Origin of the sequence: Streptomyces sp. NPDC046716, assembly GCF_040645755.1 — a bacterium.
GTDB lineage: Bacteria > Actinomycetota > Actinomycetes > Streptomycetales > Streptomycetaceae > Streptomyces.
The window spans coordinates 1-57,671 of sequence record NZ_JBEYYU010000034.1 but is presented as its reverse complement, the minus strand read 5'-3'; the positions used below and the strand labels follow the sequence as shown (position 1 = coordinate 57,671).

The window sequence follows — 57,671 nt, the reverse complement described above, 5'->3', positions numbered from 1 at the left end:
GATGATGGCGGCCGCCGCCTTCCTCACCACGCCCCCGGCGGAGTTCCCCGGCGCGGCGACGCTCGCGGAGCGGCAGTTGCGGCTGGTGAGTCTCGGGCGCAGACACTGGCTGGACCCGTCATGAGCAACTAGCCTTACGGTCATGACAGCAGCCGACTGGAAACTCGACCGCGGCTTCATCGGCTCGTCCGGCGAGGTCCGCTGGAGCGTGCTCGGCGCCGCGGACGCCCCGCCCGTCGTCCTCGTCCACGGCACCCCGTTCTCGTCGTACGTCTGGCGTGCTCCCGCACGGGCCCTCGCCTCCCGGTTCCGTGTCCACGTCTGGGACCTGCCCGGCTACGGCGACTCGGAGATGCGCCCCGGGCAGCGCGTCGACCTCGACAGCCAGGCCCGCGTCCTCACCGAACTGCTCGACCACTGGGGCCTGGGCTCCGGTGGCCGGGCGCCCGCCGTCGTCGCCCACGACTTCGGCGGCGCCGTCGCGCTGCGGGCACACCTGCTGCACGGGGCCGCCTACTCCCGGCTCGCGCTGGTGGACCCGGTGGCGCTCGCGCCCTGGGGCTCACCCACGTACCGCCTGTTCGCCGAACACGGCGACGTCTTCCGGCAGTTGCCGGACGAGCTGCACGAAGCGCTCGTGCACCGCTACATCAGCTCGTGCAGCCATCCCGGCCTGCACCCCGACACCCACGCGCGGCTGATCGCGCCCTGGGTGACCGGGACCGGCAGGGACGCCTTCTACCGGCAGATCGAGCAGAACGACCAGCGGTTCACGGACGACATCCAGGGCCGTTACCCGGAGTTGGACCTGCCCGTCCTGGTGTGCTGGGGCGCCGAGGACACCTGGATCCCGGTGGACCGCGGGCGGGAGCTGGCCGATCTGATCCCGGGCGCCGAACTGCGGATCATCGAGGGGGCCGGACACCTCGTACAGGAGGACGCTCCGGCCGAACTCACCGCCGCTCTGCTGGAGTTCCTGCGTAGAGACGCGTGATCTCGGCCGCGCACCGGGCCAACTCTTCGCGCACCTGCGGGGGTTCGAGCACTTCCAGGTGCCCGGCGAACGGCAGGAGCATGCGGGTCGCGCCCAGTACGCCGTAGCCGAGCCGGACCGTGATCCACTCCCCCGCGTCGTCCTCGGGGCGCTCGATCAGGGAGCCGCCCGCCATCCGCAGGAAGAGGTCGTAGCGGCTGCGGTGGACGCGGGCGGTGACCTCGATGCCGCCGGGCCTGTCCTCCACCTGGCGCTTCAGCACGGCCCAGGCGTCGGCGAGTTCGACGCCCGGGCGGCGCTCGACGGGTGCGTCCGTGACGGTCACCGAGTGGGTGCGGTCGGCGCGGAAGAGGCGGGGCACCGCCCGGCGGTCGGCCACCAGGTACCAGACGCCCGCCTTGGAGACGAGACCGTACGGGTCGACGGTGTAGGTGCGGGGTGTGTCGGTGCCGCTGTGGCGATAGCGGATCCGCAGGCGACGGTCGGCGAACACCGCGTCCTGGAGGGCGCTGACGTCGACCTCGCGCGGCGGCGGGCCCATCCAGCGCGACGACTCCACGAGGATGCGTCTGCTGGTCAACTCGGCGGCCGGGCGGTGTGGTTCGGGCAGCGCCGCCATGACTTTGCGCAGCGCGGAGCCCAGGGCCTCGTCGAGTCCCAGGGCGGTGTGGGCGCCCTGGGACGCCAGGATGAACAGGGCGCGGGACTCGTCGGCGGTCAGGCCGGTGACGTCGGTGCGGTAGCCGGGGAGGAGCGCGATGCCGCCGTGGCGGCCGCGCTCCGTGTAGACCGGGACGCCGGACGCGGAGAGGGCGTCCACGTCCCGGTAGATCGTGCGGACCGAGACCTCCAGGCGGGTGGCCAGTTCGTGGGCCGGGACGCGGCCGCGGGTCTGGAGGAGCAGGAGGATGGAGAGCAGGCGGTCGGACTTCACGGGGTCAGCGTGCCGTAGACCGGGCCGGAAATGTTGACGGGGATGTCAGGTTGGGCGGCACTTCGGGGTCGTCGTCGTTCGGCTGACGGCCGGTGGGGGCTGGTCGCGCAGTTCCCCGCGCCCCTGAGGCATGCGCTGACGCGCAGCCTCCCCTGAGGCTGCGCTTCGCGCGCCTCTGATGAGATGGCGCACGAAGTGCGCATCTCAGGGGCGCGGGGAACTGCGCGACCAGCCGCCACCGGAGCCGCGCCCGACAACGCACCCCGCGCGGCTAGCTCAGGCGGGCTCGGGCCAGCTGTCGTGACTGGGCCACGAGGCGGTCCTGCGTGTCCCAGATCTCGGCGTCCTCCTCCAGGAAGCCCCCCGCGAGGTTGCGGGTGGTGATCGAGACCCGGAGCGGGCCGGGGGCCGGGCGGCAGCGGATGTGGACGGTCAGTTCGACGGTCGGCACCCAGCCCTTGAGGCCCATCTCGAAGGCGGTCGGCGGCAGCGCGTCCACGGTGAGCAGCAGGGAGAGGGGGTCCGCGTCACGGCCGTCGGCCAGGCCGAACCAGGCCCGCATCTCGCCCTTGCCGGACGGGGCGCCGAGGGCCCAGCCCAGGGTCGCCGGGTCCAGCTTCACGGCGAGCCGGTCGGTGATGGCCGAGCTGCCCGGGATGCGCGGGCCGTCCTCGGGCGCGTCGGCGGCGCCGAAGCACTGCTCGATCGGCGGGATGGCGGGCGGCTTGGCGCTGGTGCGGACGTCGCCGGGGAGCGCGTCCAGGTCGCCGTACGAGGCGAGGACGCGGATCCGCTCGACCTCGGTGCCGTCCTCCGCGTACTGGAAGAGGGAGGCCTGGCCGGTGGAGAGGGTGCGGCCGGTGCGGGCCACGTCCGTGCGGATCACCGCGGGGCCGGGCGTGGAGGCCGTCAGATAGTGCGCCGAGATCGTGAACGGGTCGGCGTGCGGCAGGGTGTCGGCGAGCGCGCGGCCCAGCACGGCGAGCAGGTAGCCGCCGTTGACGGCGTTGATGATCGTCCAGCCGGCGGACAGCTCGATGTCGTAGACCCCGGGGACGGCGGGATCGCGGCGCGTGACGGCGGTGTCGCGGTCGAACTCGCTGTCGCCGATCGTGGCCGTGCCGGTGGGTGCCTGCGGGGATGCTGCGTCTGCCATGCAGGAAGCGTACGACAGCTCATTACTAAGCGGTAGCTTTAGAGACCGGCCTCACGATCACCTTCACGGTGTCTCCTCCGGCACCTCCACCGCCGCGGACCTGCGGTTCCAGGCCCGCGGCGCCCGCCAGTGGTAGCGCATCGCGAGCAGCCGCAGGATGAAGGCGGTCAGCACGGCGACCCCGCTGGTGAGTCCGTTGAGGGAGTCGAAGCGGATGCAGAGCACGACGATGACGGCGCCGACGATCGCGGGGACGGCGTACAGGTCGCGGTCCCAGCGCACCAGCGACGGCACCTCGTTGGCGATGATGTCGCGCAGCACCCCGCCGCCGACCGCCGTGGCCAGGCCGAGCACCGCGGACGAGGTGAGGCCGAGCCCGTAGTCGTACGCCTTGGTGGTGCCCGTGACGCAGAACAGGCCGAGGCCGGCCGCGTCGAAGACGTTCACCGCGGTCTGGGTGCGTTCGACCTCGGGGTGCAGCACGAACACGAGGGCGGCGGCGAACAGCGGGGTGATGAAGTAGCCGAGGTCGGTGAAGGCGGCCGGCGGCACGGCCCCGATGACCAGATCGCGGAACAGCCCTCCGCCCAGCGCGGTGACCTCGGCCAGGGCGCCGATGCCGAAGACGTCCCAGTTCTTGCGTACGGCCATCAGGGCGCCGGAGATGGCGAACACGAAGATGCCGACGAGGTCGAGCCAGTGCTGGACGGAGGGGGTGAACAGTTCCTGGATCACCCGATATTTTTACCTGCCGTGTCCGCGCCTACGGCGTCGGCTTGCCCGTCGCGAGCAGCCACGTGTCGAACAGGTCGTCCGACCGCCGCCCCGAACCGCGTGACCGGCCACGACGAGAGCCGCGGCCGGTCACGAGCGAACCATCCCCTACTTGCCCTCCGGGGCTTCCGGAGCCTTCGGGGCCTCCGGCTCCGCGACGGGCTCCTCCGAGGCGGGCTCCTCCGCGACGGGCTCCTCCGGGGCGGTGACGGCGTCGGCAGGCGCCGGCACCGTCACGACATCGATCGCCTCCTTGGCCACCGAGAGCAGCGTCGTGTCCTCGGGCGCCTGGTCGGGGGCGTTCTCCGGGTGATGGCAGGCCACCTGGTGCCCGGACGCGAGCTGGAGCAGCGGAGGCTCCTGCGTCGCGCACAGCTCCGTCGCCTTCCAGCACCGCGTGTGGAAGCGGCACCCCTTGGGCGGGTCGATCGGCGACGGCACATCGCCGCGCAGCAGGATCCGCTCGCTCTTCACCCCGCGCCGCTTGGGGTCCGGCACCGGCACGGCGGAGAGCAGCGCCTTGGTGTACGGGTGCATCGGCGTCGAGTAGAGATCGTCGCGGTCCGCCAGCTCCACGATCTTGCCGAGGTACATCACCGCGATCCGGTCCGAGACGTGCCGGATGACCGAGAGGTCGTGCGCGATGATCACGTACGTCAGGCCGAACTCGTCCTGGAGGTCCTCCAGGAGGTTCACCACCTGGGCCTGGATCGACACGTCGAGCGCCGAGACCGGCTCGTCCGCCACGACCAGCTTCGGGCGCAGGGCGAGCGCGCGGGCGATACCGATGCGCTGGCGCTGGCCGCCGGAGAACTCGTGCGGGTAGCGGTTGTAGTGCTCGGGGTTGAGCCCGACCCGCTCCAGGAGGTCCTGGACCGCCTTGCGCACGCCGCCCTCGGGCTTGACGCCCTGGAGCTTGTACGGGGCGCCGACGATCGTGCCGATGTTGTGGCGCGGGTTCAGCGAGGAGTACGGGTCCTGGAAGATCATCTGCACGTCGCGGCGCAGCGGACGCATGCCGCTGGTGCCCAGGTGCGTGATGTCCTTGCCCTCGAACTCGACGCGGCCGCCGGTCGGTTCGAGCAGCCGCGTGATGAGCCGGCCCATCGTCGACTTGCCGCAGCCGGACTCGCCGACGACGCCCAGGGTCTCCCCCGCGCGCACGTCGAAGGTCAGCCCGTCGACCGCCTGCACGGCGGCGACCTGCCGCTTGAGCAGGCCCTTCTTGATCGGGAAGTGCTTGACCAGGTTCTCGACCTTGAGCAGCGGCTCGCCCGGTGCCGGGTCCGCAGAGGTCTGGGGAGTCTGGGGAGAGTCGGCCGCCTGCTGGGGGATCGTCATCTCGGTCTCGGGTCCTTTGGCGTCCGTCACAGCTTCGGCGCAATCTCTTCGGTCCAGATCCGCTCCCGCTCCCCGGCCGACATGTGGCAGGCGGAGAAGTGACCGGAGCCGACCTCGCGCAGTTCGGGGCGCTCGGTGCGGGTGATGTTGTCCTTGGGGACGTCCGCGTACGGGCAGCGCGGGTTGAAGGCGCAGCCGCTCGGCAGGTTGATCAGGCTGGGCGGGGACCCCTTGACCGGCGTGAGCCGCTCGGTCTGCTCCCGGTCGATGCGCGGCATCGAGCCCAGCAGGCCCCAGGTGTACGGGTGCTGGGGCTCGGTGAAGACCTCGGTGGCACTGCCGCGCTCCACGCACCGGCCGCCGTACATGACGAGCAGTTCGTCGGCCATCTCCGCGACGACCCCGAGGTCGTGCGTGATCATGATGACCGCGGAGCCGAACTCCTTCTGCAGATCGCGGATCAGGTCCAGGATCTGCGCCTGCACGGTCACGTCGAGGGCCGTGGTCGGCTCGTCGGCGATCAGCAGTTCGGGGTTGTTGACCAGCGCCATCGCGATCATCGCGCGCTGGCGCATACCGCCGGAGAACTCGTGCGGGTAGGCGTCGACCCGCTTGTCGGGCTGCGGGATGCCGACCCGGTCGAGCATCTCGATCGCCCGCTTGCGGGCGGTCTTCTTGTCGACGTCGTGGTGGACCCGGTACGCCTCCACGATCTGCTTGCCGATCGTGTAGTACGGGTGCAGCGCGGAGAGCGGGTCCTGGAAGATCATCGCCATGTCGCGGCCGCGCAGCCGGCGGACGGCGTCCTGGTCGCCGGAGAGCAGCTCGGTGCCGTCCAGCCAGATCTCACCGCTGATCTGCGCCTTGCGCCGGCCGTACTGGCCCGCGGTGTGCAGGCCCATGATGCCGAGCGACGTGACGGACTTCCCCGATCCGGACTCGCCGACGATGCCGAGCGTGCGCCCCTTCTCCAGGGTGAAGGAGAGGCCGTCGACGGACTTGACCAGACCGTCGTCGGTCGGGAAGTGCACCTTGAGGTCGCGGACCTCCAGGAAGGCGCTGGGGGCACCGGAGGCGGTGACGGGTTCGCCGACCGCCGCTCCGGTCTTGTGCAGGTCGGTCATCCCAGCCTCACTCGCGGGTCGATGACGGCGTACAGAAGGTCCACGACGAGGTTGGCGACGGCGATCGCGAGGGCCGCGAACAGCGTCACGCCGAGGATCAGAGGCAGGTCCTTGTTGCTGATGGCCTGGACCGCTTCGAGACCGAGACCCGGCAGGTTGAACGTGGACTCGGTGAGCACGGCGCCGCCGAGCAGCACACCGAGGTCGAGTCCGAAGACGGTGAGGATCGGGGTCATCGCCGAGCGCAGCGCGTGCCGGGTGATGACGGCGGACTCGCCGAGCCCCTTGGCGCGCGCGGTGCGGATGTAGTCCTCGCCGAGGATCTCCAGCATGGTGGCGCGGGTGAGTCTCGCGTACATCGCGGCGTTGAGGAAGGCGAGCACGATCCACGGCAGGATCAGCGTCTGCAGCCACGTACCGATGGAGTCGTCCGTGGACAGCGAGTCGGCGATGTGCACCCAGCCCAGGGTGTGGACGAAGATGCCCATCGCGACCATGCCGGTGAAGAAGACGGGGAGCGAGACGCCGCCGAGGGCGGTGGTCATCGCGGCGCGGTCCCAGAAGGTGCCGCGCTTGAGGGCGGAGGTGACGCCGGTGGCGACACCGCCGAGCAGCCACAGGACGCAGGCGCCGAGCGCCAGGGCGCCGGTGATGGGCGCGTCCGCCTTGAGGGTGTCCCACACGGGTGCCTCGGTGCGGAAGGAGTACCCGAAGCAGGGGGCGGGGCAGTGGGTGATGTCGCCGCCGTTGGTGTAGTCACGGCCGAGCGGGATGCCCCGGACGAAGTCCCAGAACTGCACGAGCAGCGGGTCGTTGAGGCCCAGCTTGATGCGGATGCCGTCCAGCGCCTCCGGGCTGGTGGCCTTGCCGGCGAAGAGGACGGCGACGTCCTGGCCCGCCCATTTGGGCAGCATGAAGAAGATGGTGAAGGTCGCGAACAACACGATCAGCACCATGATGACGACGGCGAACAGGCGCCGGATGAGATAAGCAAGCACTGTGCGCGGCCCGGCGGCGGGGACCCGTTCGGGGTCCCCGCCGCCGAGGCCATCACCTGCCCTTCGGACTGGCGGGTTTCGACGGCATGAGCGGGATCAGCTCAACGACCGGAAGGACTACGACTACTTGCCGACGCCGAGCATCACGTAGTCGTAGCGACCGCTGTAGGCCGCGGACGAGTACACGTTGGTCAGACGGCTGCTGCGCCACGAGATGTTCTTCTCGTAGATGAACGGCATCCAGTACGCCTGGTCCAGGATCTCGTGGTCCAGGTCGGTGTAGAGCTGCTTGGCCTTGTTCAGGTCGGTGGTGCCGATCGCGTCGTCGAAGAACTTGTCGACCTTCTTGTCCTTGATCTGCGACTCGTTGTAGTTGCCGGTCGGGAAGATGAAGCGGCTGTCGAACAGCGGCTGCGCGTATCCCTGGCCGGAGTTGAAGTCGGGGCCCCAGCCGCTCATCGTCATGCCGTAGCCACGGGACTTGACGACCTTCGGCGAGCCGGTGATCGAGGAGGCCTGGGCGCCGTCGATCGAGTCGATCGTCAGCTTGATGCCGACCTTCGCGAGCGACGCCTGGAGCGCCTCGGCCGCGTCGACCTCACCCGGGTTGTTGCTGCGGGCGGAGATCTTGGTGGAGAAACCGGCCGGCTTGCCGCACTTCTTCAGCGCGTCCTTGGCCTTGGCGACGTCCGGCTTGCCCTTGCGCTCGACGATGCCGTACGGGTCGTAGTCGCTGTAGCCCGGGATGGACTTCGGGAAGGTGGAGTTGGCGATCTCGCCACCGGCCACCTTGCCGCCGCGCGACTGCTGGATGCTGGCGAAGTCGGTGCCGTAGAAGACGGCCTTGCGGCACTCGACGTTGTCCAGCGGCTTGGTGGCGGTGACCAGGGCCACGTAGCGCACGAAGGACGTCTGGACGTTGTCGACGTTGGCGCGGTGGTCCTGGATCGCCGAGACGCGGCCGGACTGGGTCATGCCGGTGCCGTTGACGTCGACGTCGTAGTCGCCGGCCATCAGGCGCTTGTCGTTCTCCTCCAGGTTGGCGGAGATCGTGACCGTGATCTTGTCCGGCAGGGCCGGGCGGAGCGGGTCGGACGCCTTCTTCCAGGCCGTGTTGCGCACCAGCGTCAGGCTCTTGCCCGTGTTGTAGCTCTGGATCTTGTACGGGCCCGAGGACACCGGCTTCTGGGTGTACTTCTCCTTGGTGTCCTTCGCCTGCGGCACCGGAGCGCCGGTCGGCATGGCGAGCATCTGCTCGAAGTCACCGTTGGCCTTGGGCAGGTGGAAGACGATCGTCTGGTCGTCCGGCGTCTCGATCGCCTTCAGGCCCAGCTTGTCCTTCGACTTGTCCTTGTACGGGCCCTTGTACTCGCCCTTGGGGTCGAGGGTGGAGCGCAGGTAGCCGGGACCGCCGACGATGACGTCGGTGGCCCAGATGCGCTCGATGCCGTACTTGATGTCCTTGGAGGTCAGCTTGGAGCCGTCCTCCCAGCTCAGGCCGTCACGCAGCTTGTACGTGTAGGTCTTGCCGTCGTCCGAGACGGTGGCGGGCGCGGTGGCGAGGTCGCCGACCAGCTTGTTGGAGCCGTTGCCCGGCTTGGTGTCGTAGGTGACCAGGGTGCGGGTGTAGTACCGCATGAAGTCCCAGGTCATGCCGTAGTACGTGCGCTGCGGGTCCAGGGAGTCGAAGTCCTGCTTGCCGACGAACTTCAGCGTCCCGCCCTTCTTGGTGGACGCGTTGACGACCTTGTCCAGCGCGGCGTTGAAGCCGGGCGCCTTGGCGCCGTCCTTGCTGTCGCCGTCACCGCCGCCGCACGCCGTGGTGGCCGCCAGCGCCCCGACGACGAGGGCCGCGCACGCGGCGAGCCGTCGCTTGGGAATACCTGTGGGCATTTTCTCGTATCCTCCGAGATCGCGGTCCGGGCAAGTCGCCGAGGAACCAGTCGGGTGCGCCGCCTGACGAAGCGACAGGGGCCAGTGGAAAGAGGGCTGTTGGGGACCTAGCGGGTGCCCTTGGGGTCGAGTGCGTCACGCAGCCCGTCCCCGAAGAGGTTGAACGCGAGGACGGTGACGAAGATCGTGACACCGGGGAAGACCATGAACATCGGGTCGTGCTCGTACGTCGCGAGCGCGTCGCGGAGCATGCCGCCCCAGGAGGCGGTCGGCGGGCGCACACCCGCGCCGAGGAAGCTGAGGGCGGCCTCGGTGAGGATGTTGGTGGGGATCATCAGCGTCATGTAGACGACGATCGGGGCCACCAGGTTGGGCAGCAGTTCGCGCAGCAGGATGTGCCGGCTGCCGCCGCCCAGCGAGCGGGCCGCCTCCACGTACTCGCGCTCGCGCAGTGAGAGGGTCTGGCCGCGGACGATGCGGCCGACGTAGGGCCAGCCGAAGAAGCCGATGACCAGGACGAGGATGGCGACGCGGACGCCGGTGCCGGTCAGCCCGAGCAGGTCGTCGGGGAGCACGGAGACCAGCGAGATGATGAAGAGCAGCTGCGGGAAGGCGAGCAGCACGTCCATGACCCGGCTGATGACCGAGTCGACCCAGCCGCCGAAGTAGCCCGCGACGACGCCGAAGATCGTGCCGAGCACGACGGCGACGATCGCCGCGAGGAACGCGACGAGCAGCGAGATCCGGGCGCCGTAGACGACGCGGCTGAAGATGTCGCGGCCCTTGTTGGGCTCGACGCCGAACAGGTAGTCGCCGCTGACGCCGCCCAGCGAACCGGTGGGCAGGTTGGTCAGCGGGTCCAGCTTGTCCTGGTGGAAGTCGTTGGGCGGATGGCCCAGCAGACCGACGATGAGCGGGGCGAAGACCGCGACCAGGATCAGGAGGACGACAACGATGCCACCGGCCAGGGCGACCTTGTCCCGCTTGAGGCGGTTCCAGGCGATCTGCTTCAGCGACCGTCCTTCGACCTTGCCGCCTGACTGGCTCGCGGCAGCGTCGACCGACGCGACCGGCTCCGCCTCCGCAGTCGTGTCGTGCAATGGTGCCGTCATCGTGGCAGGGACCCCTCTCAACCGGCGGTGACCGGCCCGCACTTGCCGCTGGTGGCGGCGTGGTTCAGTCCGTCGTTCTCAGAGGGCTCGTACACGAGGTCGAACCCCTTGGAGCGGGAGTCTTCAACCTGTGTGCGATCTGTTGCCAGACTTGACGGGGAAAGGATGCCTAAACGTGATGCTGTCTGGGGCGTTCCGTTATCCGGACGGCGGTCAACGGCGTGCGGACAGTGGGCAGTTGGGGCCGAAGAGGCCGCGAGTCGGACATTGGCCCCAGGAGGGCGCTTGTCTCCCCCAACCCGTCCCTTCCCGAAATGACCGCCGCGCACGCGGAGTTGAGGAGGACTTGAGGTTCAGGCGGATGATCCAGCCCGTCCGGCGTTTGAGGACAAAGCGGTCAGAACGACGCACCGTACGGCGGCGGATAACCGTATCCCCCACCGGCCTGCCCGGCCGGAGCGGCATGCGCCTCGCGGTCGTAGAACGGCCGGGCGTTCGCCCGCAGCCACATCGCCACCGGGTCGTACTCGTCGGACATCGCGACCGTGGACACCGGCAGGCCGTCCGGCACCGCCGAGATGGACTGCTGCATCATCGCGCGCACGGAGTCCACCGACGCGGGCGACGTGTCGTACACGTCGAGGCCGATGGCGAGGTACGGCGCGCCGAGCGCGGGCTGCACCCAGGCGCGGCGCAGCGCGCGCACGGCGGTCGTCCGGTGCGCGTTCTGCGCGAGGACCGCGTAGAACTGCGGGAGGTCGATCGTCGGCTCGGACAGCCGCAGCGGACCGGCCGGCTGCCGGTCGAGGCCGCCCGCGATCCGGCGCAGGTCCAGCCAGGGGATGCCGACGCCGCCGCCCGGCGCGTGCGGGTTGAGCCAGAGGCCGTAGTGGTCCGGGAAGAGCGTGCGGGCCGCGTCGACGCCGCCGACCACCTCGTACGCGCGCGACCAGCCGGAGGCGGAGAGCTCCTGGGCGGAGGTGACGCAGGGGGCGTACCCGAAGCCGTCGACCTCCATGTTCCCGTACTGGGCGTCGGGGGAGCCCGCCTGGCCGTGCCAGAGCAGCATCCAGACCTGGCCCGCCGCGGGGTCGGCGAGCGCCTTGAGCAGCGCCTCGTACGCGTCGTAGCGCCCGGGAGTCACCTGGCGCAGCATCTGCTCGACCTGTCCGGCCGCGGCCGTGCCCGACGCACTCACCCGTAACCGCCCCTTCGTGAACTGCTGCCAGTCTGCGTTTCGCCCGATTGCCCCGCACCGGGGGCGTGACACCGCCCGGTCAGGTCATGAAACCAGCTTAAGCGGCGTTACTGACACCGACTTGACGGACGGTGTCACACCTCTCGTGCGTAGAACGGACGAACACGCGTCCGCAGCCAGTCGGCGACCGGGTCCTGGGTGACGTCGAGGAAGACGAGATTCACCGGCCAGGCGACCGGCATCCGGCCCAGCGCACGGCCGAGCGCGTCCAGCGCGACGTCCCGCGCCGGACCCGCCGGTGCCGCCGAGCCGTCGTGCTCCGTCAGTTCCACGCCGATGAACAGCGACGGGGCGCCGTCCTCGACGACCGCGAGACAGCGGCGCGCCGTGCGGACGGCGCCGGTCGCGTCGAACTCCTCGCGCACCGCGGTCAGGAGGTCGACCGGGTCGTCCTGCCAGTCCGGCTCGGACAGCACGACCCGCCCGCCGGTCGCCGGTCCGTCCAGCGGGGTGCGCCCGCCGCGGGCCAGCTCGGCGACGGCCGGGGGCGGGAGCGGGACGCCGATGGTGCCGTCCGGGTTCACGGCGAGGCCGACCTGCGGCGGCAGCCCGCGGGCGAACTCCACCGCCGGGGCCACCGTGCAGTCCATCCGGCCGCCGGTGACCCGCATGAACTCGTGCTCGGAGCTGAAGACGGGCACGTAGGCCTGGCCCTCGATCTCCAGGGTGGGCAGATCGAGGTCCCGGCTGGCCGGGCCGCCGCCCTTGGGCAGCGGGATCCACAGATGGCCGCGGCCGAGCACCTCGACGATGCGGCCGCCGGCCTCGGGGCGGCCGAGCGCCGCGGAGAGGACCTCCTCCACCTCGTTCGCGGGCCAGCTGTGCTGCGGCTGCGGGTGGGCGTGCGCATCGCCCTCGCCCTGCGCGTAGTGCTCGTGCCCCTGCTCCGGGATGCCCGGCGTCTCCATAGCTGCCTTCAACCTCTGCTCTGCCCCTGCCATACGGTCCGGGCCGACGATAACCCGTTCGGCGGTACCGCCGAGGGGACTCCCCCTCGGTCTCAGGGCTCCAGGAACGTGATTCCGCCGAGTGCGTCGGACGCGGCGCGGTCGAGGAGCACCGCCGACTCGATGCCGGCCGGCAGGTCCCCGGACTCCGTCGACGTGACGAGCGCGGTGACCGCCCTGCGGTGCCGGGCGAACGCGTACCGCGAGACGCCGCGGCCGCGATCGCGCTGCCCCTCCAGGGCCAGGTCGGGCGTCACGTCGAGCAGGATCAGATGGACGGCCGCGCCACGCCGCCCGGCCGTCCGCGTCACCCAGCGGCGCACCCAGGCCTGGGTGCCGCAGTCGTGCACGACGACGCTGGCGCCGGTGCGCATGGCGCGGCGCAGGCCCGCGTAGTGCGCGACGCGGACCAGCGGCCGGTAGAGCGCGTACGGCACCCAGCGCGGCATCCGGGCGGCCCAGCGCTCCCGGGCGTCCTGGGAGTCGATCCGCACCACGGTGACCACGCGCCGCATCAGCGTGGACTTCCCGCTGCCCGGCAGCCCCGACAGCACCACCAGGTCACCCGCCGCGAAGCCGATCCGGCGCGGGGTGCGGCCGCCGCGCCCCCGCAGGTCCCGCACCGAGCGCTGCCGGGGAACGCGCACCCCCGCCACCGCCGGCGCCGTGGTCGCGTACGCCCCCGCCAACTCCTTGTGCACCGTGATCGTCCTCCCCGTTCCGGTCACGCCACTTCTCCCCACCAAGTGTAAAGAGTAGGTAATGCCCTCCGATCTGTTTCCCCGTTCCCCGGACATGCAATGATGTGCGCGCCAACTGCATACAGGCCGCTTGAATCCGCGCGGGAGAGTTCCAGGCACACAGTGACCTGGGCGCCGAAGGAGCAAGTCCCTCCCTTGAATCTCTCAGGCCCCGAACCGCGCGGGCGAGGCACATCTGAAAAGCGGGCCGACCGTCTCGTACGGCGGCCCCACCCAAGGTGCAAGCCCCCCGGGGCGAACCTCTCAGGTTCCGATGACAGATGGGGAGGACACTTCGCCCTCGCCGTCATGCCCTGGAGCACCAGCAATGAGCCCTACGCCTTCCCGCCTGACCGCGCTCGACGCCCTGCACCGGTCGCTCGGCGCCACGATGACCGATTTCGCCGGCTGGGACATGCCCCTGCGCTACGGCAGTGAGCGCGACGAGCACAACGCCGTACGGACGCAGGCCGGACTCTTCGACCTGTCCCACATGGGCGAGATCACCGTCACCGGCGCCCAGGCCGTGGACCTGCTCAACTTCGCGCTCGTCGGCAACATCGGCTCCGTCGGCGTCGGCCGCGCCCGCTACACGATGATCTGCCGCGCCGACGGCGGCATCCTCGACGACCTGATCGTCTACCGCCTCGCGGAGACCACGTACATGGTCGTCGCCAACGCGGGCAACGCCCAGATCGTGCTCGACGCGCTGACCGAGCGCGCCGCCGGGTTCGACGCCGAGGTGCGCGACGACCGGGACGCGTACGCGCTGATCGCCGTGCAGGGCCCGAACTCCCCCGCCATCGTGAAGTCCGTCACCGACGCCGACCTGGACGGGCTCAAGTACTACGCGGGCCTGCCCGGCACCGTCGCGGGCGTCGAGGCGCTCATCGCCCGCACCGGCTACACCGGCGAGGACGGCTTCGAGCTGTTCGTCGCCCCGGCCGACGCCGAGAAGCTGTGGCGGGCGCTGACCGACGCGGGCGCCGAGTACGGCCTCGTGCCGTGCGGCCTGTCCTGCCGGGACACGCTGCGCCTGGAGGCGGGCATGCCGCTGTACGGGCACGAGCTGACCACGGAGCTGACCCCGTTCGACGCCGGTCTCGGCCGCGTCGTCAAGTTCGAGAAGACGTCCCACGGCGATGACTTCGTCGGCCACGACGCCCTGGCGGCCGCCGCCGAGCGCGCCGAGACCGCCCCGCCCCGCAAGCTGGTCGGCCTGATCGCCGAGGGCCGCCGCGTCCCGCGCGCCGGCATGTCCGTCGTCGCCGACGGCCGGGTGATCGGCGAGATCACCTCCGGCGCCCCGTCCCCGACGCTCGGCAAGCCGATCGCCATCGCGTACGTCGACCCCTCGCACGCCACGCCGGGCACGACGGGTGTCGGCGTCGACATCCGCGGTACGCACGAGCCGTACGAGGTCGTGGCTCTGCCGTTCTACAAGCGCCAGAAGTGACCCTCACCAGCCCCGCCGTCATCAGCACCCTCCCCCGTACAGGAGAATTCGCCTCATGAGCAACCCCCAGCAGCTGCGCTACAGCAAGGAACACGAGTGGCTGTCGGCCACCGAGGACGGCGTCGCCACGGTCGGTATCACGGAGCACGCGGCCAACGCGCTCGGTGACATCGTCTTCGTCCAGCTCCCCGAGGTCGGCGACACCGCCACCGCGGGCGAGACCTGCGGCGAGCTGGAGTCGACCAAGTCCGTGTCCGACCTGTACTCCCCCGTGACGGGCGAGGTCACCGAGATCAACCAGGACGTCGTGGACGACCCGGCGCTCGTGAACTCGGCCCCCTTCGAGGGCGGCTGGCTGTTCAAGGTCCGCCTCTCCGAGGAGCCCGCCGACCTGCTCACCGCCGACGAGTACACCGAGTTCTCCGGGAGCTGACCCCCCTCATGACTGAGCAGAAGTCCGTACTGAACGAATCCCTGCACGAGCTCGACCCGGACGTGGCCGCGGCCGTCGACGCCGAGCTGCGCCGCCAGCAGTCGACGCTCGAGATGATCGCGTCGGAGAACTTCGCCCCGGTCGCCGTCATGGAGGCGCAGGGGTCGGTCCTCACCAACAAGTACGCGGAGGGCTACCCCGGCCGCCGCTACTACGGCGGCTGCGAGCACGTCGACGTCACCGAGCAGATCGCCATCGACCGGGTGAAGGAGCTGTTCGGCGCCGAGTACGCCAACGTGCAGCCGCACTCGGGCGCCTCCGCGAACCAGGCCGCCCTGTTCGCCATCGCCCAGCCCGGCGACACGATCCTCGGCCTGGACCTGGCGCACGGCGGCCACCTCACGCACGGCATGCGCCTGAACTTCTCCGGCAAGCAGTTCAACGTGGTCGCGTACCACGTGGACGAGGCCGGCCTGGTCGACATGGCCGAGGTCGAGCGCCTGGCCAAGGAGCACCGCCCGAAGGTCATCATCGCGGGCTGGTCGGCCTACCCCCGCCAGCTGGACTTCGCCGAGTTCCGCCGCATCGCCGACGAGGTCGAGGCGACCCTGTGGGTCGACATGGCGCACTTCGCGGGCCTGGTGGCCGCGGGGCTGCACCCGAACCCGGTGCCGTACGCGGACGTCGTCACCTCCACGACGCACAAGACGCTCGGCGGCCCGCGCGGCGGCATCATCCTCGCCCGCAACAAGGACTTCGCGAAGAAGCTGAACTCCGCGGTCTTCCCGGGCTTCCAGGGCGGCCCCCTGGAGCACGTGATCGCGGCCAAGGCCGTCTCCTTCAAGGTCGCCGCCTCGGAGGGCTTCAAGGAGCGCCAGCAGCGCACGATCGAGGGCGCGCAGATCCTCGCCGAGCGCCTGACCTCGGAGGACGCCCGCGCCCACGGCGTGAACGTGGCCTCCGGCGGCACCGACGTGCACCTGGTCCTCGTCGACCTGCGCGACTCCGAGCTCGACGGTCAGCAGGCCGAGGACCGGCTCCACGAGGTCGGCATCACGGTCAACCGCAACGCGGTCCCGAACGACCCGCGCCCGCCGATGGTCACCTCCGGCCTGCGCATCGGCACGCCGGCTCTGGCCACCCGCGGCTTCGGCGCCGACGACTTCCGCGAGGTCGCCGACGTCATCGCCGAGACGCTCAAGCCGTCCTACGACGCCGCTGCGCTGAAGGCCCGGGTGACCGCACTCGCGGAGAAGCACCCTCTGTACCCCGGCCTGTAGCCATTCCGTACGCTTTGCGGCGTACGAATTTTCGGGGCACCCCGCACACTGGACAGTGAGCAGGGTGCCCCGTGTCACGTCCCCCGTCCCACCCGTCTGTTCCGAACACCGGCGGACAGCGTCGTCCGCCACCACCATTGGAGTCCCACCGTGGCCATCTCGGTCTTCGACCTGTTCTCGATCGGCATCGGCCCGTCCAGCTCCCACACGGTCGGCCCGATGCGCGCCGCCCGGATGTTCGCGCGCCGCCTCAAGAACGAGGGCCTGCTGGCCCACACCGCCTCGATACGCGCCGAGCTGTACGGCTCCCTCGGCGCGACCGGCCACGGGCACGGCACCCCGAAGGCGGTGCTGCTCGGCCTGGAGGGCGACTCCCCGCGCACCGTCGACGTCGAGCACGCCGACCAGCGCGTCGAGGAGATCAAGACCTCCGGCCGGATCAACGTCCTCGGCGTGCACGAGATCGGCTTCGACTTCGACGAGGACCTGATCCTGCACCGCCGCAAGGCCCTGCCGTACCACGCGAACGGCATGAGCCTGTGGGCGTTCGACGCCGAGGGCGGCGAGCTGCTCACCAAGACGTACTACTCGGTCGGCGGCGGATTCGTGGTCGACGAGGACGCCGTGGCGGGCGACAACCCGATCGTCCCGGACGACACGGTCCTGAAGCACCCCTTCCGCACCGGCGACGAGCTGCTCCGCCTCACCCACGAGACCGGCCTGTCCATCCCGGCGCTGATGCTGGAGAACGAGAAGGCCTGGCGCACCGAGGACGAGATCCGCGCGGGCCTGCTGGAGATCTGGCGGGTCATGCAGGCGTGCACCTCCCGCGGCATGGCCCGCGAGGGCATCCTGCCGGGCGGCCTCAAGGTCCGCCGCCGGGCCGCGAGTTCGGCCCGCAAGCTGCGCGCCGAGGGCGATCCGCTGGCCCACGCCATGGAGTGGATCACCCTGTACGCGATGGCGGTGAACGAGGAGAACGCGGCGGGCGGCCGCGTGGTGACCGCTCCGACGAACGGCGCGGCGGGCATCATCCCGGCGGTCCTGCACTACTACGTCAACTTCGTGCCCGGCGCCGACGAGGAGGGCGTGGTCCGCTTCCTGCTGTCCGCCGGCGCCATCGGCATGCTCTTCAAGGAGAACGCCTCGATCTCCGGCGCCGAGGTCGGCTGCCAGGGCGAGGTCGGCTCGGCCTGCTCGATGGCGGCGGGCGCCCTCGCCGAGGTGCTCGGCGGCTCCCCGGAGCAGGTGGAGAACGCGGCGGAGATCGGCATGGAGCACAACCTCGGCCTGACCTGCGACCCGGTCGGCGGCCTGGTCCAGATCCCGTGCATCGAGCGCAACGGCATGGCGGCCGTGAAGGCGGTCACCGCGGCCAAGATGGCGATGCGCGGCGACGGCTCGCACAAGGTGTCCCTGGACAAGGTCATCAAGACCATGCGGGACACCGGTGCGGACATGTCGGTGAAGTACAAGGAGACGGCGAGGGGCGGCCTCGCCGTCAACATCATCGAGTGCTGAGGGGCGTACCGGCGCTCATGTCCGGGACGGCGGTCACAGGGTGGCCGTCGTCCCCTCACCGGAGCCGCTGCCCTGGAGCCACTGGTCCCAGCTCAGGTTGAAGGCCGCGTAACCGTTGTCGGCCGGGGCCTTGGCGCGCGGCGAGCCGGTGATCGTCACCGGGTCGCCCTGCTTGACCTGGCCGTAGAACCACTTGGCGTCGGACATCGACAGATGCACGCACCCGTGCGAGCCGCGGGCGCTGCCGCTGCCCGGGTTGGGGTCTCCGGTCGAGTAGTGCACGTACGTACCCGACTGCGTCAGGTGTACGTCCCAGGGCAGCGTCAGGTCGTAGTAGTTGGGGCTGCCCTTGTCGCAACTGATGCCGACGCTGCAGGAGGTCATGTGGACCTTCTCCTGCTTGTCGATGACGGCCATCGTGCCGTTCCAGGTCGGGTACTCGGCGCTGCCCGCGTTGATGGACAGGGTGCGCACCGCCGACCCGTTCTTCGTGACCTTCATGGTGTGGCCGCTGACCGAGACGTCGGCGCGGACGTCGTCGCCGACCTTGAAGGTGTGGGTGTAGCTGTGCGTGCCGTAGCGCCCGTTGCCGTTGGAGACGCCCTCCATGTCGGCGACGACCTTCACCTTCGTACCGGAGGGCCAGTACTCCTTCGGGCGCCAGTCGGCGCGCTTGTCGCCGAACCAGTGCCAGGCGCCCTCGACCGGCTGCGAGGCGCTGATCTTCATGTGCTTCTCGACCGAGGCCCGGGCCTTCTCGGCGACCGGGTTGGTGAACACCACCGAGACGGGCATGGCCACGCCGACCGTGGCGCCGCCCTGCGGCATGATCGTCTCCAGCAGCATCGGCGGGCCCTTGGGCTTCGTCGGGGACGGCGAAGCGCTCGCCTTCGCCGACGGCTTCCCGTTGTCCCCGTCCGCCTTGTCGCTGCCGCTTCCGCCGCAGGCGCTCGCGCCCACGAGCACCGCCGCCGTCACGAGTGCGATCCCTATTCCGCCGCCCTTGCGCCGTCCCACGAGCTGCCCCACTTTCCTCGATCCGTGCCCTCTGAATCCGGGGCCCGGCCTTCTGTCAGACCCTTGTTCGGGTGGGCTCAGTTGCATGTGGCCGTGTAAAGCGTGTTCCAAGATTGCGCGCGGTCACACAGGCGGACCCTTCCCCGTAAAGCCGCCCGCAGGCAGGTTCGGATCGGGGAGCATGCGGGGACCATGACAGTTCAACCTCGTCGACCCCACCGACCAGGAGGCCCGCGCATGCTCCACGGCATCGACGTCAGCTCGTACCAGTCCACCTTCGACACGGACGGCCAGTCGTTCGTCTTCATCAAGGCCACGGAGGGGCGCAGTTACGTCAATCCGCGCCTGACCCACCAGACGAAGCTGGCCCGGGACGGCGAGTGCGTCGTGGGCTTCTACCACTTCCTGTGGCCGGGGAACATCGCCGCCCAGGCCGCGTACTTCGTGTCCAAGGCCCCCGAGAAGGCCGGCGACCTGCTGGCGGTCGACTGGGAGACGACCGGCGACGGCAGCCGCGCGAGCAACGCGGACAAGGACCACTTCATCCGCGAGGTGAAGCGGCTGCGGCCGGACAATCGGGTCATGCTCTATTGCAACCGCGATTTTTGGTTGAACCACGACACCACGTCGTACGCCGGTGACGGGCTGTGGATCGCCGACTACGTGACGGCGGGGAAGCCGCGCATCAAGGCGAAGTGGACGATCCACCAGTACACGTCGAGCCCCCACGACAAGAACGTGGCCGTGTTCACGAGCGAGAGCACGCTGCGCGACTGGGCCACGCCCTGACGGGAGTTGCGGACGCGCGTCGTCAGGCGCGCCACTCCGCGGTGCGCTCCGGGGACGCCGCGTCGAGTGCCTTGCGGACGGCCGCGGCGTCGGCGGCGAGGCCGTAGACCGGGGTGCCGGGCTGCTGGCGCCAGGAGTCGTCCTGGCCGCCCGCGTCGACGGTGTCGAAGCCGATCTCGTCCAGGAGGGCCGTCACGGTTTCCTTCGCCGCCTTGTCGTCGCCGGCGATCGGCAGGGCGACGCGGGCCGGGTCGCCGGCGGGGCGGGCCTTGTCGACGATGTCGGCCGCGTAGGTGCCGTTGAACGCCTTGACGACCTCGTGGCCGATCTGGCGCTCCGTCCAGCGGCTCTCGGTCAGGCCCTCGTCCTCGATCCCGGTGATCTTCCCGTCGCGCTGCTGCGGGTAGTAGTTGCCGGTGTCGATGACGGTGACGTCGGGCGCCGCCGTCTCCAGCAGGCCCTGGGGCAGGTTCGGGACCGCCTTCAGCGGGATGGTGACCACGACGACCCGGGCGTCGCGGACCGCGTCCTCGATGGTGGCGGGGGTGGCGCCGGTCTCCTCGGCGAGGCCGGTGAGGGTGTGCGGGCCGCGCGAGTTCGCGACGTGGACGTCGTGGCCGACGGCGGTGAGGCGGCGGGTGAGGTTGCCGCCGATGTTGCCCGCGCCGATGATGCCGATCTTCATGTCTCGCCCTTCCGGAGATGCATGCATGTGCATCGAGTGCGAACCCGGGGAGCGGACCGGCTATTCCTCAGGATCCGAGCTTCCCCTGAACGGCCGACAGCTCGGCCCGCGCCACCCGGCCCGCCGCCTCCGCGTCGCCCGCCACGACCGCCGCCACCAGGTCCGTGTGCGCCGCGTCGCCGTGGTCGCGCTCGGCGCGGGGGACGTCGACGAGTGCGAGCAGGTCGATCAGGGCCTCGCGCAGGGCCGGTGCGAACTCGGCGAACAGGTCGGTCAGTACGGGGTTGTGGGCGGCGGCGACGACCGTGGCGTGCAGCGCGATGTCGGCGTCGATGAAGGCGTCGCCGGGGCCGTCGGCGGCCGCCCGCCGGGCGTCGAGGGCGGCCCGCATCGCGGTGATGTCGGCGTCGGTGCGCCGCTCGGCCGCGAGCCGCGCCGCCTGGACCTCCAGGAGCGTGCGCACCTCGTACACGTCGGCGACGGCGGCCCTGCGCAGCCGTGCCGGGAAGTCCTCCGCCGGGCGGGCCGCCGTCACGAAGACGCCGGCGCCCTGCCGCGGCCGCACCATCCCGGCCCCGGCGAGCGCGCGCAGGGCCTCGCGGACCGTGGAGCGGCCGACGCCGAGATCCTTGGCGAGGGTGGTCTCGCCGGGGAGCCGGGTGCCGACGGGCCAGGTGCCGTCGGCGATCCGGGCGCGCAGCCGCTCGGCGGCCTGTTCGACGAGGGGGCTGGGGCGGAGCGGCCCCACGGACGGCACGGACGGCACGGGGCACCAACTTGTCTGAGGAGTACTTGTCTGAGGAGCTGAGGTGTGGCTAGTCTACCGACTGTGTTCATGATGCGCGGACTCCTTCTTCTCGGCAGCCGCGGCGGGGCCTGACGCGACCGGCACCCCGCCGCGGGGTGCCGTGCTGCCGGTCGTCACCCGTCGACCGCGAAGGACAACCGATGTACCGCTGGAATCCACAGACCCCCTCCCCCATGCCGTTCCACCGCTACCGCCCCCACCACGAGCGCGTCGCCCTCGCGCCGGTGCGGGAGCGGAGCTGGCCGGGGCGCCGGATCACCGAGGCCCCGCTCTGGGTACCGGTCGACCTGCGCGACGGCAACCAGGCGCTGGCCGAGCCGATGGACAGCGCGCGCAAGCAGCGCTTCTTCGAGCTGCTGGTGCGCACGGGGTTCAAGGAGATCGAGGTCGGCTATCCGTCCGCCAGCCAGACGGACTTCGACTTCGTCCGTCACCTCGTCACGGGCGGCCTGGTCCCGGACGACGTGACGCCGGTCGTCTTCACCCCCGCGAAGGCGGACCTGATCGAGCGCACCTTCGCCGCCGTCGAGGGCCTGCCGCGCGCGGTCGTCCACCTGTACATCGCGACGTCGCCGGTCTGGCGGGACGTGGTGCTGGGCCGGACGCGCGCGGAGATCCTGGCCATGGTGAAGGAGGCCGGCACGCACATGGCCCGGCTGGCGGACGCCCGCGGGGGCGCGCACATCCGCTTCCAGTTCGCGCCGGAGACCTTCAACCTGACCGAGCCCGACTTCGCGCTGGAGCTCTGCAACGAGCTGACCGCGCTGTGGGACGCGAGCCCCGACCGGCCGGTCACCCACAATCTGCCGACGACGGTCGAGATCGCGACGCCGGACGTCTACGCGGATCAGATCGAGTACATGCACCGGCACCTGGACCGGCGTGACTCCGTGATCCTCTCCGTGCACCCGCACAACGACCGCGGCACCGGCGTCGCCTGCGCCGAACTGGCGCTCCTCGCGGGCGCGCAGCGGGTCGAGGGCTGTCTGTTCGGCAACGGCGAGCGCACCGGCAACGTCGACCTGGTGACGCTGGCCCTGAACCTGTACACCCAGGGCGTCGATCCGAAGCTGGACCTCTCCGACATCGACGCGGTGCGCGAGACGGTCGAGCACTGCAACCAGCTGCCCGTGCACCCCCGCCACCCGTACGCGGGCGACCTCGTCCACACCGCCTTCTCCGGCACCCACCAGGACGCGATCAGCAAGGGTTTCGCGCACCGGGCCGCCCAGCCGGACGGGCCGTGGGAGGTGCCGTACCTGCCCGTCGACCCGGCCGATCTCGGGCGGTCGTACGAGGCCGTGATCCGGGTCAACTCCCAGTCGGGCAAGGGCGGGATGGCGTATCTGCTGCGGGAGCGCCACGGCATCGACCTGCCGCGGGAGATGCGGCCCGAGTTCGCGCGGGCGGTCCAGGAGGCGACCGACGCGAGCGGGCGCGAGGCGGGCCCGGACGAGCTGTACGCGCTGTTCCGGGACGGCTATCTGGACGTCGCCGGGCCGGTCCGGCTGGTCGGCTGGACCACCCGGCAGGACGGCGCCGAGGTGCATCACTTCGCCTGCACCGTCGAGGTCGACGGCGAGCGGCAGGAGCTGGAGGGGAAGGGCAACGGTCCGCTGGCGGCCTTCGGTGACGCGCTGCGCGCCGCCGGTGTGGACGTCGAGATCGAGTCGTTCGCCCAGCACGGGCTCAGCGGGGGCTCGGGCGGCGAGGCCGTCGCGTACGCGCGCTGCCGGGTGGGGCGGGCGGGCGCATGGGGCGCGGCCCGGCACACCTCGGTGCTCGCCGCCTCCGTGGGGGCGGTGCTGTCCGCGGTGAACCGGGCCGCTGTGATCCGGGGTTGAGCCGGTCCCCGTCCCGGTGCTCAGGCCTTGTTCAGGTTGGCCCAGAACTCGTCGAAGGAGAGCACCTTGTCGCCGTTGGCGTCCTGCCGGGCGATGAGCACCTCGGCCACCGCCTCGGTGACGTTGAAGTCGCCCATCTGCGCCATGGCGCTCTTGTACTCGGCCGCCGTGATGAAGCCGTCGCCGTCCGCGTCGAACCGGTCGAACGCCTTGCGTGCTTCCTCGATGCTCGCCACCGGGACCACCCCTCGTTTACGTACTGCTCGTACTGCCGTATTGACGGAGGTCAGATTAACCGGCCGGGTGGGCGCGCAGTGCGGCGACCACCCACGCGAACTCCGGGCGGTACGCGGAGGGTGCCTGACCGCCCTTGACGACACAGAGGAGTTCGCGGGACCGGTTGACCTTGTCGTCCATCGAGGCCGTCAGCCGGTCCAGGACCGTCGGGCGGTGGGCGTCCTCGCCGAGCAGTTCACGCAGGACCGCGTCCGCCTCGGGGCTGTCCGGCGCGACACCGTCGCGCACGGCGGCACCGGCCGCGCCGATCAGCCTGCCCAGGAACTCCATGGACGCGCCCGCGACGTCCTCGCGGGAGCGGTCGGCCGCGTTGTACGCGTAGGCCCGGCGCATCCTCGCCTTGAAGTCCGGGTCCTGGTACAGCTCGACCAGCTCCACCCAGGCGTCGACCTGTTCGGGTGTCGGGTCGTCCGGCAGTCCTTCGCTCATCCCGCGCACCCGCTCCTGAATCGCGGGGTCGACGGTGTCCAGGCCGTGCAGCATCTCCTCGGCGAACTCGTCCATGATCCGCTTGCGTTCGGCGGTGGACTGCCGTGCCAGTCTGTTCATCAGGGCCATCTCCTCGGCGCTCGAATTCCGCTGGGCGACCGTCGACAGCACCGCGCGGTTGAGCCGCAGCACCCGGATCTGCGCGTCGAGGGCCACCACGTGGGCGGCGGCCACCGAGGCGATGTCCCGCTCCCCGGCCAGGACGGTGCGTACGTCGTCCAGGCCGAGGCCCAGCTCGCGCAGGGTGCGGATCAGTTCGAGCCGGGCCAGGGACTCGGCGTCGTAGAGCCGGTAGCCGCCGTCGCTGCGGGCGACGGGGTGCAGCACACCCTCGTCGGACCAGTAGCGGATGGTGCGCACCGTGAGGCCGGTGCGGCGGGCCAGCTGTCCGATCGTGAGCAACCGGGGTCGTTCGTCGGTCATGCCGGGAAGTCTGTGCCCTCCAGCGGGTGGAGACTCAAGCGTCCGTGTTCCGGAGGGGCACTGCTCACCGGAAGATTCCGGTGTGGCCCAGGGAGTAGCGGCCGGGCTGCGGATAGACGGCGAGGCCGTGCGGGCCGTTGCCGACCGGGATGCGGGCGACCTGGACGCCGGTGCGGGTGTCGATGGCGTAGACCTCGGCGTCGTAGCGGCCGGACAGCCAGAGGGTGTTGCCGTCCGCCGAGACGCCTCCCATGTCGGGGCTGCCGCCCTGCGGGAGCTTCCACTTCTTGGTCAGCTTGTTCTGCGGGAAGTCAAAGACGGAGATCGTGCCCTCGCCGCGGTTGGAGACGTACATCTCCCTGGAGTCGCGGCTGACGTAGAGGCCGTGGGTGCCCTTGCCGGTGGGCAGCAGCTTCGGGGTGGTGAAGGTGTCGCCGTCGAGCACCCACATGCCGTTGGCCATCATGTCGGCGATGTAGAACCGCTTGCCGTCCGGGGAGATCTTCACGTCCTGCGGCATCGCCCCGTCGAACGGCAGCTTCTGGTGCGCGACGACCTTCATCTTCGCGGTGTCGACCTTCAGCAGCTCGCCGCTGAACTCGCAGCTGACGATGAAGTACCGGCCGTCGGCGGAGAAGTCGGCGTGGTTGACGCCGTAGCAGGAGACCGGCTCGGTGTGCTGGATCTTCATGGTGTGCGGGTCGCGGAAGACCAGTTCGCGGTCGAGCGAGGCCATGACGACGGCGTGCTTGCCGTCGGGGGTGAAGTAGAGGTTGTACGGGTCGTGGACGTCGACCGGGGCGCCGGCCTTCCCGGTGCGCGGGTCGATCGGGGTGAGGGTGTTGCCCTTGTCGTTGTTGACCCAGAGCGTCTTCATGTCCCAGGAGGGGACGACGTGCTGGGGCTGCCGGCCGACCTTGATCGTCTCGGTGACCTCGAACGTCCTGGGGTCGATGACGGTGACCGTGTCGGACTCGGTGTTGGGCACGTAGACCCGGGAGGGGAAGTCCTTGACCACGGGCGACAGCTTGTTCGGGCGGTCGGCGGCGTAGACGTCCTTGGTGTCGAGGACGGGCGGCATCCCGGGCAGCCCGTGGACGGCCTGCCGCTGCGGCGCGGCCGGCTTGGCGGGCTTGATCGCGTCCTGGGCGGCGTGTCCGGCGGAGGACTCGGTGCCGCAGCCGGTGAGCGCGGTGAGGACGGCCGCGGTCAGCAGCAGGCCGGTACGGCGGGTGGGGTTCACGAGAGCAGCTCCGTACAGGTCACCGCGGACAGGCCGCGCCGGTCGAGATGGTCGAGGAGGGACGGCAGGGCCTTGACCGTGTCCGCGTAGCCGAAGTGGAGGCTGACGATCGAGCCGGGCCGGACGGCCGAGACGACGTTCTGGACGACGGCCTCCTGCCCCGGCGAGGTGTAGTCGAGCGAGTCGACGTCGTAGCCGAGGACGTGCGGATAGCCGGCGCCGCGGGCGAGGCGGGCGACGAGCGGGGTCGCGGTCCGGGTCCGCGAGGGCCGGAACCAGGTGCCGATGGAGCCGGTCAGCCGGCGGATGCGGTCGGCGCAGCCGGTGATCTCGGCGCGGGCCTCGGCTTCGGGCAGCTCGCTGATGCCGATGTGGCGCATGGTGTGGTTGCCGAGGTCGTGGCCGCCGTCGAGGATGCGCCGGGCCAGCTCGGGGTGCTGGTCGAGCCAGGTGCCGACGGCGAGGACGGTGATGTGGGCGTGGGCCCGCTCCACCTGTTTCAGGAGCGCCTCGGCGACGGCCGGATCCCCCTGCCCGTGGAAGGTGAGGGCGACCCGGTCGCCGGAGCGCGGGCCGTGGGCGATCTGGGCGGGCTGCCCGGGGAAGCGGCGGGGGCCGGGTGCGGCGCGGGTGGTGAGGCCCGTGCGGTGGGCCTTCGGGGCGGGCGCGCTGGTCGCGGTGTCGGTCTGCTCGGCGGGGGCGCAGCCGGCGGCGAGAGCGGCGGTGAGTCCGGCTCCCGCGCGCAGGGCCGAGCGGCGTCGGATCGGTTCTGCCTGAGTCACCCGCCTTATTTAAGGGCGATCAGGGGCGAAAGCCTCCTACCGACCCGAGGGCCTTAATGATTGCTGAACACCGTCTGCACATTTCCTTCATTTGCGAGGCTGATGACCCTTGTCACCAATGATTCATTTGGCCCTTCCTGGCCCCGTCTGCCATGATCGGTGCTACGACCCCCATTGACCCGGGCCAGGTCGTCCACAGCCGCCGCGGAACCCACCCCCCATGTCCGCGGCGCACCACACGAAAGCCCCCGCGGCGCCGCACGACGGCGAGAACGGGGGCTTTCGTGCATCTTCCGGGGGCGGCGTCAGCGGTCGGCGACCCGCATCTCGAACCAGGTCGTCTTGCCGCGCGGCAGCAGATCCACGCCCCAGCGGTCGGAGATCTTGTCGACGAGGAAGAGGCCGCGCCCGGACACGTCGAGTTCGTGGACCGGCATGAGGCAGGGCAGCCCGCGGGACGGATCGCGGACCTCGACCCTGATCCAGCCGCGGCGGCGCAGCATGCGCAGGCCGAAGACGCGGGCTCCGGTGTGCCGTACCGCGTTGCCGACGAGTTCGGAGACGAGCAGGACCGCGTCCTCGGTCATCTTCGGGGAGAGTCCCCAGTGCCGCAGGATGACGACCTGGGCGAGCCGCCGCGCGGTCGCCGCCGATTCCGGGCGCGACGGCAGCGGCACCTCCGCCTCGGTCGGATTGCCGAACAGCTCCAGCGCCCGCAGCGCGTGCTCGTCCTCCACCGCGGGAGACCAGCGCGCCGCGGTCGCACCGCCGTGCCTCCGCGGCTGTTCGACACCCTCAAGCCCCGCCATGCCCACCATGATGGCTGCACAGCGGGGCCCGTGGGACCGTTCCGGCTGAATAAGCCCCCCGGAACGCCTCATTCCGGGAGCCTCTTTTGGCATATGCCAATGGCAGATAGAGGGTCGCTACAGCCCGCCTGACCTGCGACGACGCATCGCGCACAGTCGGTCGATGATCGTCACCGGCGCAGATCGCTTAAGGTTCTCTTAAGGCGGGGATAATGCGCCCCAACGGGGGACGTGATCAACTTCGCCTGCCGGTAAGGAAGTTGACGCACCGTCCGCGAGGACCATCAGGCGAACTTCGCCTTGCCCGGACCTTCCTCCACGAAGCTGCGCATTCCGGTCTCCCGGTCGGCGGTGGCGAACAGGCCCGCGAACCAGTTCCGTTCGAGGGCGAGGCCGGTCTCCAGGTCCGTCTCCAGACCCGCGTCGATGGACTCCTTGGCGGCGCGCAGCGCGATCGCCGGGCCCTGCGCCAGCTTCGCGGCCCAGGCGTGGGCGGCGGTGAACACCTCGTCCGCCGGGACGACCTGGTCGACGAGCCCGATCCGCAGCGCCTCGTCGGCCTTCACATGGCGGCCGGTGAAGATCAGGTCCTTGGCCCTGGACGGGCCGACCAGACGGGCCAGGCGCTGGGTGCCGCCCGCGCCCGGGATCAGACCGAGCAGGATCTCGGGCTGGCCCAGCTTGGCGTTCTCCCCCGCGATCCGGTAGTCGGCACACAGCGCCAGTTCGCAGCCGCCGCCCAGGGCGTAGCCGGTGATCGCGGCGACCACCGGCTTGGGGATGCGGGCCACCGCCGTGAACGAGTCCTGGAGCGCCCGGGACCGCACGACCATGGCCGCGTGGTCCATGGCCTGCATCTCCTTGATGTCGGCGCCGGCCGCGAACACCTTCTCGCTGCCGCGCACGACCACGGCCCGGACGTCGTCACGGGCCGTGGCTTCTTCCGCGAGTTCCTTGATGCGGTCCTGGGTGGCGATGTCCAGGGCGTTCATCGGGGGGCGGGCGAGGCTGATCGTGCCTACGCCGTCGGCGATTTCCAGGGTTGCGGTCATGCTCCGCACAGTACCCACAAGCCCCTCCGGCGATTGAGGAGCGGGGTCCGGGGCAGAGCCCCGGGACCTCGGCACCTTGCGGGGTGCCGTGCCGTCCCGGCCGCGGGCCGGTGGGGCTTCCCGCGCAGTTCCCCGCGCCCCTTGCGGGGCGCGGGACCCCGCCTACTTCTTCCAGTCGGCCCAGGACATGTTCCAGCCGTTCAGGCCGTTGTCCGGGGAGACCGTCTTGTCCTTGGAGTTCTTCACGACCACCACGTCACCGGTGATCGACTGGTCGAAGAACCAGGCGGCCGCGACCTTGCCGTCGTACCCGCCCCGCACATCGCGCAGCCCGATGCACCCGTGGCTGGCGTTGTAGTTGCCGAAGGCGTCGCCGCCCCAGTAGTTGCCGTGGATGAAGGTGCCGGACGTGGTCAGGCGCTGGGCGTGCGGGACGTCCTTGATGTCGTACTCGCCGCCGTAGCCGACCGTCTCGCCGTTCATGCGGGTCACCTTGAGGCGCTCGCTGATGACCATCTGGCCGTTCCAGGTGTCGTAGCCGGGCTTGCCGGTGGTCACCGGGATCGTCTTGATGGTCTTGCCGTCGCGCTTGACGGTCATCTTCTTCGTCTTCACGTCGACCGTGGAGACCTGGCTGCGCCCGATGGTGAACTTCACCGTGCGGACCTGCTTGCCGTAGACGCCGTCCCGGCCCTCGACGCCGTCGAGGTTGAGCTTGACGGTGACCTTGGTGCCGGCCGCCCAGTACTCCTCGGGACGGAAGTCCAGGCGGTCGTTGCCGAACCAGTGGCCCGCGACGTCGACGGCGGGTTCCGTCGTGATCGAGATGGCCTTCTCGACGTCCTCGGGGTGCGTGATGCCCCGCGTGAAGCGGACCGAGAACGGCATGCCCACGCCGACCTTCGAGCCGTCCTCCGGAGTGAACGTGCCGATGAAGGTGTTCTTCGGCGTGAGCGTGGTGAAGCTGGTGTCCTTGGCCGACTCGCGGCCGTCCTTGTCCTTGGCCACCGCATGCACCTTGTACGTGGTGGAGGCGGCCAGGTGGTGGTCGGGCGCCCAGGAGGTGCCCCCGGTGATCTTGCCGTCGACCTTGTTGCCCTTGCTGTCCGCGACCTCGACCGCGGTCAGCTTCCCCTGGGCGGACGTGACCTTGAGCGCCCCGCTGGTCGCCACGCTCTTCGCGCCGTCCTTGGGCGCCACGGTCACCACCGCGGCCGACGCCTTGGTGTCCTCGCCCGCCTTGTCGGATTTCCCCTTGCCGTCGCTCCCCGTGTCCGAACCGCCCCCGCCACCGCAAGCGGTGACCAGCAGCAGTGCCGCGCCCAGCAGAGCAGCCGATATCGGCCGTCGCCCGTTCAAGATGTGTCTCCCCTCGCCAGGCCCGGGTCCAGGGCCTGCACCCCTGCGCGTCCGCGCGCGCACTGCGAAAGATAACCACACGACCTGGGAAAACGGAGCCCCGAACTATGTCACCGTTTAGTCCCAACCGCCGGTACCCCGCCCCCCTTTCGGCCCGTCGTCCTTCCCCCGGCGGGGCACCGGCCCTTCACTTCGTGGCTAGGAATGCGCGGCGCCCCCGGCCTTCCACGTTCTCCAGTCCATGTTCCAGCCGCCGAGCCCGTTGTCAGCAGCCACTTTCTTGTCAGCGCTGTTGCGCACCTCGACGACATCACCGATGAGCGTGTGGTCGAAGAACCATCCGGCGGGCGTGAGTGAACTGCCGCCCTTGACGTCGCGCAGGCCGACGCAGCCGTGACTGACGTTGGCCGAACCGAAGGCGCCGCCCGACCAGTAGTTGCCGTGCAGGAAGGTGCCGGAGTCGGTGAGCCGGATCGCGTGCGGCACGTCCGGGATGTCGTACTCGCCGCCGAACCCGACGGTACGGCTGTTCATGCGGGTGACCTCGTGCATCTCGGTCACCACCATCTTCCCGTTGTACGTGGTCGAGCTCGGCGCCCCCGCGGTGATCGGCAGGGTGTCGACCGCCTCTCCGTCCCGGACGACCCGCATGGTGTGCGCGGCCGCGTCGACGGTGGAGACCTGGCTGCGCCCGATGGTGAAGGTGAACGTCTTGTGCTGGAGGCCGTAGACGCCGGAGGCGCCCTCCACGTCCCGCAGGTCGAGGTCGACGGTGACCCGGGTGCCGGGCTTCCAGTACTTCTCGGGGCGGATGTCGAGCCGCTCCTTGCCGAACCAGTGCGGGGCGACCGGCACGGCGGGCCGGGAGGTGACGCGGACGGCGCGCTCGACCGCGGCCCGGTTCTCGATCTCCCGGTTGAACGCCAGCTTCACGATCATGCCGGTGCCGACCGTGGCCCGGTTCTCCGGTGTGACGTAGCCGATGAAGCGCTCGTCGGGGACGAAGGTGGTGAAGGCGGTGTGGCGCGCCATCCGCCGCCCGTGCTCGTCGACCGCCACCGCGTCGACCGTGTACTGCGCGGCGAGCGCGAGCCCCTCGGCGTCCCGCCCCGTCGGCCGCCACCGGGTGCCGTCCTCGTCGAGCCGGCCGGGGACGGTCTCCTCCTGCGCGTCCTGGATCCGGACGACCTTGACGGACTGGAGCCGGCCCTCGGGGACCTCGACCCGGAGCTTCCCGTCACCCTTCACGTTCTTGCTCGCGTCGTCCGGTGTCACCCGGATCATGTCCTCGGGCGCGCGCGGCTTGCCGAGCACCTCGTGCGAGTCGCAGCCGGCGGTTACGCCGACGAGTCCTGCCCATGCCAGTACGGCGCCCAGTGTCGCCCCTGCGCGCCGCGCGCGCCTCACAGCAGTTTTCACGCCAGGCCAACGACGGGCACCCCACTGGGGAAACGTGAGTGCGAGCCAAGCTCTGGGCAGAACAGTGGGGAGGGCTCGAGGGGAGCGCGGCCGGGACGCCGCGCGCCCTGCTCCGGCCCGCCAGTCGTGGAGCCGCGGGAGGCTGACAGGTGTCGAGCGCACCCGAACAGGAGGCCGTGCAGTCCGGCACGGGGACAGCCGTGCCGGACGGCGCGACGGGTCAGGAGCGGACGGTGCCGTCCGCGCTGCTCGCGCGGGGCCGGGAACGGGAGTTCACGCGCCCGGTGGGCCCGGTGTGGCCGGGGACACCGGTGCCGCTCGGGGCCCGCTTCCGGGTCGGCCCCGACGGTGTCGCGGGCACCAACTTCGCGCTGTGGGCGGGCGGCGCGGAGCGGGTGGAGCTGTGTCTGTTCGACGAGGAGGGCCGCGAAAGCCGTTCGTCGCTGGCCGAGTTGACGCACGAGATCTGGCACGGGTTCGTGCCCGGGGTGCGCCCGGGGCAGCGCTACGGCTTCCGGGTGCACGGCCGCTGGGACCCGTGGACGGGCGCCCGCTGGAACCCGGCGAAGCTGCTCCTCGATCCGTACGCGCGCGCGGTGGACGGCGAGTTCGGACTGCCGCCGGAGGTCTACGGCCACGTACGGGACTGGCCGGAGCAGCACGTCGCCGACACCGTGCGCGACGACCGGGACTCGGCGCCGTACGTCCCCAAGGGCGTCGTGGTGCACGACGACGCGCCCGACGACGAGTGGGCGGACGACCGGCGCCCGAAGACCCCGTGGGCGGACTCGGTCATCTACGAGCTGCACGTGCGCGGGTTCACCCGCCGACACCCGGGGATCCCCCAGGAGTTGCGGGGCACGTACGCGGGTCTCGCGCACCCGGCGGCGATCGAGCACCTGACCCGGCTCGGGGTGACGGCGGTGGAGCTGCTGCCGGTGCACCAGTTCGCCCACGAGGACCACCTGCTGCGCCGCGGCCTGAAGAACTACTGGGGCTACAACTCGATCGGCTACTTCGCCCCGCACGCGGCGTACGCGGCCTCCGGCACGGGCGGGCAGCAGGTCGGCGAGTTCAAGCGGATGGTGCGGGCGCTGCACGACGCCGGGATCGAGGTCATCCTCGACGTCGTCTACAACCACACGGCGGAGGCGGGCGAGCTGGGCCCGATGCTGTCGCTCAAGGGCATCGACAACCGCGGCTACTACCGCCTCCAGGACGACGCCCGCCGCTACGCCGACTACACCGGCTGCGGCAACACGCTGCACGTCGTCCAGCCGCAGGTGCTGCGGCTCATCACCGACTCGCTGCGCTACTGGGTGACGGAGATGGGCGTCGACGGCTTCCGCTTCGATCTGGCGGCGGCGCTCGCCCGCTCGATGCACGACGTCGACATGCTCTCCCCGTTCCTCGCCGTCATCGCGCAGGACCCGGTGCTGCGGCGCGTGAAGCTGATCGCCGAGCCGTGGGACGTGGGCTCCGGCGGCTACCAGGTGGGTGCCTTCCCGCCCCTGTGGACGGAGTGGAACGACCGCTACCGCAACGCCGTACGGGACTTCTGGCGCGGCGCGCTGCCCGACGTACGGGATCTGGGCTACCGCCTGTCGGGGTCGAGCGACCTGTACGCGTGGGGCGGGCGCAGGCCGTACGCGTCGGTCAACTTCATCACCGCGCACGACGGGTTCACCCTGCGCGACCTGGTCAGTTACGAGCGCAAGCACAACGAGGCGAACGGCGAGGGCAACCGGGACGGGACGAACGACAACCGGTCGTGGAACTGCGGCGCCGAGGGCGAGTCGGCCGAGCCCTCGGTGCCGGCCCTGCGCCGGCGGCAGCTGCGCAACCTGCTGACGACGCTGCTGCTGTCGACGGGCGTGCCGATGCTGGTCGCGGGCGACGAGTTCGGACGCACCCAGCGCGGCAACAACAACGCCTACTGCCAGGACAACGAGATCAGCTGGGTGGACTGGGGGCTGCTCGAAGAGCCGGGCTGGCGCGCGCTGTTCGACCTGACCTCCCGGCTGATCGCGCTGCGCCACGCGCACCCGGTGCTGCGCCGCCGGGCGTTCTTCTCGGGGCGCGCGCACTCGGCGGACGGGCTGCGGGACCTGGCCTGGTTCACGTCCCGGGGCACGGAGATGACCGAGCGGGACTGGTACGCGCCGGCGGCGACGCTCGGCATGTACCTCTCCGGCCGCGACATCCCGGGCCGGGACGCCCGCGGTGAACCGGTCGAGGACGACAGCTTCCTCGCGGTGCTGCACGCGGGCGACCGCGCGGAGAGCTTCGTCCTGCCCGGTGAGCCGTGGGCCAGGGAGTACGAGGTCGTCGTCGACACCGGGCAGGAGTCGCAGGAGGCGGCGCCGGGCGTGGTGCACCCGGCGGGCGGCACGGTGACGGTGGGGGCGCGGACGGTGCTGCTGCTGCGGGTGCGGGCCTGACGGGCCCGCGGTCACAGCGGCTGCCGGGCCAGCACCACCAGATACGCGCCGTACCAGAGGGACACCGCGCCCAGCGCCGTCGCCACCGTGAGCACCTGGGCCCGGCGCGCCCACCAGGCGCGGACCATGGCCCGGGCCATCGGGATCAGCAGCGGGAACGCGGGCAGCAGGAAGCGCGGCTTCGAGGCGAACGGGCCGGAGGCGAGGACCACCAGGGCCACCAGCGCGCCCGTGTACACCAGGAGGGCGAGCGGTGGCCGGTCCAGGCACAGCAGGGCGAAGAGCAGCAGCGCCGCCACGACGATCACCAGCGCCAGCGGATAGCCGGCCTTGCCGCCGTGCAGGAACACCCCGCGCAGGAAGCGCAGTCCCTGGAGGCCGAAGTCGATCCGGGAGTTCCAGGCGGCCTGCACGGTGAAGTAGCCGTGCAGCGGGTCGCCGGTGCGCACGCCGACCCACAGCACGTACCCGGCCCAGCCCGCGGGCGCCAGCAGCGCCCCGGCCCACAGGCTCGGGGGGATCCGCCCCCGGTGGCGTACGGCCTCGTGGACGGCCACGGCCAGGACGGCCGCGGCGATCGCGAAGCCGCTCGGCCGGGTCAGCCCCGCGAGCGCGGACAGCGCGCCGGCGAGCAGCATGCGGGAGGTGAGCAGGGCGTAGAGGCACCAGGCGGTGAGCGCGCAGAACAGCGGCTCGGTGTAGGCGAGCGTGAGGACGACCGAGTGCGGCAGCATCGCCCACAGCGCGACGGTGACGGTGGCGACGGCGACCCCGTGGACCCGGTGGACGACCGCGTACACGCCGTAGGCCGCCACGAGCGCCGCGCTCCACGCGATCAGCAGCGCCGCCTGGCCGGTCGACAGGGGCAGCACGGTGGAGACGGCTCTGATCAGCGCCGGGTACAGCGGGAAGAACGCCCGGTCGGTCTGGAGGAGTCCGGCCGCCGACTCCCGCCAGTGGTGGTCGTATCCGTACCGGGCGATGCTCAGGTACCACCTGGAGTCCCAGGAGTGCGTCAGCGTTCTGGACAGGGAACGTCCCGCGCAGTGGTCGAGGACGGCGACGAGGACGACGCCCGTGACGCGGACGGCGGCGAACACGGCGAGCGCGCGCAGCACGCCCGCGGGCCGCGACCGCGGGGCCGGCACACCGTCGGGGCCGGGGCCGGGGCGCCCGGCGGCGAAGGACATACCCACGCCGGTCAGCCTGTCGTCGCCGGGCGCGGCGGAACAACGGGGAATCCGGCTGTGTCGACGGACGGCCGGTAAGGGCCGCCGGGACCGCGCGCCCTACGATGTCCCGGCGTGACCCGCATCGACTCCCGCACGCGCCCCGAGACCACCGTCGACGAGATCGCCGCCGAGCTGCCGCACTGGCCGCGCCCGCAGGCCAGAGAGCTGGCCCGGGTCGTCGCGGCCCATGAACACCGGGGCGCCTACGCGACGTTCGACGCGGACAACACCACGTACCGCGGTGATCTGGAGGAGTCGCTGCTGCCCTTCCTGGAGCTGCGGGGCCTGCTGACGCGGGACACGATGGACCCGTCGCTCGCGGTGGTCCCGTTCCGGGACACGGCGGGGCGCAGGGAGACGCTGACCGAGTACTACGGGCGGCTCTGCGCCATCGACGACCTGGTCGGTTATCCGTGGGCCGCGCAGGTCTTCGCCGGTTTCACGCTGGGCCGGCTCAAGGAGCACGTCGACGCGTTGATGGAGTTCGAGGGCACCCTGCCCGGCGGGGGCGGGCCGCCCCGGGTGTCGCGGGGCATGCAGGAGCTGTACCGCGTGCTGCGTTCGCACGGCATCGAGGTGTACGTGGTGAGCGCCGCGTCCGAGGACCTCGTACGGATGCTGCTGGCCGATCCGCGCTACGGCTACGGCCTGCCGCCGGGGAACGTCATCGGGGCCGGGGCCCTGCTCAGGAACCCCGCGACCGGGGACGTGACGAGTTCCCGCAAGGAGCTGGCGGCCGGTACCCACGATCAACGGGCGCTGGAGAGTTGGGAGTTGACGTCGACGCTGCTGGCTCCGCTGACCTGGTACGAGGGGAAGCCGGCCGCCATCCGTACGCACATCGACGCCTGGCGCGGCCCGGTGCTCGCCGCCGGGGACACGCCCGCGAGCGACGGGCCGATGCTGCTGCGGTCGGTGGACGTCGAGCGCGGCGGCGTACGGCTGTGGGTGGACCGGGGGAACGGCTCGCTCGCGGAGCTGGAGCGGCTGAAGACGGACGGGGCGCGGCGCCAGCGGGAGCTGGGAGGGCCGGTGACCGCCGACCGGGGGTGGGTGACGGTGACGCCGGAGCAGATCGCCTAGCCGAGGATCTTGCGGTCGTAGCCCACCGCGACCGCCGCCGCGCGGTCCTTGACGCCCAACTTGCCGTAGATGTGGGTGAGATGGGTCTTGACCGTGGCCTCGCTGATGAACAGCTCGCGCGCGATCTCCTTGTTGGAGGTGCCGCGGGCGACCAGGACGAGGACCTCGCGCTCCCGGCCGGACAGCGTCTCGTCGGCGGGGGCGGCGGGCGTGCGGACCGCGGTGACCAGGCGGGAGGCGACCGCCGGGGAGAGCACCGTGCGCCCCTCGGCGGCCGCGCGCACCGCCGCGAACAGCTCCTCGCGCGGGGCGTCCTTCAGGAGGTAGCCGGTGGCGCCCGCCTCGATCGCGGGCAGGGTGTCGGAGTCCGTGTCGTACGTCGTCAGGACCAGGACGCGGGCGCGGGCGCCGCGGCGGGCCAGCTCCCCGATCGCGTCGACCCCGCCGCCGCCCGGCATGCGCAGGTCCATCAGGACGACGTCCGGGTCGAGTTCGGCGACGCGGGCGACCGCCTCCACCCCGTTCGCCGCCTCGCCGAGGACCGTGAAGCCGGGGGCGGACTCGAACATGCCGCGGACGCCGTCGCGCACGACCGGGTGGTCGTCGACGATCAGGAGGGTGATGGCGCTGCTGTCACTGGTCATGGGGCACCAAAGGTACGCGAGCGGAGATCGCCGTGCCGCTCCCTGGTTCCGACTCGATCGTGACGGCACCGGCGAGGCGTTCGGCGCGGGCCCGCATGCCGTCGAGGCCGAAGCCCGCGGTGTCGGTCCTGGCGGGCAGGGCGAGCAGGTCGAAGCCCCGGCCGTCGTCGCGCACGTCGAGGGTGACCTCGCCCGCCATGAAGGAGAGGGTGACGCCGACGCGGGTGGCGTGGGCGTGCCGGGCGGCGTTGGACAGGGCCTCCTCGGTGATCCTCAGCAGGGTCGCCTCGATCTCGTCGTGGAGCGGCTGGGCGGTGCCGGTGAGGGTGAAGTCGGCGCGCACGCCGGTGCGTCCGCCCCAGTCGGCGACCGTCTTCTTCAGGGCCTCGGGCAGGCTGGCGTCGGCGAGCGCCGCGGGGATGAGGTTGTGCACGGAGCGGCGGGCCTCGCCGAGGCTGTGCCGGGCGAGGCCGTCGGCGCGGTCCAGGTGCTCCCGGGCGATCTCCAGGGTGGGGGCGTTCTTGACGACCTGGATCTGGGCGATGATGCCGGTCAGACCCTGCGCGATGGTGTCGTGGATCTCGGCGGCCAGCCGGCGGCGCTCGTCGGCGATGCCCGCCTCCCGGGCCTGGACGAGGAGCTGGGAGTGCAGATGGGCGTTCTCGTCCAGGGCCGCCTGGAGGGCCGTGTTGGTCTCGGCCAGCTCGTGGATCGTGCGGACCTGGACGCGGGCGCGCTCCTGCTCCTTCTCCTGGAGATGGCCGGTGATGACGACGAAGGCCATGTTGGCGACGACGAGCGCGCCGAACACGGCCCAGCCGAGGGCGCTGTCGGGCCACAGCCCACCGGACTGCGCGCCCGCCACGATGACCACTGAGGCGAGGATTCCGGGCTTCTGCTGCCAGCGCGGCAGCAGCCGGTCGGCGTCGTAGTAGCCGACCGCGGCGAAGAACGCGAAGAACGGGTTGATCAGGGCGACGATGAAGCCGACGGCCCAGCGCGCCCAGTAGAAGAGCGCGCCGGCGGTGGACGGGCGCGGCCGGTTCGGCTCCGTCCTGGTCCACCACAGCTGGAGCACGAACGCGAGGGCCGACAGGCTTCCCGCGACGTACCAGTCGGTGCGGGTCATGCCGATCGCCTCGGACGTGGCGGCGAGCAGGACGACGCCGATGGCGAGCAGCACGTAGGCGCCGTAGCGGTGCACCACGCGCCAGGGGTCGTCGGCGGTGGCGACGGCGTCGGCGAGTTCGGCGTCGACCGCGCGACCGCATCCGGATCCAAGGGACATGCCGTCAGTGTGCCGGGTCTGCCGGTCCGGGCCGTGCGTCATGGTCACTCCCAGCGGAACCAGCGCGCGGCGGCGCCCGACAGGCCGACGGCCCACACGGCCAGCACCAGCAGATGCGACCAGGCCGGCCAGTCCCCCGCCATCGCCTGGTTCATGGCCTGGGCGGCGGCGCCGAACGGGGTCAGCTCGACGATGTGCGCGAGCGCGTCCGGCATCGCCTGGACCGGCACCCAGACGCCCGCGCAGAACATCGCCGGGAAGAAGACGACCGTGCCGATCGCGTTGGAGATCTTCGTCGTACGGGCCCGGGAGGCGATCAGCGCGCCGAGCGCGAGGGCGACGACGACGGAGAGGACGAGGGCGAGGAGGTAGCCGGGGATCTGGCGCGGCAGGGCCACGTCGAAGGCGGTGCGCCCGACGGTGAGGCAGAGCGCGACGCCGACGAGGACGGCCGCCCCGTGGATTCCCATCTGGGCGCTGAGCAGCGCGGACGGGCGGACGGGCGTCGTCGACATCCGGCGCAGGATGCCGCGCTCGCGGTAGCCGGTGATGATCGGCGGCATGGACTGGATGCCGCCCGCGATCATGGCGAGCAGCACGGTGACGGGTACGTACGCGTCGACGAGCCGGATGCCGCCGAGCCCGGCGTCGGCCTCCCGGAACGACGGGATCGAGCCGAGGATCACCAGCAGGACGACGGGGAACAGCAGGATGCCGATGAGGCTGCCGGCCTCGCGCCGGAAGAGGGTGAACTCGGATTTCAGGACGGCCTTGCCGGCGCCTGCCGTGGGAGTGGTGGGTGCGGTGGCGGTGCTCATGACTGGGCGACTCCCGTCGTGACGTCCGTGCTCGGGTTGTTGGTCAGGCCCGTGGTCAGGTCCCCGGTCAGGTCGAGGAACGCGTCGTCGAGCGTGGCGTCGGTGACGCGCAGCTGGTGCGCGGTGATGTGGTGCCGGGCCAGCAGGCTGATCAGCGCGTTGACGGTCTCGTCGCCGCCGGTGAGGGTGATCCGGCCGTCGCGGTGCTCGCTGGAGGCGAGGCCGGGCAGCGCGGCGAGCGCGCCCTCGTCGAGCGGCGCCGACGGGGTGAAGGAGATGACGGTGGCGCCCGCGGCCTGCCGGATCAGCCCGGCCGGGGTGTCGAGCGCGGCGACGCGCCCCTTGTCGATGACCGCGATGCGGTCGCAGAGCCGCTGCGCCTCCTCCATGAAGTGGGTGACGAGCAGGACCGTGACGCCGCTGTCCCGTACGTCCTCGATCAGCGACCAGGTGTCGCGGCGGGCGCGCGGGTCGAGGCCGGTGGTCAGTTCGTCGAGGACGACGATGCGCGGGTTGCCGACGAGCGCGAGCGCGATGAACAGCCGCTGCTTCTGGCCGCCGCTGAGCTTCGCGAACCGGGTGCCGAGCTTTTCGGTCAGCCGCAGCCGCTCGGCCAGCGGCCGCCAGTCGACCGGGTCCGGGTAGATCGCCGAGTACAGCTCGAGGGCCTCCCGCACGGTGAGCTTCGGCTGGATCTCGCTCTCCTGGAGCTGGGCGCCCAGGATGCGGGTGACGGCGGCGTGCTCCCGGACCGGGTCGAGCCCGGCGACGCGGACCCGCCCCTCGTCGGGGACGCGCAGCCCCTCGACACATTCGACGGTGGTGGTCTTCCCGGCTCCGTTGGGCCCGAGGATCCCGAAGATCTCTCCTTCGGCGACGCTGAAGGACACCCCGTCCACGACGGCCCGGCCCCCGTACGCCTTGCGCAGGCCGCTCACCTCGATGAGCGGTCCGCCGGCTGTGGCACTGCTCGCTGCTGTCATGCCTCAAGCGTCGCGGGACGGCAGGGGTACGGACATCGGCCAACGCGCTCGAAGGGGCATCAGCCGATCGGTTGATGGGCGGGTACGACCCCGGGGCTCCGGCGGCGCGGAGCGGGCCGAAACTCGGTGGGCGTTGTCAGTGGTGAACCGTAGTCTCACCTCTGATGACGACTGAAGATGCACCGACCACGGATCTTGACCGGAGCGACGCACCGCCCGAACCGCCCGCGCCCGGGCGGGAGTCGGCCGTGCGCACGCTGGCGCGGCTGTGGCCGTACGTACGGCCCGTGCGGGCGCGCTGGGCGGGGGCCGCCGTGGTCGCCGTGCTCGCGTCGTGCCTCGGGCTCGTCTTCCCGCTCGTGCTCAAGTGGATCGTCGACGGGCCGGTGACCGACCGGGACCCGTCCGGGGTGTGGCTCGGCGCCGGGGTGCTGCTCGCCCTCGGTGTCGCCGAGGCGCTGCTGTTCGGGCTGCGGCGCTGGCTGGTGGCGCGGCCGCTCGCCGGGGTCGAGGCGGGGATGCGGGCCGATCTGTACCGGCATCTGCAGCGGATGCCGGTGGCGTTCCACGACAAGTGGGCCTCCGGGCAGTTGTTGTCCCGTGCCACGACCGACCTCATGGTCGTGCGGATGTTCCTCGCCTTCCCGCTGACGTTCCTCATCGTCAACGCGGTGACGATCGTGGCGGGTCTCGCGGTCCTGGTGGTGCAGGACTGGGCACTCGGGCTCGTCCTGCTGGCGCCCGCGGTGCCGCTGATGGCGGTCTGCTACCGGTTCGAGCACGGGTACGCGGAGGCGTCGCGCCGGGCCCAGGACCAGGTCGGCGATCTGACCACGGTCGTCGAGGAGTCGGTGCTCGGCATCCGGATCATCAAGGGGTTCGGCCGGCACCGCAGCCAGGCGCGGGCGTTCCGGGAGCTGGCGCAGACCGTGCGCGGCACCGAGCTGACCAAGGCGCGGCTGCTCGCCGGGATCCTCTTCGTCATCACGCTGCTGCCGGAGCTGGCGCTCGGCGCGGCCCTGGTGCTCGGCACGGTGCGGGTCGCGGACGGCGACCTGTCGGCGGGGACGCTGGTGGCGTTCCTGTCGACGGCGCTCGCGCTGCGCTGGCCCATCGAGTCCATCGGGTTCCTGCTCGCGATGAGCCAGGAGGCGGCGACCGCGACGCGGCGCTACTTCGAGGTGATGGACGAGGCGGAAGAGGACCCGCGCGTGCACGAGCAGGCCGCCCGGGCCACCGCCGACGGCGGCGACGGGGCCGGACTGCGGTTCGAGGGCGTCGAGTTCCGCTATCCGGACGCGGCCCCCGGCTCGATGCCGACGCTGGCCCGGATCGATCTGCACATCCGCTCCGGCGAGACGATGGCGCTGGTCGGCGCGACCGGCAGCGGCAAGACCACGCTGACCGCGCTCGTGCCGCGTCTGTACGACGTGACGGCCGGGCGGATCACGCTGGACGGGCGGGACGTGACCGCGATGGAGCGCGCGGAACTGCGCACGCTGGTGTCGGTGGCGTTCGAGGAGCCCACCCTGTTCTCGGCGTCCGTCGAGGCGAACGTGCTGATGGGCGCCCCGGACGCGACGCCCGACGATGTGGAGCGGGCGCTCGGCGTCGCCCAGGCCGACTTCGTGCGGCGGCTGCCCGAGGGCGCGGCCACGGAGGTCGGCGAGCAGGGTCTGAGCCTGTCCGGCGGACAGCGGCAGCGGCTCGCGCTGGCCCGCACCGTCGTGGGCGGGCCCCGGTTCCTGGTCCTGGACGACCCGTTGTCCGCGCTGGACGTGCACACGGAGGCCGCGGTGGAGGCGGCGCTGCGGCGGGTCCTCTCCGACAGCACGGCCCTGGTGGTCGCGCACCGGCCGTCCACGGTGCTGCTCGCGGACCGGGTGGCGCTGCTGTCGGAGGGGCGGATCACGGCGGTCGGCACCCACCAGGAGCTGCTGCGGACCAGCGCCGAGTACCGGCACCTGATGTCCGGGGACGACGACCCCGACGACCACGACGAGCACGAGGCCGCCGAGGCGGGGGAGGCCGCACACGCATGACGACATCGGCACAGGTGAACACCGGGGCGCGGGCCCCCGAGGACGGCGCGCCGGACGAGGAGCCGCGGCCGGGCGCCGCGGGCGACCCGTACGACCAGGACGACCTGCCCACGCCGAAGGGGGCGACGGGCGCGCTGCTGCGCTCGCTGCTCGCGCCGCACCGGCGCACGGCCTGGCTGACGGTGCTCGCGCTGCTGCTCCAGCAGGCCGCGGTGCAGTCCGGGCCGCTGATCGTCGCGTACGCGATCGACAGCGCGGTGCCGGCGTTCCGCGACCACTCCTACGGTCCGCTGATCGCGGTCGGCGCCGGCTTCCTGCTGACGGCGGGCGCGTCGGCGGCGTTCCAGTGGGCGTACATCCAGCTGTCGGCCCGCGTCAGTCAGAGCGTGCTGGTGGATCTGCGCGGCCGGATCTTCCGGCACGCGCAGGCGCTCAGCGTCGACTTCCACGACCGGTACACGTCGGGGCGGGTCATCTCGCGGGCGACGACGGACGTGGAGTCGCTGCGGGAGCTGCTGAGCGAGGGGCTTCAGGAACTGGTCAACGTCATCCTGGCGTCCGTCTACATCACGGTGAGCCTGCTCTGGCTCGACCTCGGGATCGGGGCGGTGGCGGCGGCGTCGTTCGTGCCGCTGTACGTGCTGATCAGGGCGTACCGGCGGCGGGCCGCGAAGGCGTACGGGGAGCGGTCGTCGGCGATCGCGACGGTCATCGTGAAGTTCGTGGAGACGATGAACGGGATCCGGCCGGTGCGGGCGTTCCGCCGCGAGAGCGCGAACGACGCGCACTTCGCCGAGCTGAACCACCGCCACGAGCGGGCCAACGGCACGGCGCTGCTGGAGATGGCCCGCTATGTCGTCGGGTCCCGGCTGATCGCGAACACGGCGGTGGCGGGGATGGTGCTGTGGGGCGCGTACCGGGTGGCCGGCGGCACGCTGGCGCTGGGTGTGCTGGCCGCCGCGGTGCTGTTCATCCGCCGCCTGTACGACCCCATCGACCGGCTCGCGATGTTCCTCAACTCGTACGAGAGCGCCGCCGCGTCGCTGAAGAAGATCGCGGGGCTGCTGGCGCAGGTGCCGTCCGTGCCGGAGCCGGTGACACCCGGGGAGCTGCCCGCGGCGGGCTCGGTCACCGGCGGGAAGCCGGGCCGCGAGGTCGTCTTCGACGACGTGTCGTTCGGTTACCGGACCGGCGGCGAGGTGCTGCCCCGCTTCGATCTGACGCTGCCCGCCGGGCAGACGGTGGCCGTCGTCGGCTCGACGGGCGCGGGCAAGTCGACGCTGGCGAAGCTGCTCTCCCGCTTCTACGACCCCTCGCACGGGCGGGTCCTGCTCGACGGCGTCGATCTGCGCGAGCTGTCCACGGCCGAGCTGCGGCGGGGCGTGGTGATGGTGACGCAGGAGGCGTTCCTGTTCTCCGGGACCGTCGCCGAGAACATCGCGATCGGGCGGCCCGAGGCGAGCCGGGAGGAGATCGAGCGGGCCGCGAAGGCGATCGGCGCGCACGACTTCATCGTCGCGCTGCCCGACGGGTACGACACCGACGTGCGCAAGCGCGGCGGGCGGATCTCGGCGGGGCAGCGCCAGTTGGTGGCGTTCGCGCGGGCGCTGCTCGCGGACCCCGCGGTGCTGATCCTCGACGAGGCGACGAGTTCCCTGGACATTCCCGGGGAGCGGGCGGTGCAGCGCGCGATGCACACCGTGCTGCGCGGCCGGACGGCCGTGGTCATCGCGCACCGGCTGTCGACGGTGGAGATCGCCGACCGGGTGCTCGTGATGGAGCACGGCCGGGTCGTGGAGGACGGATCGCCGGCCGAACTCATCGGCGGCAGCGGGGTGTTCGCCGGTCTGCACCGGGCCTGGCGGGAGTCACTGGTGGGCTGACCGGCCCGCACGGAGTCGCCTCCGGGACGAAAAGCAGCCACGCCCGCGGATCCGGCCGTCCGCGGGCCCGCCGCCGGGAACCGGCGCGGTGATCGCCGCGAACGCGAAGCGGAACCCTCGCGTCGGCCTGCCCCGGGCCGGATGACGGCCCGGGGCAGGCGCGGTGGCGCGCGCGGGAACGGATACGGACCGCAAATTCACCCTCCCGTCACCCCCGCCCCGCACTCCGAATAACGGACGGCCTCACCCGCCCACCGAACCAAATCCGGCCAACCTCTTGATGCGCTCCTGACAGTCGGCGCTTGCTGCTGCCACTCTTCCCATCGGCCGCCGCACAACTGCTTCACAGCATCGGGGCGTTCCGGCCGATTCACCTGCGCCCTGCGCTCCACCCGTACCGCCTGCACTGCGTTCTGCCCGGACGGCCACCCGCCGCCCGAACCCCACTGGCCGCGCAATCCGCGGCCACGCAGAAGGAGTTCAGCGTTGAGAAGCTCTTCCACCTCCCACAGACGCCGCGCCACCGCGGCAGCCGCCGCCGGCGCGGTCACCGCGCTGCTGGCCGTCGCCGTCCAGTCCGGACCGGCCTCCGCCGACGCGACCCAGAGCACCGCATCGGCGGCCGCCGGCATCACGGCGAACGCCGCCCGCGGCGCCGACCCGGGCGCGCTGCCCGTGAAGCTCTCCCCCGCCAAGCGGGCCGAGCTGCTGCGCGAGGCGAACGCCGACAAGGCCGACACCGCGAAGGACCTCGGGCTCGGCAGCTCGGAGAAGCTCGTCGTGCGTGACGTGCTCCAGGACAAGGACGGCACGACGCACACCCGTTACGAGCGCACCTACGCCGGACTGCCCGTCCTCGGCGGCGACCTCATCGTCGACACCGCCAAGTCCGGTGCCGAGAAGAGCGTGACCAAGGCGTCGAAGGCCCGGCTCAAGGGCGTGGACACGACGGCGGACGTGAAGGCGTCCACCGCCGAGGCGCAGGCCCTCACCCTCGCGAAGGCCGACGGTTCGAAGAAGACCGAGGCCGACAAGGCGCCGCGCAAGGTGGTCTGGCTCGGCCAGGGAGCGAAGAAGGGGCAGCCCACTCTCGCGTACGAGACCGTGGTCGGCGGGCTCCAGGAGGACGGCACCCCGAACGCCCTCCACGTGATCACCGACGCCACCACGGGCAAGAAGCTGCACGAGTGGCAGGCGATCGAGACGGGCACGGGCAACACCCAGTACAGCGGCACCGTCACCCTCGGCACGTCCCAGTCGGGCTCGTCGTACACCCTCAACGACAGCGCCCGCGGCGCCCACAAGACGTACAACCTCAACCGGGGCACGTCCGGCACCGGCACCCTGTACTCGGGCAGCGACGACGTGTGGGGCAACGGCGCCGCGTCCAACACCGAGACGGCCGCCGCCGACGCGCACTACGGCGCCGCGCTGACCTGGGACTACTACAAGAACGTCCAGGGCAGGACGGGCATCCGCGGCGACGGCGTCGGCGCGTACAGCCGGGTCCACTACGGCAACGCGTACGTCAACGCGTTCTGGGACGACAGCTGCTTCTGCATGACGTACGGCGACGGCACCAGCAACACCCACCCGCTGACGTCGATCGACGTGGCCGCGCACGAGATGACGCACGGCGTCACCTCCAACACCGCGGGGCTGAACTACAGCGGCGAGTCCGGCGGCCTCAACGAGGCGACCTCCGACATCTTCGCGGCGGCCGTCGAGTTCTACGCGGCCAACTCCTCCGACGCGGGCGACTACCTCGTCGGCGAGAAGATCAACATCAACGGCGACGGCACCCCGCTGCGCTACATGGACAAGCCCAGCAAGGACGGCGCGTCCAAGGACTCCTGGTACTCCGGGATCGGCTCGGTCGACGTGCACTACTCGTCGGGCCCGGCCAACCACTTCTTCTACCTGCTCAGCGAGGGCAGCGGCGCGAAGGTCGTCAACGGGACGAGCTACAACTCGCCGACCTCCGACGGCCTGCCCGTCACCGGCATCGGCCGCGACAAGGCCGCGCTGATCTGGTTCAAGGCGCTGACCACCAAGTTCACCTCGACGACCAACTACGCGGGTGCGCGCACCGGTGCGCTGGCGGCGGCCGGTGAGCTGTACGGGACGACGTCCACCGAGTACAAGGCGGTGCAGGACGCCTTCGCCGCGATCAACGTGGGCGCCCGCTCGGGCGGTGGCACCCCCACCGGCAAGACCTTCACCAACGACGCCAACGTGAACGTCCCGGACTACCCGGGTGCCGCGGTGACCTCGTCCGTGACCGTCTCCGGCATCACCGGCAAGGCGCCGACGAACCTCTCCGTGGGCGTGGACATCGTGCACACCTGGAGCGGTGACCTCCAGGTCGACCTGGTCGGCCCGAGCGGCAAGACGTACCGGCTGCACTCCTCGGTCTACGACCCGACCCCCAACATTCAGGCCACGTACACGGTCAACGCCTCGACGGAGACCGCGAACGGCGTCTGGAAGCTGAAGGTCCAGGACCTCGGCGCGCAGGACACGGGCTACATCAACAGCTTCAAGCTGACGTTCCCGTAAGCACCTCCGCACCAGCTGGGCGCGTCGCACCGGTGGTTCAACTCCCCGGTGCGGCGCGCTCGTTCATGTCGTACGGATGTCACAGCGTGTTCGCAATCCGTACGTCAGTTATCGCTCAACGGACGAATTCCGGCCAACCTACGATCGCGTACATGACACGTGCAGTACTCAACTGTCAGAGTCATCCCCGCACGACCCGCACGGCAAAGCTCATCCCCCCACTTCACTTGAGGAGCTTTCTTCGTGACTCCGCACATATCGCGTCGCACTTCTCTGTCCATCGCCACGGCCGTCGCCGCCGGCGCGCTCATCGCCGGGACGTTCACCGCCACCGGCGCCGCGGCCCAGCCCTCCGCGTCGGGAGCCACCCCACTGGCTCTCAGCGCGAACGCCCGGGCGGACCTGATCAAGGACGCGAGCGCCCAGACCGCCGACACGGCGAAGGAGCTGAAGCTCGGCTCGAAGGAGAAGCTGGTCGTCCGTGACGTGGTCAAGGACCGCGACGGCGCCACGCACACCCGCTACGAGCGCACCTACGACGGCCTCCCGGTCATCGGCGGCGACCTGGTCGTCCACGAGTCGAAGTCCGGCAAGCGCGAGGGCGTCACCAAGGCGACCTCGAAGTCGATCGAGGTCTCGACCACCGGCGCCTCCCTCACGGCGGCCCCGTCCGGCGCCCGCAAGATCGTCTGGGCGGCGACCGGCACGCCCAGACTCGCGTACGAGAAGGTCGTGAAGTCCACCAAGAAGGACGGCACGCCGAGCCGGATGCACGTGGTCACGGACGCCGCGACCGGCAAGAAGATCACCCAGTTCGACGAGATCAAGACCGGCACCGGCGAGTCCGAGTACAGCGGCAGCGTCGAGATCGGCACCACCAAGTCGGGCTCGTCGTACGCCCTGACCGACGACACCCGCGGCGGCCACTCCACGTACGACCTGAAGAACGGCTCGTCCGGCAAGGGCACGCTGTTCACCGACGCCGACGACAAGTGGGGCGACGGCACGGTCAACGACCCCGCGACCGCCGGTGTCGACGCCGCCTACGGCGCGCAGGAGACCTGGGACTTCTACAAGGAGGTCTTCGGCCGCAGCGGCATCAACGGCGATGGCAAGGGTGCCTACTCCCGCGTCCACTACGGCAACGCGTACGTCAACGCGTTCTGGGACGACAGCTGCTTCTGCATGACGTACGGCGACGGCGAGGGCAACAAGAACCCGCTCACCGCTCTCGACGTGGCGGCGCACGAGATGAGCCACGGCGTCACCGCGGCGACCGCGGGCCTGATCTACAGCGGTGAGTCCGGCGGCCTGAACGAGGCGACGTCCGACATCTTCGGCACCTCGGTGGAGTTCTACGCGAACAACAGCGAGGACGTCGGCGACTACCTCATCGGCGAGAAGATCGACATCAACGGCGACGGCTCGCCGCTGCGCTACATGGACAAGCCGAGCAAGGACGGCGCCTCGCTCGACGCCTGGAAGTCCGGCGCGGGCAACGTCGACGTGCACTACTCGTCCGGCATCGCGAACCACTTCTTCTACCTGCTCAGCGAGGGCAGCGGCAAGAAGACGATCAACGGCGTCGACTACGACTCGCCGACCTCCGACGGCTCGACGGTCACCGGCATCGGCCGCGACAAGGCCGAGCAGATCTGGTTCAAGGCGCTGACGACGTACTTCACGTCGAGCACCAACTACGCGGCGGCGCGCACCGGCACGCTGGACGCGGCGAAGGACCTGTACGGCGCGGACTCGGCCGAGTACAAGGCCGTGGACGCGGCCTGGGCGGGCGTGAACGTCAAGTAGGACCCTGACGGGAAGCGGGGGCGGCGTCCGACGGGCGCCGCCCCCGCTGTCAGTTCCGGACGAGGACGACCAGCATCACGATCCAGCAGACGGCCACCAGCGACGGCAGCGCGATCATGATCATCCCGGTCGGTGACTGCTGGAGCCAGGAGTTGCCGTCGGCCGCCGCCTCCCTGGCCACTATCCGCTGCCCGCCGTGCCAGGCCAGATGCTCCTCCAGCTCCATCGCGGCGCGCTTGCGGGCGCTCAGATAGCGCCGGCCGAAGCGGAGCATCTGGGAGAAGGCCAGAGCGGACAGCAGCCCGATGGCGCAGAGGATGTACGAGATCCCCTGCGCGGTGTTCGCCACCCCCGACTCCTTGTCGCCGCTGCTGCTGACCGCGAAGCCGAGCGCCGCGGCGAGGCCCGCGGTGATGTAGAAGAAGTTGTTCAGCTTGTTCCAGTTGAGGACGTCCTCGTGTTTGTAGAGGTCGATCGCCACCTGGTACTGGGCCTTCAGCATCTCCTCGCGCGGCTTGCGCCACACCCACACCATCCGCTCCTTGCCGTCCGGCGGGGTGAGCCGGGTCAGCTCCTCGAAGCCCAGCTTGCGGTGGAAGAGCACGGACGCCTCGTTGTACGGACGGCTGACCACGGCCGCGATCACCGGAGTGCCCGACCACGACTCCAGCACCTGGTGATAGAGCCGGGAGGCGACCCCGCCGCGGGCCACCGCCCGCCCGACGCAGATCTGCTTGATGACGAGGAACGCGCCGAGGGTCGACTTGATCCGGTGGTTGAGCCACTCGTCGGGCTCGACCCGCTCGTCGCTGTAGGCCAGCACGAAGCCCAGGACGTCCGTGCCCTTGACCGCCACCCAGAAGTGCTCGGCGGTGGTGAGCCGGGCCTCGTAGTCGGCCCGGGTGTAGTCGGAGACCAGGAACCCGTCACGGCCGGCGCGCGGGTCCCCGGGATCCAGTCGCCGCTCGTGGGCGAGCGCCACGACGCTGTCGAGATGCTCCTCCCGGGCTCTGACGACCTCGATGGAACCGATCTGCCTCGACGGCGCGCGCATGTGACTCCCCCGTTTGGCCAACATGGCCTCAACTTACCCTCGGCACGCGGGAGTTCGAACATGTTGTCACCCGTAAGAGGCGCGATCGGTCATCACCGGGACGCCCGGCCGGGTCAGCGCATCAACACCCCCGCCCCCTCCCCCAGCGCCTCCGGCGGCACCGTCACCAGGCCCGTCTCCGCCGGTGCGGCGAGGAGGCGGTGGACCGGGAGGATGCGGACCGTGTAGCCGTAGGGGCCGGTGCGGTCGAGGGAGAGGGGACCCTCGAAGGACCAGCGGCCGTCGTCGTCCGGGCCCGCGACCGGCTTCAGCGGCGCGGTCGCCGCCTCCGCGATGCTGTCCTCGGCGTCGACGCGGCCGGCGACGACCTGCACCTCGACGTCGTCGGGACCCAGTTCGCCGAGGGCGACGCGGACGTGGAGCGCGAGGGTGGCGCCCAGTTCGGCCGATGCCGTCGCCGCCTCCACATGGTCGACGGCGACCCGCGGCCAGGCGGCGCGGACCCGGGCCTTCCAGGCGGCCAGCTCCCGGGCGGCGTCCGGGGTGAGCGCCCGGTCGGCGCGGGCGGCGGGCGCGTACAGCTTCTCGACGTACTCGCGGACCATGCGGCCGGCCAGCACCTTCGGGCCGAGGTGGGTGAGGGTCTGGCGGACCATCTCGATCCAGCGGTCGGGCAGGTCCTCGGGGCCGCGTTCGTAGAAGCGGGGCGCCACCCGGTTCTCCAGGAGTTCGTAGAGCGCGTTCGCCTCCAGCTCGTCGCGGCGGTGCTCGTCGGTGGCGGTGCCGTCGGCGGTGGGGATCGCCCAGCCGAAGTCCGGCTCGAACCACTCGTCCCACCAGCCGTCCAGGACCGATAGGTTGAGGCAGCCGTTGAGCGCCGCCTTCATCCCGGACGTGCCGCACGCCTCCAGGGGGCGCAGCGGATTGTTGAGCCAGATGTCGCAGCCGGGGTAGAGCTTCTGCGCCATCGCCATGCCGTAGTCGGGCAGGAACACGATGCGGTGGCGCACGCGCGGGTCGTCGGTGAAGCGGACCAGTTCCTGGACGAGCCGCTTGCCGCCGTCGTCGGCCGGGTGCGCCTTGCCCGCGACGACGATCTGCACGGGCCGGTCCTCGTCGAGGAGCAGCCGCATCAGCCGGTCCGGGTCGCGCAGCATCAGGGTGAGCCGCTTGTACGAGGGGACGCGGCGCGCGAAGCCGATGGTGAGGACGTCCGGGTCGAGCACGCCGTCGATCCAGCCGAGTTCGGCCGAGCCCGCGCCGCGCTGCCGCCAGGACGCGGCGAGCCGCTCGCGCACTTCGTCCACCAGCTGGGACCGCAGCGACCTGCGCAGCTCCCAGATGTCCCGGTCCGCGATGTCGCCGACCGCGTCCCAGCGGTCGGAGCCGCCGACCGACAGGGCGTCCTCGGTGCGCCGCTCGCCGATCTGGCGGGCGCCGAGCCGGAAGACCTCGGGGGCGACCCAGGTCGGGGCGTGCACCCCGTTCGTCACCGAGGTGATGGGGACCTCCTCCGGGTCGAAGCCGGGCCACAGCCCCGAGAACATCTCGCGGCTGACGGAGCCGTGCAGCGTCGAGACGCCGTTCGCGCGCTGCGCGAGCCTCAGCCCCATCACGGCCATGTTGAAGACGTTCGGGTCGCCGCCCGGATAGGTCTCCATGCCGAGGCCGAGGATGCGTTCCACGTCGAGCACGGGGAGTTCGGCCCCGCCGCCGAAGTGCCGGGCGACCAGCTCGCGGTCGAAGCGGTCGATGCCGGCCGGGACCGGGGTGTGCGTGGTGAAGACGGTGCCGGCCCGCACCGCCTCGGTCGCGGCGTCGAAGTCGAGCCCCTCGTCGGCGAGTTCGGCGATGCGCTCCACGCCGAGGAAGCCCGCGTGGCCCTCGTTGGTGTGGAAGACCTCGGGCGGCGCGTGCCCGGTCAGTCGGCAGTACGTGCGCACCGCGCGCACCCCGCCGATGCCGAGCAGCATCTCCTGGAGGAGCCGGTGCTCGCTGCCGCCGCCGTAGAGCCGGTCGGTCACCTCGCGTTCGTGGACGTCGTTCTGCTCGACGTCGGAGTCGAGCAGGAGCAGCGGGACGCGCCCCACCTGGGCCTGCCAGACCCGGGCGAGCAGGCTGCGCCCGCCGGGCAGGGCCAGGCCGATGTGCGCGGGGGTGCCGTCGGGCTCGCACAGCAGGGACAGCGGCAGTTCGTTGGGATCGGTGACCGGATACGTCTCCTGCTGCCACCCGTCCCGGGACAGCGACTGCCGGAAGTATCCGTGCCGGTAGAGAAGTCCTACGCCGATGAGCGGGACCCCGAGATCGCTCGCGGCCTTGAGGTGGTCGCCGGCGAGGATGCCGAGACCGCCCGAGTACTGCGGCAGCGCGGCGGTGATGCCGAACTCGGGTGAGAAGTAGGCGATACAGGACGGCAATCGGGCCGGGCCGCCGCTCCGGCTCTGATACCAGCGGTCGTCCTGGAGATAGCCGCGCAGGTCGTCGGCGACCTCGCTCAGCCGCGCCAGGAAGGCTTCGTCGGCGGCGAGTGCGGCGAGCCGGGAGGGCGGCACGTCACCGAGCAGCCGCATCGGGTCGCCGTCGGACGCGGCCCAGCGCTCCGGGTCGACGAGGGCGAACAGATCGCGGGTTCCCGGATGCCAGGACCAGCGCAGATTGCGGGCCAACTCGTGCAAGGGGGCGAGGGGTTCGGGCAGGACCGGACGTACGGTGAATCGACGGATGGCCTTCACGTGATCACCTCGGAAAGTACGCAGGGACACAGCGGGCCGGGCCGCACAGCGCTGTGCGGCCCGGGTCTCCGAAGGTAGTGCGCACCCACGCCCGCTAGCCACGGCGCACGGCGGGGCGCCCGGATTCCGCCCTTGGCCGAGGGAGTGTGAAGACAGGCCCTAGGCGACGGCTCCGCCGGTGCCGCGCGCCCCGCCGATGTAGTCGGTCAGGCGGGCGTCGTCGTAGACGGAGATGTCGACTCCGGCGCCCTCGGGGATGTCGAAGTCCTTGGTCATGTGGTCGACGACGGCGGCGGTGCCGGGCGCGGTGTAGGTGCCGAGATCGTGGGTGGTGCGGCCCGAGGTGTAGGTGACGTGCACGTAGAAGGTGTCGTCGTCGTTCTTCGTGTCGTACACCCGGAGCTTCTCGCCGTCCGGGTGGAATTCGACCTTGCCGACGAACGAACGTCCCCGGGTCAGCTCCAGTTTGACCGCGTAGCCGCCCGGGTCGCGCGCGAAGGACGTGCCGCCGTAGGGGTCGGTGAGGGCGCCGCCGCGGCACGGGCAGGTACCGGTGTCGCGGTAGACGGCGGCGACCTTCGGGTTGGGGCCGTAGGCCTGGGCGGGCGCGGTGGCGGCGGCCAGGGCGCCGGCCGCCGACAGGAGGGCGGCCGCGCCGAGGGCGGCCCGCCGTCGCCATCCGCCTCCGGGCCGCCTCGGGCGCCCGGCGTCGCGTGCGGTCTGGCCTGTCCGTGCTCGCATCCGTGAACTCATCCCTGCTTCTCCCCCGCTCGACGTGACGACACGTCACCGATGGTGAGCTGTCGGTGACGTGGCCACGATGTCAGACGCCGCGGTCCCGGCGGAATCCGACATCCCGTCCGGGTGATCCGTCGGCGGGGGCGGCGGTCAGTCGGCGCGGACGACGGCGAAGACGCCGCGCACCCGAGTGCCGTCCGACCTCTCCCATTCGGCGGTGACCCCGCCCGGGGTCGTGGAGCCGGGCTCCAGTACGCGCACGATCTCCGGCCGCCCGTCACCGGGGACGGCGTGCACGGTGGGGTCGAGGGCGCCGTCGACGCTCTGCGCGTGCGCGGGCACCTCGCCCTTGATCAGCGCGGTCAACTCCCCGACGAGCAGCGGGTCCTGGGAGCCGTCGTACACCCAGCGCTCGCCGAGCACGCCGTGCACGAGGGTCCCGATCAGCGCTCCGTCGGCGTCCGGCAGCGGGGCGCCGCGATAGGTCATCGGCACGTGGTAGGTCACCGGCTCGGGCCCCGAGGTGTCGGTGGTGGCGATGAACTCGATGCCGACCTCCCCGGCCGGGTCGTCGAGCCGGAAGCCGCCCGCCTTGGCGAGTTCGGGGGTGCCCGCGCCCCGGTACCAGGGCTGCTTCGGCAGCCAGCCCGTGAGCAGTTCCAGCTTGGTGGGCGTGAGGGTGGTGCGGTGAATGATGGACATGGGGCCATCCTGCCGCAGCCGGTCCGGGCGGGCCCGATCGACCGGATTTCGCCGCAACCCTCTCAGCCCCTCACGCTTTCCCACGGGCGATATGGCCGATTCCGCCCCCTCGTACAACCTTGTGGCGCTTCACACCACACGAGAGGCTGCCAACTGGCGTGATGCCGCGCCGGGTTGAGGAGGGGAACTCACATATGGCAGTGACCGTTCCAGGGACGCGGAAACGTAGGCTGCGCGGGGCCGGCGGGCTCACCGCGCTCGTGGCAGTCGCGGTGCTTTCGGCCATCACGCTGCCCGCCCAGGCCGCCCCCGCGCAGGGACGGATACAGGGCGCCGGGGAGCCCGGCGCCGTGGCGGGCAGCTACATCGTGACACTGAAGGGGGGAACGAGCGCCCCGTCCGAGGCGGGCAAGGGTCTTGCCACGAAATACGGGGTGAAAATACGCCACACGTACAGCAATGCGCTCAACGGGTACGCGGTGCGGGCCGACAGGGCGGAGGCCGAGCGGCTGGCCGCCGATCCGGACGTCGTCTCCGTCGCGCAGGACACCGCCGTCGCCTACGACCGCCCTCAGAAGAACCCGCCCTCGTGGGGCCTGGACCGCATCGACCAGCGCGATCTGCCGCTCGACAGGTCCTACACCTGGCCTAAGTCGGCGGGCGCGGGGGTGACCGTGTACGTGATCGACACGGGCATCCGTACGACGCACGAGGACTTCGGCGGACGGGCGAGTTCCGGCTGGGACTTCGTCGACAACGACGCGGTCGCCCAGGACGAGAACGGGCACGGAACCCATGTGGCCGGAACCGTCGTGGGCACCGAGTACGGCGTCGCGAAGAAGGCTAACGTGGTCGCCGTGCGCGTTCTCGACGACGCGGGATCCGGGACGACGGCCCAGGTCATCGCAGGTATCGACTGGGTGACCAAGCATGCGAGGAAGCCCGCCGTCGCCAATCTGAGTCTGGGCGGCTATGCCAATGCCCAACTCGACCAGGCAGTCCGCAACTCCATCGCCTCGGGTGTCACGTACACGGTCGCGGCGGGCAACGACGGGCTGCCGGCGAGCCTGTACTCCCCCGCCCGGGTCAAGGAGGCGATCACGGTCGGTGCCACGGATCGGAAAGACGCGCGTGCGAGTTTCTCGAACTGGGGTACTCGAGTAGACCTGTTCGCGCCCGGCGTCGGCATCACGTCCGCGTCGTTCGCGAGCGACACAGGGAAAGCCACCTACTCCGGTACGTCCATGGCGTCTCCGCACGCCACGGGTGCCGCCGCGCTGTATCTCGCCGATCACGCGTGGGCGACACCCGCCGATGTGAGCAAGGCGCTCGTCGAGCAGGCCGTTCCGAGTCGGGTGACCGGCGCGGGGCCCGGCTCACCGAACAAGCTGTTGCAGGTCGACAACCCTTAGGCGAGAGGTGAGTTCATGAGCCGGTCCCGTCGCTCCCGGCGGGACCGGTCTTGTGTGTGCCCTTACGCGCGAGTAGTTAACAAAGCACCGGATTGCCCACCCATCGGCCGTGGAAGGCTCCCCCGGTACCCCGCACGGCCCTCTGACCAGAAGTGCGCCTCCGCAACCCCCGAATCCTCCGCGGACAGGAGCGGTCATGCCCGCAAAGCGCCCGTCCCCCCGACCGAACCCCGAGCAGCCACAGCCCGACCACCCGGAACAGCAGGCTTCCCCCCGAAAGAAGCCCGCAAAGAAGGCGACATCCGCGCAGAAGCCCGCCGCGCGGAAGAAGACAACCCAAAAGAAAACCACGCCAAAGCCACCGATCACGGCAGAGACGCCCCCGGAGAACACCACTCCGCCGACCGCCCGGCCAGCAACCAAGACGCCGAAGGCACCCCCTAAGAAGGCGACCCCGACAAAAACCACCCGAGCCAAGCCCACCCGGACGAAGGCAACCCCGGTCCCGGCGGAGGCAGCCCCGGCGGAGGCGCTTCCGGCGGAGGTATCACGGGCGGAGGTGGCACCGACAGAAGCCATCCCCGCGAAGGCGGCCTCGACGAAGGCGGTCCCGACAGAAGCCGCCCCCACGAAGGCGACCCCCACGAAAACCACCCGGGCCAAGTCCACCCGGACGAAGGCAACCCCGGTCCCGGCGGAGCCCCTCCCGGCGAAGGCCGCCGCGGCGGCAGCCGTTCCCGCGCGGAGCGTCGCGGCGCAGGTCGGCTCGGCAGGGTCCGGCGGCGCAGAGGTGGGCGAGGCGGGGCCGGTGCCGGACGCGCTGTCCGTCCGGGTCACCACGGGACGTATCCCCATCCGGGACGTCCGCCCACTGATCGCCGGAGGCGTCCGGCCCGCCAAGTCCGTGGTGGGCGAGGCCTTTCAGGTGACGGCCACCGTGTTCCGGGAGGGGCACGACGCGGTCGCCGCCAATGTCGTACTGCGCGGCCCGGACGGGCAGGAGGGCCCCTGGACGCCGATGCGCGAACTGGCCCCGGGCACCGACCGCTGGGGCGCCGAGGTCACCGCCGACGCGCCGGGTTCCTGGACGTTCCGCGTCGAGGCGTGGGGCGACCCCGTGACGACCTGGCGGCACACGGCCCGGATCAAGGTCCCGGCGGGCATCGACACCGAACTCGTACTGGAGGAAGGCGCGTTGCTGTACGAGCGGGCCGCCCCCGGCATCCCCGAGCCGCGGCGCGCCCCGGTCCTGACGGCCGTCGCCGCGCTGCGCGACACGGCCCGCCCGCCCGCGGCCCGCCTCGCCGCCGCCCTCGCCCCGGACGTGGACGAGGCCCTGACCCGGCACCCCTTGCGCGAACTGCTCACCAGAAGCGAGGAGTTGCCGCTGCTCGTGGAGCGGGAACGAGCCCTGTACGGGTCCTGGTACGAGTTCTTCCCGCGCTCGGAGGGAGCCGTCGTCACACCCGGCGAGCCACCCGTGAGCGGCACCTTCGCCACCGCCGCCCGCCGCCTGCCGGCCATCGCGGACATGGGCTTCGACGTCGTCTATCTGCCCCCCGTCCACCCCATCGGCACCACCTTCCGCAAGGGCCCCGACAACTCCCTCTCGCCGGGCCCCCACGACGTCGGCGTCCCCTGGGCGATCGGCTCCCCGGAGGGCGGCCACGACGCGATCCACCCGGACCTCGGCACCCTGGACGACTTCGACGCGTTCGTGGCGCAGGCGCGGGAGCTGAACCTGGAGGTGGCGCTCGACTTCGCGCTCCAGTGCTCCCCCGACCATCCGTGGGTGGAGAAGTACCCGGAGTGGTTCCACCACCGCTCCGACGGCACGATCGCGTACGCCGAGAACCCCCCGAAGAAGTACCAGGACATCTACCCCATCGCCTTCGACGCGGACCTGCCGGGCCTGGTCGCGGAGACCACCCGGGTCCTGCGGCACTGGATGGCGCACGGCGTCCGCATCTTCCGCGTCGACAACCCGCACACCAAGCCGGTCGTCTTCTGGGAACACGTCATCGCGGACATCAACCGCAGCGACCCCGATGTCATCTTTCTGGCGGAGGCCTTCACCCGCCCGGCGATGATGCGCACTCTCGCCGAGGTCGGCTTCCAGCAGTCGTACACCTACTTCACCTGGCGCAATTCGAAGCAGGAACTGACCGAGTACATCCAGGAGTTGGCGGGCGAGACAGCGGCCTCCATGCGGCCGAACCTCTTCACCAACACGCCGGACATCCTCCATGAGTTTCTCCAGCACGGCGGCCGTCCGGCCTTCGAACTGCGCGCGGTGCTCGCCGCCACGCTCTCGCCCGCCTGGGGTGTCTACAGCGGATACGAGCTGTGCGAAAACACTCCGCTACGTCCCGGCAGCGAGGAGTATCTGCACTCCGAGAAGTACGAACTACGGCCGCGGGACTGGGAGTCGGCGGCGCGCGAAGGGCGGACGATCGCTCCGCTGATCACCGCGCTCAACGACATCCGGCGCCGCAGCCCGGCACTGCGCCAGCTGCGCGACGTGCACTTCCACCACGCCGACCAGGACGCGGTCCTCGTGTACTCGAAACGCAGTGGCTCGAACACGGTTCTGGTCGTCGTGAACCTCGACCCGCACCACACCCAGGAAGCGACGGTCTCGTTGGACATGCCACAACTGGGGCTCGGCTGGCACGAGTCCTCTGCGGTGCGCGACGAGCTCACCGGCGACAGCTACCACTGGGGCAGGACGAACTACGTGCGTCTCGAACCGGGCCGTTCGCCCGCGCACATCCTCACCGTCCTGCGACCGTCCACGCCGCGATGAATTCTCTGGAAGAGAAATTCGGAGGGTCACCCACACCATGATCATGAATGAGCCCGTCCCGGACACCTTCGAGGACACTCCGCAGAAGGACCGGGACCCGGATTGGTTCAAGCGTGCCGTCTTCTACGAGGTCCTGGTCCGCTCCTTCCAGGACAGCAACGGCGACGGCGTCGGAGACCTCAAGGGCATCACGGCGAAGCTGGACTATCTCCAGTGGCTGGGGGTGGACTGCCTCTGGCTGCCCCCCTTCTTCAAATCCCCGCTCCGCGACGGCGGTTACGACGTCTCGGACTACACCTCGGTGCTCCCCGAGTTCGGCGATCTCGCCGATTTCGTGGAGTTCGTGGACGCCGCGCACCAGCGCGGCATGCGCGTGATCATCGACTTCGTCATGAATCACACGAGCGATCAGCACGAGTGGTTCCAGCAGTCCCGCTCGGACCCCGAGGGCCCCTACGGCGACTA

The 57,671-nt window shown here is 71.1% G+C and carries 48 protein-coding genes and 1 riboswitch (1 of these 49 running past the window's edge); of the genes, 17 read left to right on the top strand and 31 right to left on the bottom strand.

The features are described from left to right. Together ABZ930_RS24615 and ABZ930_RS24610 are read left to right on the top strand one after the other, a co-directional pair. Positions 1-124, top strand: partial view of a TetR family transcriptional regulator gene (locus ABZ930_RS24615; RefSeq protein ID WP_361551460.1) — the 3' end only. 500 nt of this gene lie to the left of the window's left edge; the window shows 124 of its 624 coding nt (coding positions 501-624); its start codon lies beyond the left edge, outside the window; the stop codon is at positions 122-124. Between the two features lie 18 nt (positions 125-142). After that, positions 143-994 carry an alpha/beta hydrolase gene (locus ABZ930_RS24610; protein ID WP_361551457.1) on the top strand — a complete coding sequence of 284 codons (852 nt, stop codon included), beginning with the start codon at positions 143-145 and terminating at the stop codon, positions 992-994. On the opposite strand, the gene ABZ930_RS24605 is transcribed toward ABZ930_RS24610, so the two are convergent. The 11 genes from ABZ930_RS24605 to ABZ930_RS24555 all read right to left on the bottom strand — a co-directional run bounded on the left by ABZ930_RS24605 (position 954) and on the right by ABZ930_RS24555 (position 13,259). Next, positions 954-1,928: a YafY family protein gene (locus ABZ930_RS24605; RefSeq protein ID WP_361551454.1), complete on the bottom strand. Its 975-nt coding sequence runs from the start codon at positions 1,926-1,928 to the stop codon at positions 954-956. The two genes, ABZ930_RS24610 and ABZ930_RS24605, sit on opposite strands and share 41 nt — an antisense overlap. A gap of 271 nt (positions 1,929-2,199) precedes the next feature. Further along, the gene (locus ABZ930_RS24600) at positions 2,200-3,084 is read right to left on the bottom strand and encodes a thioesterase family protein (protein WP_361551451.1); all 885 of its coding nucleotides are present in this window, start codon (positions 3,082-3,084) and stop codon (positions 2,200-2,202) included. A gap of 63 nt (positions 3,085-3,147) precedes the next feature. After that, positions 3,148-3,819 carry a trimeric intracellular cation channel family protein gene (locus ABZ930_RS24595; protein WP_361551448.1) on the bottom strand — a complete coding sequence of 224 codons (672 nt, stop codon included), beginning with the start codon at positions 3,817-3,819 and terminating at the stop codon, positions 3,148-3,150. A 147-nt stretch (positions 3,820-3,966) separates the two neighbouring features. After that, positions 3,967-5,199, bottom strand: coding sequence for a dipeptide ABC transporter ATP-binding protein (locus ABZ930_RS24590; protein ID WP_361551445.1), 1,233 nt, complete (start codon positions 5,197-5,199; stop codon positions 3,967-3,969). 26 nt (positions 5,200-5,225) lie between these two features. Further along, on the bottom strand, positions 5,226-6,323 hold the full coding sequence (locus ABZ930_RS24585; RefSeq protein WP_361551442.1) for an ABC transporter ATP-binding protein: 1,098 nt from the start codon (positions 6,321-6,323) through the stop codon (positions 5,226-5,228). Then, entirely contained in the window at positions 6,320-7,321 is a 1,002-nt protein-coding gene (locus tag ABZ930_RS24580) for an ABC transporter permease (RefSeq protein WP_361551439.1), read from the bottom strand. Before ABZ930_RS24580 ends, ABZ930_RS24585 begins: the two co-directional genes overlap by 4 nt. A gap of 123 nt (positions 7,322-7,444) precedes the next feature. Further along, the gene (locus tag ABZ930_RS24575; protein WP_361551436.1) at positions 7,445-9,214 is read right to left on the bottom strand and encodes an ABC transporter substrate-binding protein; all 1,770 of its coding nucleotides are present in this window, start codon (positions 9,212-9,214) and stop codon (positions 7,445-7,447) included. Between the two features lie 107 nt (positions 9,215-9,321). Then, positions 9,322-10,326, bottom strand: coding sequence for an ABC transporter permease (locus ABZ930_RS24570; protein ID WP_361551433.1), 1,005 nt, complete (start codon positions 10,324-10,326; stop codon positions 9,322-9,324). 397 nt (positions 10,327-10,723) lie between these two features. Next, a complete protein-coding gene (locus ABZ930_RS24565; RefSeq protein WP_361551430.1) occupies positions 10,724-11,524 on the bottom strand; it encodes an enhanced serine sensitivity protein SseB C-terminal domain-containing protein in 801 nt (266 codons plus the stop codon). 134 nt (positions 11,525-11,658) lie between these two features. Then, positions 11,659-12,492 carry an enhanced serine sensitivity protein SseB gene (locus ABZ930_RS24560; protein ID WP_361551427.1) on the bottom strand — a complete coding sequence of 278 codons (834 nt, stop codon included), beginning with the start codon at positions 12,490-12,492 and terminating at the stop codon, positions 11,659-11,661. A gap of 92 nt (positions 12,493-12,584) precedes the next feature. Beyond that, positions 12,585-13,259: an AAA family ATPase gene (locus ABZ930_RS24555; RefSeq protein WP_361551424.1), complete on the bottom strand. Its 675-nt coding sequence runs from the start codon at positions 13,257-13,259 to the stop codon at positions 12,585-12,587. A gap of 104 nt (positions 13,260-13,363) precedes the next feature. Next, a riboswitch (glycine riboswitch) is annotated at positions 13,364-13,461 on the top strand. Between the two features lie 138 nt (positions 13,462-13,599). On the opposite strand from ABZ930_RS24555, the gene gcvT reads away from it, so the two are divergent. From gcvT to ABZ930_RS24535, 4 genes are all read left to right on the top strand, one after another. Then, positions 13,600-14,727, top strand: coding sequence for a glycine cleavage system aminomethyltransferase GcvT (gene gcvT / locus ABZ930_RS24550; protein ID WP_361551421.1), 1,128 nt, complete (start codon positions 13,600-13,602; stop codon positions 14,725-14,727). Between the two features lie 55 nt (positions 14,728-14,782). Next, positions 14,783-15,160 (top strand): glycine cleavage system protein GcvH, encoded by a 378-nt coding sequence (gene gcvH, locus ABZ930_RS24545; RefSeq protein ID WP_351459976.1) that lies wholly within the window; start codon positions 14,783-14,785, stop codon positions 15,158-15,160. Positions 15,161-15,168: 8 nt separating this feature from the next. Continuing rightward, positions 15,169-16,440, top strand: coding sequence for a serine hydroxymethyltransferase (gene glyA, locus ABZ930_RS24540; RefSeq protein ID WP_361551417.1), 1,272 nt, complete (start codon positions 15,169-15,171; stop codon positions 16,438-16,440). Positions 16,441-16,590: 150 nt separating this feature from the next. After that, positions 16,591-17,961: an L-serine ammonia-lyase gene (locus tag ABZ930_RS24535; RefSeq protein ID WP_361551414.1), complete on the top strand. Its 1,371-nt coding sequence runs from the start codon at positions 16,591-16,593 to the stop codon at positions 17,959-17,961. A gap of 33 nt (positions 17,962-17,994) precedes the next feature. Here the strand turns inward: ABZ930_RS24535 and ABZ930_RS24530 are convergent, their stop codons facing one another. Further along, positions 17,995-18,990, bottom strand: a complete 996-nt coding sequence (locus tag ABZ930_RS24530; RefSeq protein WP_361551411.1) for a L,D-transpeptidase — start codon at positions 18,988-18,990, stop codon at positions 17,995-17,997. 225 nt (positions 18,991-19,215) lie between these two features. On the opposite strand from ABZ930_RS24530, the gene ABZ930_RS24525 reads away from it, so the two are divergent. Further along, positions 19,216-19,767, top strand: a complete 552-nt coding sequence (locus tag ABZ930_RS24525) for a glycoside hydrolase family 25 protein (RefSeq protein ID WP_361551408.1) — start codon at positions 19,216-19,218, stop codon at positions 19,765-19,767. 22 nt (positions 19,768-19,789) lie between these two features. Here the strand turns inward: ABZ930_RS24525 and ABZ930_RS24520 are convergent, their stop codons facing one another. Both ABZ930_RS24520 and ABZ930_RS24515 read right to left on the bottom strand, forming a co-directional pair. Further along, a complete protein-coding gene (locus ABZ930_RS24520; RefSeq protein ID WP_361551405.1) occupies positions 19,790-20,479 on the bottom strand; it encodes an NAD(P)-binding domain-containing protein in 690 nt (229 codons plus the stop codon). Positions 20,480-20,519: 40 nt separating this feature from the next. Next, positions 20,520-21,209, bottom strand: a complete 690-nt coding sequence (locus ABZ930_RS24515) for an FCD domain-containing protein (RefSeq protein WP_361551554.1) — start codon at positions 21,207-21,209, stop codon at positions 20,520-20,522. Positions 21,210-21,400: 191 nt separating this feature from the next. Here ABZ930_RS24515 and leuA point away from each other — a divergent pair, with 191 nt between their 5' ends. Next, entirely contained in the window at positions 21,401-23,104 is a 1,704-nt protein-coding gene (gene leuA / locus ABZ930_RS24510) for a 2-isopropylmalate synthase (RefSeq protein WP_361551402.1), read from the top strand. Positions 23,105-23,124: 20 nt separating this feature from the next. Here the strand turns inward: leuA and ABZ930_RS24505 are convergent, their stop codons facing one another. The 8 genes from ABZ930_RS24505 to ABZ930_RS24470 all read right to left on the bottom strand — a co-directional run bounded on the left by ABZ930_RS24505 (position 23,125) and on the right by ABZ930_RS24470 (position 30,965). Beyond that, positions 23,125-23,340 carry an EF-hand domain-containing protein gene (locus tag ABZ930_RS24505; RefSeq protein ID WP_361551399.1) on the bottom strand — a complete coding sequence of 72 codons (216 nt, stop codon included), beginning with the start codon at positions 23,338-23,340 and terminating at the stop codon, positions 23,125-23,127. Between the two features lie 55 nt (positions 23,341-23,395). After that, complete coding sequence (locus ABZ930_RS24500) at positions 23,396-24,313, bottom strand: MerR family transcriptional regulator (RefSeq protein WP_361551396.1); 918 nt, start codon at positions 24,311-24,313, stop codon at positions 23,396-23,398. A 64-nt stretch (positions 24,314-24,377) separates the two neighbouring features. Further along, positions 24,378-25,556, bottom strand: a complete 1,179-nt coding sequence (locus ABZ930_RS24495) for a PQQ-binding-like beta-propeller repeat protein (protein WP_361551393.1) — start codon at positions 25,554-25,556, stop codon at positions 24,378-24,380. After that, positions 25,553-26,347: a polysaccharide deacetylase family protein gene (locus tag ABZ930_RS24490; protein ID WP_361551551.1), complete on the bottom strand. Its 795-nt coding sequence runs from the start codon at positions 26,345-26,347 to the stop codon at positions 25,553-25,555. Before ABZ930_RS24490 ends, ABZ930_RS24495 begins: the two co-directional genes overlap by 4 nt. Before the next feature lie 296 nt (positions 26,348-26,643). Beyond that, on the bottom strand, positions 26,644-27,147 hold the full coding sequence (locus ABZ930_RS24485; protein WP_353944830.1) for an ATP-binding protein: 504 nt from the start codon (positions 27,145-27,147) through the stop codon (positions 26,644-26,646). A 284-nt stretch (positions 27,148-27,431) separates the two neighbouring features. Then, entirely contained in the window at positions 27,432-28,199 is a 768-nt protein-coding gene (locus ABZ930_RS24480; RefSeq protein ID WP_361551389.1) for an enoyl-CoA hydratase-related protein, read from the bottom strand. Between the two features lie 162 nt (positions 28,200-28,361). After that, positions 28,362-29,558 (bottom strand): Ig-like domain-containing protein, encoded by a 1,197-nt coding sequence (locus ABZ930_RS24475; protein ID WP_361551386.1) that lies wholly within the window; start codon positions 29,556-29,558, stop codon positions 28,362-28,364. Between the two features lie 198 nt (positions 29,559-29,756). Continuing rightward, positions 29,757-30,965, bottom strand: coding sequence for an Ig-like domain-containing protein (locus tag ABZ930_RS24470; protein WP_361551383.1), 1,209 nt, complete (start codon positions 30,963-30,965; stop codon positions 29,757-29,759). Positions 30,966-31,210: 245 nt separating this feature from the next. Between ABZ930_RS24470 and glgX the strand changes: the two genes are divergently transcribed. Next, a complete protein-coding gene (gene glgX, locus ABZ930_RS24465) occupies positions 31,211-33,418 on the top strand; it encodes a glycogen debranching protein GlgX (protein WP_361551548.1) in 2,208 nt (735 codons plus the stop codon). Between the two features lie 11 nt (positions 33,419-33,429). Here glgX and ABZ930_RS24460 read toward each other — a convergent pair whose 3' ends face one another. Then, complete coding sequence (locus ABZ930_RS24460; RefSeq protein ID WP_361551545.1) at positions 33,430-34,608, bottom strand: hypothetical protein; 1,179 nt, start codon at positions 34,606-34,608, stop codon at positions 33,430-33,432. Between the two features lie 114 nt (positions 34,609-34,722). Between ABZ930_RS24460 and ABZ930_RS24455 the strand changes: the two genes are divergently transcribed. Next, on the top strand, positions 34,723-35,733 hold the full coding sequence (locus tag ABZ930_RS24455) for a haloacid dehalogenase-like hydrolase (RefSeq protein WP_361551380.1): 1,011 nt from the start codon (positions 34,723-34,725) through the stop codon (positions 35,731-35,733). On the opposite strand, the gene ABZ930_RS24450 is transcribed toward ABZ930_RS24455, so the two are convergent. Genes ABZ930_RS24450 through ABZ930_RS24435 form a run of 4 tightly spaced genes read right to left on the bottom strand, consistent with a single transcriptional unit; the run spans position 35,730 to position 39,466 of the window. Continuing rightward, positions 35,730-36,377 carry a response regulator transcription factor gene (locus ABZ930_RS24450; RefSeq protein ID WP_361551377.1) on the bottom strand — a complete coding sequence of 216 codons (648 nt, stop codon included), beginning with the start codon at positions 36,375-36,377 and terminating at the stop codon, positions 35,730-35,732. The genes ABZ930_RS24455 and ABZ930_RS24450 overlap by 4 nt on opposite strands. After that, on the bottom strand, positions 36,367-37,665 hold the full coding sequence (locus tag ABZ930_RS24445) for a sensor histidine kinase (protein WP_361551374.1): 1,299 nt from the start codon (positions 37,663-37,665) through the stop codon (positions 36,367-36,369). The genes ABZ930_RS24450 and ABZ930_RS24445 overlap by 11 nt, the downstream gene beginning before the upstream one ends. Before the next feature lie 44 nt (positions 37,666-37,709). Continuing rightward, entirely contained in the window at positions 37,710-38,483 is a 774-nt protein-coding gene (locus ABZ930_RS24440) for an ABC transporter permease (protein ID WP_361551371.1), read from the bottom strand. After that, positions 38,480-39,466, bottom strand: a complete 987-nt coding sequence (locus tag ABZ930_RS24435) for an ABC transporter ATP-binding protein (protein WP_361551368.1) — start codon at positions 39,464-39,466, stop codon at positions 38,480-38,482. The genes ABZ930_RS24440 and ABZ930_RS24435 overlap by 4 nt, the downstream gene beginning before the upstream one ends. A 164-nt stretch (positions 39,467-39,630) precedes the next feature. Between ABZ930_RS24435 and ABZ930_RS24430 the strand changes: the two genes are divergently transcribed. The 4 genes from ABZ930_RS24430 to ABZ930_RS24415 all read left to right on the top strand — a co-directional run bounded on the left by ABZ930_RS24430 (position 39,631) and on the right by ABZ930_RS24415 (position 47,759). Beyond that, on the top strand, positions 39,631-41,508 hold the full coding sequence (locus tag ABZ930_RS24430) for an ABC transporter ATP-binding protein (protein ID WP_361551365.1): 1,878 nt from the start codon (positions 39,631-39,633) through the stop codon (positions 41,506-41,508). Next, positions 41,505-43,391 (top strand): ABC transporter ATP-binding protein, encoded by a 1,887-nt coding sequence (locus tag ABZ930_RS24425; RefSeq protein ID WP_361551362.1) that lies wholly within the window; start codon positions 41,505-41,507, stop codon positions 43,389-43,391. Before ABZ930_RS24430 ends, ABZ930_RS24425 begins: the two co-directional genes overlap by 4 nt. A gap of 486 nt (positions 43,392-43,877) precedes the next feature. Further along, positions 43,878-45,950: a M4 family metallopeptidase gene (locus ABZ930_RS24420; protein ID WP_361551359.1), complete on the top strand. Its 2,073-nt coding sequence runs from the start codon at positions 43,878-43,880 to the stop codon at positions 45,948-45,950. Positions 45,951-46,193: 243 nt separating this feature from the next. Then, complete coding sequence (locus tag ABZ930_RS24415) at positions 46,194-47,759, top strand: M4 family metallopeptidase (RefSeq protein ID WP_361551356.1); 1,566 nt, start codon at positions 46,194-46,196, stop codon at positions 47,757-47,759. Between the two features lie 49 nt (positions 47,760-47,808). Here the strand turns inward: ABZ930_RS24415 and ABZ930_RS24410 are convergent, their stop codons facing one another. The 4 genes from ABZ930_RS24410 to ABZ930_RS24395 form a co-directional block, all read right to left on the bottom strand. Then, on the bottom strand, positions 47,809-48,813 hold the full coding sequence (locus ABZ930_RS24410) for a GNAT family N-acetyltransferase (RefSeq protein WP_361551353.1): 1,005 nt from the start codon (positions 48,811-48,813) through the stop codon (positions 47,809-47,811). Positions 48,814-48,926: 113 nt separating this feature from the next. Next, positions 48,927-51,548: an alpha-glucan family phosphorylase gene (glgP, locus tag ABZ930_RS24405; RefSeq protein ID WP_361551350.1), complete on the bottom strand. Its 2,622-nt coding sequence runs from the start codon at positions 51,546-51,548 to the stop codon at positions 48,927-48,929. Positions 51,549-51,707: 159 nt separating this feature from the next. Beyond that, positions 51,708-52,289, bottom strand: a complete 582-nt coding sequence (locus tag ABZ930_RS24400) for a hypothetical protein (protein WP_361551347.1) — start codon at positions 52,287-52,289, stop codon at positions 51,708-51,710. 147 nt (positions 52,290-52,436) lie between these two features. Beyond that, the gene (locus tag ABZ930_RS24395; RefSeq protein ID WP_361551344.1) at positions 52,437-52,988 is read right to left on the bottom strand and encodes a 1,4-alpha-glucan branching protein; all 552 of its coding nucleotides are present in this window, start codon (positions 52,986-52,988) and stop codon (positions 52,437-52,439) included. A 194-nt stretch (positions 52,989-53,182) separates the two neighbouring features. On the opposite strand from ABZ930_RS24395, the gene ABZ930_RS24390 reads away from it, so the two are divergent. From ABZ930_RS24390 to ABZ930_RS24380, 3 genes are all read left to right on the top strand, one after another. After that, complete coding sequence (locus tag ABZ930_RS24390; RefSeq protein WP_361551341.1) at positions 53,183-54,400, top strand: S8 family peptidase; 1,218 nt, start codon at positions 53,183-53,185, stop codon at positions 54,398-54,400. Between the two features lie 790 nt (positions 54,401-55,190). Continuing rightward, the gene (locus ABZ930_RS24385; protein ID WP_361551542.1) at positions 55,191-57,206 is read left to right on the top strand and encodes a maltotransferase domain-containing protein; all 2,016 of its coding nucleotides are present in this window, start codon (positions 55,191-55,193) and stop codon (positions 57,204-57,206) included. Positions 57,207-57,243: 37 nt separating this feature from the next. After that, positions 57,244-57,671 (top strand): alpha-amylase family glycosyl hydrolase (locus ABZ930_RS24380; protein WP_361551338.1); only part of this gene is annotated, 428 nt, incomplete at its 3' end.

Excerpts from the sequence above, each read along its gene's own strand:
- ABZ930_RS24610 (WP_361551457.1), top strand. The coding sequence starts at position 143 with ATGACAGCAGCCGACTGGAAACTCGACCGCGGCTTCATCGGCTCGTCC.
- ABZ930_RS24600 (WP_361551451.1), bottom strand. The coding sequence starts at position 3,084 with ATGGCAGACGCAGCATCCCCGCAGGCACCCACCGGCACGGCCACGATC.
- ABZ930_RS24590 (WP_361551445.1), bottom strand. The coding sequence starts at position 5,199 with ATGACGATCCCCCAGCAGGCGGCCGACTCTCCCCAGACTCCCCAGACC.
- ABZ930_RS24585 (WP_361551442.1), bottom strand. The coding sequence starts at position 6,323 with ATGACCGACCTGCACAAGACCGGAGCGGCGGTCGGCGAACCCGTCACC.
- ABZ930_RS24575 (WP_361551436.1), bottom strand. The coding sequence starts at position 9,214 with ATGCCCACAGGTATTCCCAAGCGACGGCTCGCCGCGTGCGCGGCCCTC.
- ABZ930_RS24570 (WP_361551433.1), bottom strand. The coding sequence starts at position 10,326 with ATGACGGCACCATTGCACGACACGACTGCGGAGGCGGAGCCGGTCGCG.
- ABZ930_RS24560 (WP_361551427.1), bottom strand. The coding sequence starts at position 12,492 with ATGGAGACGCCGGGCATCCCGGAGCAGGGGCACGAGCACTACGCGCAG.
- gcvT (WP_361551421.1), top strand. The coding sequence starts at position 13,600 with ATGAGCCCTACGCCTTCCCGCCTGACCGCGCTCGACGCCCTGCACCGG.
- gcvH (WP_351459976.1), top strand. The coding sequence starts at position 14,783 with ATGAGCAACCCCCAGCAGCTGCGCTACAGCAAGGAACACGAGTGGCTG.
- glyA (WP_361551417.1), top strand. The coding sequence starts at position 15,169 with ATGACTGAGCAGAAGTCCGTACTGAACGAATCCCTGCACGAGCTCGAC.
- ABZ930_RS24525 (WP_361551408.1), top strand. The coding sequence starts at position 19,216 with ATGCTCCACGGCATCGACGTCAGCTCGTACCAGTCCACCTTCGACACG.
- ABZ930_RS24520 (WP_361551405.1), bottom strand. The coding sequence starts at position 20,479 with ATGCATGCATCTCCGGAAGGGCGAGACATGAAGATCGGCATCATCGGC.
- leuA (WP_361551402.1), top strand. The coding sequence starts at position 21,401 with ATGTACCGCTGGAATCCACAGACCCCCTCCCCCATGCCGTTCCACCGC.
- ABZ930_RS24500 (WP_361551396.1), bottom strand. The coding sequence starts at position 24,313 with ATGACCGACGAACGACCCCGGTTGCTCACGATCGGACAGCTGGCCCGC.
- ABZ930_RS24485 (WP_353944830.1), bottom strand. The coding sequence starts at position 27,147 with ATGGCGGGGCTTGAGGGTGTCGAACAGCCGCGGAGGCACGGCGGTGCG.
- ABZ930_RS24480 (WP_361551389.1), bottom strand. The coding sequence starts at position 28,199 with ATGACCGCAACCCTGGAAATCGCCGACGGCGTAGGCACGATCAGCCTC.
- ABZ930_RS24460 (WP_361551545.1), bottom strand. The coding sequence starts at position 34,608 with ATGTCCTTCGCCGCCGGGCGCCCCGGCCCCGGCCCCGACGGTGTGCCG.
- ABZ930_RS24450 (WP_361551377.1), bottom strand. The coding sequence starts at position 36,377 with ATGACCAGTGACAGCAGCGCCATCACCCTCCTGATCGTCGACGACCAC.
- ABZ930_RS24445 (WP_361551374.1), bottom strand. The coding sequence starts at position 37,665 with ATGTCCCTTGGATCCGGATGCGGTCGCGCGGTCGACGCCGAACTCGCC.
- ABZ930_RS24440 (WP_361551371.1), bottom strand. The coding sequence starts at position 38,483 with ATGAGCACCGCCACCGCACCCACCACTCCCACGGCAGGCGCCGGCAAG.
- ABZ930_RS24435 (WP_361551368.1), bottom strand. The coding sequence starts at position 39,466 with ATGACAGCAGCGAGCAGTGCCACAGCCGGCGGACCGCTCATCGAGGTG.
- ABZ930_RS24430 (WP_361551365.1), top strand. The coding sequence starts at position 39,631 with ATGACGACTGAAGATGCACCGACCACGGATCTTGACCGGAGCGACGCA.
- ABZ930_RS24425 (WP_361551362.1), top strand. The coding sequence starts at position 41,505 with ATGACGACATCGGCACAGGTGAACACCGGGGCGCGGGCCCCCGAGGAC.
- ABZ930_RS24410 (WP_361551353.1), bottom strand. The coding sequence starts at position 48,813 with ATGCGCGCGCCGTCGAGGCAGATCGGTTCCATCGAGGTCGTCAGAGCC.
- ABZ930_RS24400 (WP_361551347.1), bottom strand. The coding sequence starts at position 52,289 with ATGCGAGCACGGACAGGCCAGACCGCACGCGACGCCGGGCGCCCGAGG.
- ABZ930_RS24395 (WP_361551344.1), bottom strand. The coding sequence starts at position 52,988 with ATGTCCATCATTCACCGCACCACCCTCACGCCCACCAAGCTGGAACTG.
- ABZ930_RS24390 (WP_361551341.1), top strand. The coding sequence starts at position 53,183 with ATGGCAGTGACCGTTCCAGGGACGCGGAAACGTAGGCTGCGCGGGGCC.